General features: G+C 69.8%; 56 protein-coding genes and 1 riboswitch (2 of these 57 cut by a window edge). Of the genes, 26 read left to right on the top strand and 30 right to left on the bottom strand.

Features of this window, described 5'->3' with window-relative positions; all coding sequences use genetic code 11:
• Positions 1–49 carry the 3' end of a MarC family protein gene (locus DR046_RS03675; protein WP_115380086.1) on the top strand. It extends 560 nt beyond the left edge of the window, so only the last 49 of its 609 coding nucleotides appear in the window; the start codon falls outside the window, past its left edge; it ends in the stop codon at positions 47–49.
• Positions 50–78: 29 nt separating this feature from the next.
• Complete coding sequence (locus DR046_RS03670) at positions 79–666, top strand: retropepsin-like aspartic protease family protein (RefSeq protein WP_115380084.1); 588 nt, start codon at positions 79–81, stop codon at positions 664–666.
• A 28-nt stretch (positions 667–694) separates the two neighbouring features.
• Here DR046_RS03670 and DR046_RS03665 read toward each other — a convergent pair whose 3' ends face one another.
• The gene (locus tag DR046_RS03665) at positions 695–2,404 is read right to left on the bottom strand and encodes a serine protease (RefSeq protein ID WP_115380082.1); all 1,710 of its coding nucleotides are present in this window, start codon (positions 2,402–2,404) and stop codon (positions 695–697) included.
• A gap of 152 nt (positions 2,405–2,556) precedes the next feature.
• Between DR046_RS03665 and DR046_RS03660 the strand changes: the two genes are divergently transcribed.
• Both DR046_RS03660 and DR046_RS03655 read left to right on the top strand, forming a co-directional pair.
• On the top strand, positions 2,557–3,492 hold the full coding sequence (locus DR046_RS03660; RefSeq protein ID WP_115380080.1) for a glycine--tRNA ligase subunit alpha: 936 nt from the start codon (positions 2,557–2,559) through the stop codon (positions 3,490–3,492).
• Positions 3,489–4,205, top strand: coding sequence for an FkbM family methyltransferase (locus DR046_RS03655; RefSeq protein WP_167766866.1), 717 nt, complete (start codon positions 3,489–3,491; stop codon positions 4,203–4,205). The genes DR046_RS03660 and DR046_RS03655 overlap by 4 nt, the downstream gene beginning before the upstream one ends.
• A 64-nt stretch (positions 4,206–4,269) precedes the next feature.
• Here the strand turns inward: DR046_RS03655 and DR046_RS03650 are convergent, their stop codons facing one another.
• Positions 4,270–4,950, bottom strand: coding sequence for a nitroreductase family protein (locus DR046_RS03650; RefSeq protein WP_115380076.1), 681 nt, complete (start codon positions 4,948–4,950; stop codon positions 4,270–4,272).
• A 115-nt stretch (positions 4,951–5,065) separates the two neighbouring features.
• On the opposite strand from DR046_RS03650, the gene DR046_RS03645 reads away from it, so the two are divergent.
• The 7 genes from DR046_RS03645 to glmM all read left to right on the top strand — a co-directional run bounded on the left by DR046_RS03645 (position 5,066) and on the right by glmM (position 14,817).
• Entirely contained in the window at positions 5,066–5,590 is a 525-nt protein-coding gene (locus DR046_RS03645) for a DUF6446 family protein (RefSeq protein WP_115380074.1), read from the top strand.
• The gene (gene glyS, locus DR046_RS03640; RefSeq protein WP_115380072.1) at positions 5,591–7,846 is read left to right on the top strand and encodes a glycine--tRNA ligase subunit beta; all 2,256 of its coding nucleotides are present in this window, start codon (positions 5,591–5,593) and stop codon (positions 7,844–7,846) included.
• Between the two features lie 190 nt (positions 7,847–8,036).
• Positions 8,037–10,568, top strand: coding sequence for a putative PEP-binding protein (locus tag DR046_RS03635; RefSeq protein WP_115380070.1), 2,532 nt, complete (start codon positions 8,037–8,039; stop codon positions 10,566–10,568).
• Between the two features lie 242 nt (positions 10,569–10,810).
• Positions 10,811–11,458 (top strand): cell wall hydrolase, encoded by a 648-nt coding sequence (locus DR046_RS03630; protein ID WP_115380068.1) that lies wholly within the window; start codon positions 10,811–10,813, stop codon positions 11,456–11,458.
• Positions 11,459–11,576: 118 nt separating this feature from the next.
• Positions 11,577–12,494: a dihydroneopterin aldolase gene (locus DR046_RS03625; RefSeq protein ID WP_115380067.1), complete on the top strand. Its 918-nt coding sequence runs from the start codon at positions 11,577–11,579 to the stop codon at positions 12,492–12,494.
• Positions 12,491–13,474, top strand: a complete 984-nt coding sequence (gene folP / locus DR046_RS03620; RefSeq protein WP_115380064.1) for a dihydropteroate synthase — start codon at positions 12,491–12,493, stop codon at positions 13,472–13,474. Before DR046_RS03625 ends, folP begins: the two co-directional genes overlap by 4 nt.
• A complete protein-coding gene (gene glmM / locus DR046_RS03615) occupies positions 13,471–14,817 on the top strand; it encodes a phosphoglucosamine mutase (protein ID WP_115380062.1) in 1,347 nt (448 codons plus the stop codon). Before folP ends, glmM begins: the two co-directional genes overlap by 4 nt.
• A 78-nt stretch (positions 14,818–14,895) precedes the next feature.
• On the opposite strand, the gene chrA is transcribed toward glmM, so the two are convergent.
• From chrA to metZ, 4 genes are all read right to left on the bottom strand, one after another.
• Positions 14,896–16,164: a chromate efflux transporter gene (chrA, locus tag DR046_RS03610; protein ID WP_115380060.1), complete on the bottom strand. Its 1,269-nt coding sequence runs from the start codon at positions 16,162–16,164 to the stop codon at positions 14,896–14,898.
• A gap of 67 nt (positions 16,165–16,231) precedes the next feature.
• Positions 16,232–17,269 (bottom strand): GTP cyclohydrolase FolE2, encoded by a 1,038-nt coding sequence (gene folE2, locus DR046_RS03605; RefSeq protein WP_115380058.1) that lies wholly within the window; start codon positions 17,267–17,269, stop codon positions 16,232–16,234.
• Between the two features lie 129 nt (positions 17,270–17,398).
• Positions 17,399–17,836, bottom strand: coding sequence for a GNAT family N-acetyltransferase (locus DR046_RS03600; RefSeq protein ID WP_167766862.1), 438 nt, complete (start codon positions 17,834–17,836; stop codon positions 17,399–17,401).
• Between the two features lie 35 nt (positions 17,837–17,871).
• The gene (metZ, locus tag DR046_RS03595) at positions 17,872–19,065 is read right to left on the bottom strand and encodes an O-succinylhomoserine sulfhydrylase (protein WP_115380054.1); all 1,194 of its coding nucleotides are present in this window, start codon (positions 19,063–19,065) and stop codon (positions 17,872–17,874) included.
• A 51-nt stretch (positions 19,066–19,116) separates the two neighbouring features.
• Positions 19,117–19,193, bottom strand: a riboswitch (SAM riboswitch).
• 183 nt (positions 19,194–19,376) lie between these two features.
• Here metZ and DR046_RS03590 point away from each other — a divergent pair.
• The 8 genes from DR046_RS03590 to DR046_RS03555 all read left to right on the top strand — a co-directional run bounded on the left by DR046_RS03590 (position 19,377) and on the right by DR046_RS03555 (position 26,640).
• Positions 19,377–20,066, top strand: coding sequence for a glutathione S-transferase N-terminal domain-containing protein (locus DR046_RS03590; protein WP_115380052.1), 690 nt, complete (start codon positions 19,377–19,379; stop codon positions 20,064–20,066).
• 172 nt (positions 20,067–20,238) lie between these two features.
• On the top strand, positions 20,239–21,126 hold the full coding sequence (locus tag DR046_RS03585; protein ID WP_115380050.1) for a 5-bromo-4-chloroindolyl phosphate hydrolysis family protein: 888 nt from the start codon (positions 20,239–20,241) through the stop codon (positions 21,124–21,126).
• Between the two features lie 3 nt (positions 21,127–21,129).
• Positions 21,130–22,323: a toxic anion resistance protein gene (locus tag DR046_RS03580; protein ID WP_115380048.1), complete on the top strand. Its 1,194-nt coding sequence runs from the start codon at positions 21,130–21,132 to the stop codon at positions 22,321–22,323.
• Complete coding sequence (locus DR046_RS03575; RefSeq protein WP_115380046.1) at positions 22,323–23,288, top strand: DUF2927 domain-containing protein; 966 nt, start codon at positions 22,323–22,325, stop codon at positions 23,286–23,288. Before DR046_RS03580 ends, DR046_RS03575 begins: the two co-directional genes overlap by 1 nt.
• 66 nt (positions 23,289–23,354) lie before the next feature.
• The gene (locus DR046_RS03570; protein ID WP_115380044.1) at positions 23,355–24,464 is read left to right on the top strand and encodes an SPFH domain-containing protein; all 1,110 of its coding nucleotides are present in this window, start codon (positions 23,355–23,357) and stop codon (positions 24,462–24,464) included.
• 1 nt (position 24,465) lies between these two features.
• Positions 24,466–24,864 carry a hypothetical protein gene (locus DR046_RS03565; RefSeq protein ID WP_115380042.1) on the top strand — a complete coding sequence of 133 codons (399 nt, stop codon included), beginning with the start codon at positions 24,466–24,468 and terminating at the stop codon, positions 24,862–24,864.
• A 121-nt stretch (positions 24,865–24,985) separates the two neighbouring features.
• Complete coding sequence (locus DR046_RS03560) at positions 24,986–25,519, top strand: cytochrome b/b6 domain-containing protein (RefSeq protein WP_115380040.1); 534 nt, start codon at positions 24,986–24,988, stop codon at positions 25,517–25,519.
• The gene (locus DR046_RS03555; RefSeq protein WP_115380038.1) at positions 25,516–26,640 is read left to right on the top strand and encodes a TFIIB-type zinc finger domain-containing protein; all 1,125 of its coding nucleotides are present in this window, start codon (positions 25,516–25,518) and stop codon (positions 26,638–26,640) included. The genes DR046_RS03560 and DR046_RS03555 overlap by 4 nt, the downstream gene beginning before the upstream one ends.
• Positions 26,641–26,673: 33 nt before the next feature.
• Here the strand turns inward: DR046_RS03555 and DR046_RS03550 are convergent, their stop codons facing one another.
• Entirely contained in the window at positions 26,674–27,249 is a 576-nt protein-coding gene (locus DR046_RS03550; protein ID WP_115380036.1) for a hypothetical protein, read from the bottom strand.
• 226 nt (positions 27,250–27,475) lie between these two features.
• Here DR046_RS03550 and DR046_RS03545 point away from each other — a divergent pair, with 226 nt between their 5' ends.
• The 3 genes from DR046_RS03545 to speD are packed head-to-tail and all read left to right on the top strand — an operon-like array spanning position 27,476 to position 29,161.
• The gene (locus DR046_RS03545; protein ID WP_115380034.1) at positions 27,476–28,357 is read left to right on the top strand and encodes a carbohydrate kinase family protein; all 882 of its coding nucleotides are present in this window, start codon (positions 27,476–27,478) and stop codon (positions 28,355–28,357) included.
• Positions 28,358–28,367: 10 nt separating this feature from the next.
• Positions 28,368–28,805 carry a D-aminoacyl-tRNA deacylase gene (gene dtd, locus DR046_RS03540; protein ID WP_115380032.1) on the top strand — a complete coding sequence of 146 codons (438 nt, stop codon included), beginning with the start codon at positions 28,368–28,370 and terminating at the stop codon, positions 28,803–28,805.
• The gene (gene speD / locus DR046_RS03535; protein WP_115380030.1) at positions 28,802–29,161 is read left to right on the top strand and encodes an adenosylmethionine decarboxylase; all 360 of its coding nucleotides are present in this window, start codon (positions 28,802–28,804) and stop codon (positions 29,159–29,161) included. Before dtd ends, speD begins: the two co-directional genes overlap by 4 nt.
• Here the strand turns inward: speD and DR046_RS03530 are convergent.
• Genes DR046_RS03530 through otnK form a run of 6 tightly spaced genes read right to left on the bottom strand, consistent with a single transcriptional unit; the run spans position 29,128 to position 34,255 of the window.
• On the bottom strand, positions 29,128–30,690 hold the full coding sequence (locus DR046_RS03530) for a polyamine aminopropyltransferase (protein WP_245190797.1): 1,563 nt from the start codon (positions 30,688–30,690) through the stop codon (positions 29,128–29,130). The genes speD and DR046_RS03530 overlap by 34 nt on opposite strands.
• On the bottom strand, positions 30,687–30,911 hold the full coding sequence (locus tag DR046_RS03525; protein WP_115380028.1) for a DUF350 domain-containing protein: 225 nt from the start codon (positions 30,909–30,911) through the stop codon (positions 30,687–30,689). Before DR046_RS03525 ends, DR046_RS03530 begins: the two co-directional genes overlap by 4 nt.
• A 15-nt stretch (positions 30,912–30,926) precedes the next feature.
• Positions 30,927–31,091: a hypothetical protein gene (locus DR046_RS23480; RefSeq protein WP_167766859.1), complete on the bottom strand. Its 165-nt coding sequence runs from the start codon at positions 31,089–31,091 to the stop codon at positions 30,927–30,929.
• A complete protein-coding gene (locus DR046_RS03520; RefSeq protein ID WP_115380026.1) occupies positions 31,091–32,362 on the bottom strand; it encodes a DUF4178 domain-containing protein in 1,272 nt (423 codons plus the stop codon). The genes DR046_RS23480 and DR046_RS03520 overlap by 1 nt, the downstream gene beginning before the upstream one ends.
• Positions 32,359–32,973, bottom strand: coding sequence for a DUF4178 domain-containing protein (locus DR046_RS03515; protein WP_167766857.1), 615 nt, complete (start codon positions 32,971–32,973; stop codon positions 32,359–32,361). The genes DR046_RS03520 and DR046_RS03515 overlap by 4 nt, the downstream gene beginning before the upstream one ends.
• 16 nt (positions 32,974–32,989) lie before the next feature.
• Positions 32,990–34,255, bottom strand: a complete 1,266-nt coding sequence (gene otnK / locus DR046_RS03510) for a 3-oxo-tetronate kinase (protein WP_306418025.1) — start codon at positions 34,253–34,255, stop codon at positions 32,990–32,992.
• 319 nt (positions 34,256–34,574) lie between these two features.
• On the opposite strand from otnK, the gene DR046_RS03505 reads away from it, so the two are divergent.
• Positions 34,575–35,942, top strand: a complete 1,368-nt coding sequence (locus DR046_RS03505) for an aminotransferase (RefSeq protein ID WP_115380023.1) — start codon at positions 34,575–34,577, stop codon at positions 35,940–35,942.
• A 76-nt stretch (positions 35,943–36,018) separates the two neighbouring features.
• The gene (locus tag DR046_RS03500) at positions 36,019–37,275 is read left to right on the top strand and encodes a PPC domain-containing protein (protein ID WP_115380021.1); all 1,257 of its coding nucleotides are present in this window, start codon (positions 36,019–36,021) and stop codon (positions 37,273–37,275) included.
• A 75-nt stretch (positions 37,276–37,350) separates the two neighbouring features.
• Here the strand turns inward: DR046_RS03500 and phaR are convergent, their stop codons facing one another.
• The 3 genes from phaR to phaC all read right to left on the bottom strand — a co-directional run bounded on the left by phaR (position 37,351) and on the right by phaC (position 40,654).
• Positions 37,351–37,914 (bottom strand): polyhydroxyalkanoate synthesis repressor PhaR, encoded by a 564-nt coding sequence (gene phaR, locus DR046_RS03495; protein ID WP_115380019.1) that lies wholly within the window; start codon positions 37,912–37,914, stop codon positions 37,351–37,353.
• A 153-nt stretch (positions 37,915–38,067) separates the two neighbouring features.
• Complete coding sequence (locus DR046_RS03490; protein WP_115380017.1) at positions 38,068–38,517, bottom strand: phasin family protein; 450 nt, start codon at positions 38,515–38,517, stop codon at positions 38,068–38,070.
• A 310-nt stretch (positions 38,518–38,827) separates the two neighbouring features.
• Positions 38,828–40,654: a class I poly(R)-hydroxyalkanoic acid synthase gene (gene phaC / locus DR046_RS03485; RefSeq protein ID WP_115380015.1), complete on the bottom strand. Its 1,827-nt coding sequence runs from the start codon at positions 40,652–40,654 to the stop codon at positions 38,828–38,830.
• 132 nt (positions 40,655–40,786) lie between these two features.
• On the opposite strand from phaC, the gene phaZ reads away from it, so the two are divergent.
• Both phaZ and DR046_RS03475 read left to right on the top strand, forming a co-directional pair.
• The gene (gene phaZ / locus DR046_RS03480) at positions 40,787–42,091 is read left to right on the top strand and encodes a polyhydroxyalkanoate depolymerase (RefSeq protein ID WP_115380013.1); all 1,305 of its coding nucleotides are present in this window, start codon (positions 40,787–40,789) and stop codon (positions 42,089–42,091) included.
• A 4-nt stretch (positions 42,092–42,095) separates the two neighbouring features.
• Positions 42,096–42,671 carry a DUF6151 family protein gene (locus tag DR046_RS03475; RefSeq protein WP_115380011.1) on the top strand — a complete coding sequence of 192 codons (576 nt, stop codon included), beginning with the start codon at positions 42,096–42,098 and terminating at the stop codon, positions 42,669–42,671.
• A gap of 215 nt (positions 42,672–42,886) precedes the next feature.
• On the opposite strand, the gene DR046_RS03470 is transcribed toward DR046_RS03475, so the two are convergent.
• The 14 genes from DR046_RS03470 to rpsM all read right to left on the bottom strand — a co-directional run.
• Positions 42,887–43,636 carry an amino acid ABC transporter ATP-binding protein gene (locus tag DR046_RS03470; RefSeq protein ID WP_115380379.1) on the bottom strand — a complete coding sequence of 250 codons (750 nt, stop codon included), beginning with the start codon at positions 43,634–43,636 and terminating at the stop codon, positions 42,887–42,889.
• 49 nt (positions 43,637–43,685) lie between these two features.
• Positions 43,686–44,984, bottom strand: a complete 1,299-nt coding sequence (locus DR046_RS03465) for an amino acid ABC transporter permease (protein WP_115380009.1) — start codon at positions 44,982–44,984, stop codon at positions 43,686–43,688.
• Positions 44,985–44,987: 3 nt separating this feature from the next.
• Complete coding sequence (locus DR046_RS03460; RefSeq protein ID WP_115380007.1) at positions 44,988–46,217, bottom strand: amino acid ABC transporter permease; 1,230 nt, start codon at positions 46,215–46,217, stop codon at positions 44,988–44,990.
• A 156-nt stretch (positions 46,218–46,373) separates the two neighbouring features.
• Positions 46,374–47,393, bottom strand: coding sequence for an amino acid ABC transporter substrate-binding protein (locus DR046_RS03455; protein ID WP_115380005.1), 1,020 nt, complete (start codon positions 47,391–47,393; stop codon positions 46,374–46,376).
• Between the two features lie 227 nt (positions 47,394–47,620).
• Positions 47,621–48,334 carry an ATP12 family chaperone protein gene (locus DR046_RS03450; protein ID WP_115380003.1) on the bottom strand — a complete coding sequence of 238 codons (714 nt, stop codon included), beginning with the start codon at positions 48,332–48,334 and terminating at the stop codon, positions 47,621–47,623.
• A gap of 75 nt (positions 48,335–48,409) precedes the next feature.
• Positions 48,410–49,450 carry an RluA family pseudouridine synthase gene (locus tag DR046_RS03445; protein ID WP_115380001.1) on the bottom strand — a complete coding sequence of 347 codons (1,041 nt, stop codon included), beginning with the start codon at positions 49,448–49,450 and terminating at the stop codon, positions 48,410–48,412.
• Positions 49,447–49,809, bottom strand: coding sequence for a fluoride efflux transporter CrcB (crcB, locus tag DR046_RS03440; protein WP_245190796.1), 363 nt, complete (start codon positions 49,807–49,809; stop codon positions 49,447–49,449). The genes DR046_RS03445 and crcB overlap by 4 nt, the downstream gene beginning before the upstream one ends.
• 32 nt (positions 49,810–49,841) lie before the next feature.
• The gene (locus DR046_RS03435; protein WP_115379998.1) at positions 49,842–51,167 is read right to left on the bottom strand and encodes a replication-associated recombination protein A; all 1,326 of its coding nucleotides are present in this window, start codon (positions 51,165–51,167) and stop codon (positions 49,842–49,844) included.
• 78 nt (positions 51,168–51,245) lie between these two features.
• The gene (locus tag DR046_RS03430) at positions 51,246–51,833 is read right to left on the bottom strand and encodes an acyl-homoserine-lactone synthase (protein WP_115379996.1); all 588 of its coding nucleotides are present in this window, start codon (positions 51,831–51,833) and stop codon (positions 51,246–51,248) included.
• A 71-nt stretch (positions 51,834–51,904) separates the two neighbouring features.
• A complete protein-coding gene (locus DR046_RS03425; protein WP_245190795.1) occupies positions 51,905–52,522 on the bottom strand; it encodes an autoinducer binding domain-containing protein in 618 nt (205 codons plus the stop codon).
• A gap of 216 nt (positions 52,523–52,738) precedes the next feature.
• Entirely contained in the window at positions 52,739–53,152 is a 414-nt protein-coding gene (gene rplQ / locus DR046_RS03420) for a 50S ribosomal protein L17 (protein ID WP_115379992.1), read from the bottom strand.
• Between the two features lie 111 nt (positions 53,153–53,263).
• Positions 53,264–54,280 carry a DNA-directed RNA polymerase subunit alpha gene (locus DR046_RS03415; RefSeq protein ID WP_115379990.1) on the bottom strand — a complete coding sequence of 339 codons (1,017 nt, stop codon included), beginning with the start codon at positions 54,278–54,280 and terminating at the stop codon, positions 53,264–53,266.
• Between the two features lie 120 nt (positions 54,281–54,400).
• On the bottom strand, positions 54,401–54,796 hold the full coding sequence (gene rpsK, locus DR046_RS03410; RefSeq protein ID WP_115379988.1) for a 30S ribosomal protein S11: 396 nt from the start codon (positions 54,794–54,796) through the stop codon (positions 54,401–54,403).
• Between the two features lie 12 nt (positions 54,797–54,808).
• On the bottom strand, positions 54,809–55,063 hold the 3' portion of the coding sequence (gene rpsM / locus DR046_RS03405; RefSeq protein ID WP_115379986.1) for a 30S ribosomal protein S13. Its footprint extends 114 nt past the window's final position; 255 of the gene's 369 nt are visible here — the last part of the coding sequence; its start codon lies off the right edge, out of view; the stop codon is at positions 54,809–54,811.

Raw genomic sequence — 55,063 nt, 5'->3', positions numbered from 1 at the left:
GTCGGTGCAGTTCGTCCTCGACGGACTGTCTGACCTGCCCGGCTGGTAAACCGCGCCGGGCGGCTTATCTTCGGGCGCATGGATACCGATGCCCTCATGCGCCTTCTCTACCTGGTCCTGCTCGGATCGGTGATCGCGCTCACCTTCTTCGCCTCGACCCGCCAGCGGATGGGCAAAACGCTGCAGCAGGCGGCGATCTGGTTTCTCATCTTCGTCGGAGCCGTCCTCGCCTATGGCGTCTGGGAGGACGTGAAGGGCATCGCCGTCCCGACCCAGTCGGTGATGACCGGCGCCGAGGGCGTGATAGTCGACGTGCCGCGCGCCCGCGACGGGCACTACCACCTGACCCTCGGCATCAACGGCGTCGATGTGGAGTTCATCGTCGACACCGGCGCCACCGATCTCGTCCTGACCCGCCGCGACGCGCAGCGGGTCGGCCTGGCCGAGGACCAGCTCGCCTTCCTGGGCGAGGCGATGACGGCCAACGGCTCGGTCCGCACGGCCGCGGTCCGGCTCGACGAGGTCACGCTGGGCGACATCGTCGACCGCCACGTCCCCGCCGTCGTCAACGGCGGCGAGATGCGACAGAGCCTGCTCGGCATGTCCTACCTGTCGGAGTTCGGCCGCATCGAGATCGAGAACGACGAGCTCCGCCTCATCCGCTGACCCGGGATGACGCGTTCGACAGCCCGCATCACTCCCAGCAGCTCACCAGCACCGTCATCCCGGCCGCCAGTGCCGTCAGGTCCTCCGGCGCGACGGCGCCACCCGCGGCGTCGCGCTGCGCCGTGATGCCGGCCCCGTCCAGCACCCGCGCCACCTCGCTCGCCTTCGCCGCGAAGGACACGTCCTCGGGCAGCGCCACCGCGTCGCCCAGCGGCGGCGGCAGCAGCATGCCGGTCACCCGCCCGCTCATGTCCAGCACCGGCCCGCCGACGTCGCCGTCCCGGGCCACCATCGACAACCGCAGCACCGCGTCCGAGCCGTCGAGCCCGCGCACATCCTCCAGCGTCCCGAAGCTGAGCGTGGCGGCCCCCAGCACGCCGCCGAACGGATAGCCGCCCACCGACACGGCCGAGCGCAGCCGCCCCTCGCTCGGCGCCAGCCGCGCGACCTCGACAGGCGCCAGCGGCCCGGTGGGCGCCAGCACGGCGATAGCCCCGTCGGAATGGATCACCTCCGCCTCGTGCAGCCGGTCCAGCGTCAGCCGCCCGCAGCCCGAGACATTGGCCAGCGCCGTCGCCACGCGCCCGCGCCCGTCCACGAAGAAGCCAGAGCCGGAGCGCAGCGGCCGCCGCACCTCGAGGCCCGAGACCATGTCGATGCTCTGCTCGGCCGGGTCGAACCCCTCCTCGGGGTCGAGCGGCGGGCCGACCCGTTGCAGCGTGTCCGCCATGATCGGCAGCGCCCGCGCCGCCGCCGCATCCTGCGCATCGGGCCAGCTGAGCAGGTAGCCGAAGATATGCCCGTCCTCCAGCCGCGCCTCGACCTGCGTCGTCCGCCCCGGCGCCTCGCCGGTGATCGAGAACCCGTCCCGCCCCTTCGTCCGCGGCCCCTCGGTCGGCACCACGTCCAGCGTCTGCAGGATCTCGTAGAGCCCGGCAAGCGTCGCCGCGTCGCCCGGCTGCGAGATCAGCGACAGCCGCACGCCGCTGCCGTCCCGGGGTTCGTAATGCACGAAGGGCGCCTCGATCCAGTCGAAGGCGACCAGCCCCATCGGCCCGGTCAGCGCCACGCCCGCCTCCGCACTTTCCAGCGGACCGAGGCCCAGCGCCTCCTGCGAGGCGCGCCATTCGGCCAGCAGCCGCGTGCGCTGCCGGGTGGTCAGCACGCCCGTCGTCTCGACCCCGGCATCGCGCTGCCAGGCCAGCATCGAACTGCGGGTCCCGCGCCCGAAGGCGCCGTCGACCCCGGCGGAATAGTAGCCGAACCAGGCCAGCGCCCGCTGCAGGTCCATCCGATCCGCCTGCGTCAGCTGCTGCTCCGAGATCTGCGCCTCGCGCAGCGTCTCCTCCGGCATGTCGCCGGTGGCGACCTCGACCTCGGGCACCGGCGCCGGCGCGGGCTGCGGGCCCACGGGCCAGAACCGCTCGCGATAGGTGCGCCCGTCGCTGACATAGCTGTCGCGCGGGATCAGCCCCTCGCCCAGCAACTGCCGCAGCACCGCCCGCGCCTCCGACTCCGGGTAGGGCCCCAGCGTCAGGGCGTGCCAGCCGCCGCCGAGGCGGAAGCCGTTCAGGTCCGGCAAGAGCGAGCCATAGGCCCGCGCCCGCGCTTCGGCGGAGCCGAGGCTCGGATGCGCCTCGATCTGGACCCAGAGCTCCCGCTCCTGCGCGCGGGCCTGTGGCGCGGCCAGCACGAGGGCGAAGGCAAGGGCGGCGAGGGCAAGGGCGAACACGCGCATCCGGCAATACTCCAACGGCAGAAAACGTCCGCCTAGATTCCCGATCCCGCGTCCCGGGGAAAGCCCACCAGGCCGCGGCGCGGGGCCGCGCCCCCCGTTGACCGGGCATGTGTTGCCGCCTAGACGCGGTGCCGACCGACCCGGAGGCCCCGATGCAAGACGCCCCCCGCTCCTTCCAGGAGATCATCCTGCGGCTTCAGACCTACTGGGCCGCGAAGGGCTGCGCCGTCCTGCAGCCCTACGACATGGAGGTCGGCGCGGGCACCTTCCATCCGGCCACGACGCTGCGCGCGCTGGGCCCGAACCCCTGGGCCGCCGCCTATGTCCAGCCCTCCCGCCGCCCCACCGACGGGCGCTACGGCGAGAACCCGAACCGGCTGCAGCACTACTACCAGTTCCAGGTCCTCATCAAACCTTCGCCCCCCGACCTGCAGGAGCTCTATCTCGGCTCGCTGGAGGCCATCGGCATCGACGCAGGGCTGCACGACATCCGCTTCGTCGAGGACGACTGGGAAAGCCCGACGCTGGGCGCCTGGGGCCTCGGATGGGAGGTGTGGTGCGACGGGATGGAGGTCAGCCAGTACACCTATTTCCAGCAGGTCGGCGGCCATGACTGCCACCCGGTCTCGGGCGAGCTGACCTACGGGCTGGAACGGCTGGCGATGTACGTCCTCGGCGTCGACCATGTCATGGACATGCCGTTCAACGACCCCCAGACCCCCATCGCGCTCAGCTATGGCGACGTCTTCCGCCAGACCGAGGAGGAATATGCGCGCTGGAACTTCGACACCGCCGACACCGCCGTCCTGCTGCGCCATTTCGAAGAGGCGGAGGCCCATTGCGCCGAGATCCTCGCCGCCCCGGCAGAGGATCCCAAGACCGGCAAGCGCATCGTCATGGTCCACCCGGCCTATGACCAGTGCATCAAGGCCAGCCACATCTTCAACCTTCTCGACGCGCGCGGCGTGATCTCCGTCACCGAACGCCAGAGCTATATCGGCCGCGTCCGCGCGCTGGCAAAGATGTGCGCCGACGCCTTCCTTCTGACCCGCGCGGGCGGATGGACGGCGGAAGGGGACGCCGCATGACGCGCCCCCTGCCCTCCATGCCGCCGCAGCGGCCGGAGGGCGCGCTGGAGGGGCTCCTCGACGCGGGCCGCTCCCTGCCGGGCGCGGCGGGCCATTTCTGCGACCGCAAGCTCCGCAAGCGCTGGCGCCGCCGCCATGCGGGCGCCTTCGACGCGGTGCTGGCGACGATGGGGCCGGACGACCTGGCCATCGACCTCGGCGCGAATGTGGGCTCCGTCACGCGCCGCCTCGCGGCGACCGGCGCCACCGTCCACGCCTTCGAGCCCGATCCCGACACCTTCGCCCGCCTGTCCGCGAACCTCGCGGACCTGCCCAACGTCCGCCTTCACCAGGCGGCGGCGGGCGCCGAGGCGGCGCGGCTCACGCTCCACCGCTCCCCGCGGCTCGACCGGAACCCCGGCAAGTACAGCCAGTCCGCCAGCCTCGTCCACGATCTCGGCGGCAGCGGCGGCGTCGAGGTCGAGGTGGTCGACTTCCCCGCCTTCCTCGCCGGCCTCGACCGCGACGTGGCCCTGGTGAAGATCGACATCGAGGGCGCGGAGTGGGACCTTCTCGACGCGCTGCGCGGGTACCCCGCCCTCGCCCGCATCGACGCGCTCTTCGTCGAGACGCACGAGCGCCACGACTACCCCCGCCTCCTGCCGCGCCTGAAGGCGCTGCAATCCTGGGCCGAGGGCATCGACCGCCCCTACGTGAACCTCTTCTGGCACTGACGGCGCTCAAGCCGCCGGGGCGCAGCGACATTGGGCAAGCATTCCCACGCCCACCGCCCCCCGACTACTCCCGGACCACCAGGATCTCGTCCAGCGCCTTCTTCACCTTCGCCGCCTTCGGTACCGCGGCCCCTTCGGCGGGGTGACCGCAGGCGACGATCATCAACGCCTTCTCGCTTTCGGGCCGCCCCAGCACCTCGCGCAGGAAGCCCATCGGGTTCGGCGTATGGGTCAGCGTCGCCAGCCCCGCCTCGTGCAGCGCCGAGATCAGCATCCCGCAGGCAATCCCGACGCTCTCGGGCACGTAGTAATGCTTCACCCGCCGGCCATCGGGGGCCACCCCGTATCTCTGGGCGAACACGACGATCAGCCAGGCCGCGTCCGTCAGGTGAGGCTTGCGCCAGTCCGTCCCGAGCGGCCCCAGGGCGTCCAGCCATTCCTGCGAGGCGCCGCCCGCATAGAACCGCCTCTCCTCCTCCTCGGCCGCCTCGCGGATGCGGGCCTTCAGCGACGGCTCCGCGATCGCCTCGAAATGCCACGGCTGCTGGTTCGCGCCCGAGGGCGCCGTCCCGGCCGCGGCGACGCAGGCCTCGATCACCGCGCGCGGCACCGGCAGCGGCGCATAGTCGCGCACCGTGCGCCGGGTGCGCAGCCGGTCGCGCGCCGCCTCGGCCCGCGCGATCATCTCGGCGTCGCCGGGCATCGCCCAGGCCTCCAGCGTTTCCGTCTCGAAATCCCGTGCCATCGCCCGCCTCCCTGCTTCGCGCGGACCCTACGCCGCCGGCGCCGCCTCGGCCAGCCTCGCTTGCCCCGCTTCCGCCTCTCGTGTAGCCCGCCCCCGTTCCCCGGCCGGAGACCCCATGGGCAAGCTCGTCGTCATCCTGCTGCTGCTGTCGGCTGTCCTTGCGGGCGCCGGCATCTGGTGGACCAACACCCGCGCCTTCTATGCTCCCGTCGAAGGCCCGGTGACGCTGACCCTGTCGAAGGACGGAGACCTGACGACCCTGCCCGCGACCGGGGTGCAGGCCATCGCCTCCACCTCCTCGCCGCTGGGCTTCCGCGCCTGCTTCGCCCATGACCTGACGCTCTCCGAGATCCCGTTCGACCCGGCCCCCGACGCCGCGCCCACCGTGGCACCCGGCTGGTTCGACTGCTTCGACGCCGAGGCAATCGCCGCGCTCATCGCCTCCGGCGAGGCGCAGGCCGCCGTCGCCTACGAGAACGTGGCCTACGGCGTCGACCGCATCGTCGCCCTGACGGACAGCCAGGGTTGGGTCTGGCACCAGCTCAACGAGTGCGGCGAGCGGGCCTATGACGGCACGCCCGTCGGGCGCGCCTGCCCCGACCGCGACACCTACCAACCGCTCATCGAAGGCAGCCTCTGAATGCCCGACCTCCTGATCGAGCTCTTCTCCGAAGAGATTCCCGCCCGCATGCAGCGCCGCGCCGCCGCCGACCTTCGCCAGCGCGTGACCGACGGTCTGGTCGAGGCCGGGCTGACCTATGCGGGCGCGGTCGCCCATTGCACCCCGCGCCGCCTCGCGCTGTCGGTGCAGGGCCTCACCGCAGAGAGCCCGACCACGACCGAGACCCGCCGCGGCCCCCGCGTCGACGCGCCCGAGAAGGCGATCGAGGGCTTCCTCCGCTCCACCGGCCTCGCCCGCGCCGACCTGACCGAGCTGGAGGAAAAGAAGGGCACCTTCCTCGTCGCCGAAATCACGACCCCGGGCCGCCCGGCCGCCGAGATCGTGGCCGAGGTGCTGGACCGCGCGATCCGCGACTTCCCCTGGCCCAAGTCGATGCGCTGGGGCGCCGGGTCGCTGCGCTGGGTCCGCCCCCTGCGCCGCATCCTCTGCATCCTCTCGGACGAGGAAGGCGCGGAGGTGGTCCCCCTCGACATCGACGGCATCGAGGCGGGCGACGTGACCGAGGGCCACCGCTTCATGGCCCCCGACCCCTTCCGCGTGACCGGCTTCGACGACTACGAGGCCAAGCTGAAGCGCGCCTTCGTCGTCCTCTCCTCCGAGGAACGGGCCGAGCATATCCGCCAGGACATGACCAATCAGGCCTTCGCGGCCGGGCTGGAGATCGTCGCGGACGAGGGTCTTCTGGCCGAGGTCGCAGGGCTGGTCGAATGGCCCGTCGTCCTGATGGGCCGGATCGGAGAGGACTTCCTCGACCTGCCCCCGGAGGTCCTGCAGACCTCGATGAAGGAACACCAGAAGTTCTTCTCGGCCCGCGCCAGGGACGGCCGCATCACCCATTTCGTCACCGTCGCCAACCGCGAGACCCCGGACGACGGCGCCACCATCCTCGACGGCAATTCCCGTGTGCTGGCGGCGCGGCTGTCCGATGCCAAGTTCTTCTGGGAGAACGACCTGCGCGTCGCGAAGGCGGGCGACGGGTGGGAGGCTCCGTGGCTCGACGCCCTGTCGAACGTCACCTTCCACGCCAAGCTGGGCAGCCAGCGCGAGCGCATCGACCGCATCGCCGCCCTGGCCCGCGAGATCGCCCCCGCGGTCGGCGCCGACCCCGAAACGGCCGAGCGCGCCGCCCGCCTGGCCAAGGCCGACCTGTCTTCGGAGATGGTCTACGAGTTCCCCGAACTGCAGGGCCTGATGGGCCGCTACTATGCCGAAGCCGCGGGCGAAGATCCCGCCGTCGCGCAGGCCGCGCAGGAGCACTACTCGCCCCTCGGCCCTTCGGATGACGTGCCAACCGCGCCGGTCTCGGTCGCCGTGGCACTGGCCGACAAGCTGGACACGCTGGCCGGGTTCTGGGCCATCGACGAGAAGCCGACCGGGTCGAAGGACCCCTATGCACTGCGGCGGGCAGCACTTGGCGTGATCCGCATTCTTGAAGCCGTAACGGGTTTTGGCGGAATGGATCGACAACTACTCTTGGCGAGCGTGGCGCACGACCTTCAGAAATCGAGCAGAACCGTCGCCACATTCGACGATCATATGGAGATGCTCTTTGCTCGCTTTGGTGTCACGCCTGAAAATCCCGGCCGAGCCCTCGATGAACTCGTAAGCCCTCATCGAGGGACCCTAAATGCCGCTTTCATTGTTGAGATGATGGGTGACCGCCGTGCGGTGGATGCCGACCCGGTCCTCTCTGACCTCCTCTCCTTCCTCCACGACCGCCTCAAGGTCCATCTCCGCGACGAGGGCATCCGCCACGATGTCATCGACGCCTGCCTGACCGGCGACCGCACCGACGACCTCGCCGACCTGACCGCCCGCGCCAAGGCCCTCGACGCCTTCCTGAAGACGGATAACGGGGAAAACCTAATACAGGGTTACCGGCGCGCGAAAAACATCCTCGACCAGGCCGAGGAGAAGGACGGCGTCGAATACAGCTACGGCGCCGACCCGAAGCTGGCAGAGACCGACGAGGAGCGCGCGCTCTTCGACGCGCTCGACGCCGCGCGCCCCGGCATCGACGCGGCGCTCGCCTCCGAGGACTACCCGGCCGCGATGGAGGCGCTCGCCGCGCTCCGCGCCCCCATCGACGCCTTCTTCGAGGCGGTGCAGGTCAACGCGGAGGCCGAGATCCTCCGCCGCAACCGGCTGAACCTCCTCTCGGAGATCGTGCGCACATGCGCCAAGATCGCCGACCTGAGCCGCGTCGGTTCGTAGATCGCGTCAGACGCAGATCCGACCGGGATCACCCGCGGATCACCCCTCGATTCCGACACACCGGCCCGACCCGAAGGTCGGGCTGGACGTTTTCCGTTTGGAAGGCATCTTCGGCCATGTAACGTCGGGGCCACATCGTTGCCGCAGCGCAGCAACGTGCTTAGCTGCAGTTGCGAAGGAGTCGCTCGTCATGTTGGATACGCCCCGTTTCACCGAGATCACGCCGACCGCCGACATCCGGGCCAGCCGCCACGGAAGCCGAGCCAAGTGTCTGCAAAGACTGGTCCGCATGGACCTCCCGGTCCCCCAGACCGTGGCCCTGCCCTTCGACACGGTCCGCGCGGTGGCGCAAGGCCGCATGCCCGACCTGACCACGCTGATCTCGCTTTTCGACGGCCAGCCGCTGCTGCTCTCGGTGCGCTCCTCCTCGGAGATGTCGGACTGGGGCGGGCCCGGCGCGGTGCTCAACATCGGCATGAACGACGTCGCCCATGCCTGGCTGTCCAACACCCTAGGCCACGCCGCCGCCGACGCGCTTTATCTGAGGTTCATCAAGAGCTTCGCCATCGAAGTCATGCGCCTCGACGAGGAACCCTTCGCTGAGGCCACCACCCCTGCCGCCGCCCGCGAGACCTACGAGGAGGAGATGGACGAGCCCTTCCCGCAGGCCATCGAGGACCAGCTCGACGCGGTCCTCCGCGCCATGGCCCGCGCCTGGGACGGCACCTCCGCAAGGCTGCTCCGCCAGGCCCAGGGCGCCCCCGCCGAGGCCGGTCTGGGCCTCGTGGTGCAGCGCATGGCGCAGGGCATGGGCCCCGGCCAGTCCGGCGCGGGCGTGGTGCAATTCGTCAACCCCGCCACGGGCGAACCGCAGGTTACGGGCCGCTACATGGGCCAGGCCATGGGGCGCGACGCGCTTCGCGCGCGAAACGAGGCGCTGTATCTCACCCATGACCCGCGCGGGCCGTCGCTGCAGGACCAGCTTCCCGAGGTCTATCAGGAGCTTGTCGAAATCGGCGACGCCTGCCGCCGCCGGTTGCGCGAAGAGATGCAGGTCGAGTTCACCATCGACCAGGGCCGTCTCTACGTGCTCGACGCGGTCCGCTGTCCGCGCGATTCCCGCGCCTCCGTGGCGATTTCCGCCGCGCTCGCCCGCGACGGAATCATCTCCCGCGCCGATGCGCTGCTGCGCGTCGCCCCCGCCACGCTCAGCCGCCTGCTGCACCGCCAGATCGCGCCCGACGCGAAGCGCACGGTGATCGCGCGCGGCGTCGCCGCCAGCCCCGGCGCGGCGGCCGGCAGGATCGTCTTCGACTCCGCCGCCGCCCAGGCCGCCGACGCGCGCGACGAGGCCTGCATCCTCGTGCGGCGCGAGACCTCGCCCGACGACGTGCGCGGCATGCACGCCGCCACCGGCGTCCTGACCGAACGCGGCGGCTCCACCTCCCACGCGGCGGTCATCGCGCGCGGCCTCGGCCTGCCCTGCGTCACCGGCGCGACCGGCCTGACGATCTCGCGACGGCGCAAGACGATGCGCCTGCCCGACGGACGGATCCTGCGCGAGGGCGACATGATCACCATCGACGGCTCCTCCGGCGAGGTGATGGACGGCGAGGTCCCCACTTTGGAACCAGCGCTGGATGGCGCCTTCGGCGACTTCATGGCCTGGTCCGACGACATCCGCGACATCGGCGTGCGCGCCAACGCGGACACGGTCGCCGATGCGACGCTGGCCCGCAGCTTCGGCGTCGACGGCATCGGCCTCTGCCGCACCGAACACATGTTCTTCGACCCCGCGCGGCTGACGGTGATGCGCGAGATGATCTTCGCCGAAACCGCCTCGGACCGCGCCGCCGCGCTCGACCGGCTGCTGCCGATGCAGCGCGACGACTTCACCGATCTCTTCGCGCTGATGGACGGGCTGCCGGTCTGCATCCGCCTGCTCGACCCGCCCCTGCACGAGTTCCTGCCCTCCGAAGGCGAGGGAGAGCGGGCGCTGGCCGCCGCGCTCGACCGGCCCCTGTCGGAGGTCAAGCAGAGGGTCGCGGCGCTGCAGGAGTATAACCCCATGCTGGGCATGCGGGGGGTGCGGCTGGGCATCGCCATCCCCGAGATCTACGAGATGCAGGCCCGCGCCATCTTCGAGGCGACCGTCGCCACGATGCGCGACGGCGCCGAAATCGTGCCCGAGATCATGATCCCGCTCGTAACCGCCCGACGCGAGGTCGAGCTGGTCAAGCGCCGCATCGATGCCGTCGCCGCCGCCGTCCAGGCCGAGTCGCGGATGCGGTTCGAGTACCGGCTGGGCGTCATGGTCGAGACGCCGCGCGCCGCCCTGCGCGCCGGCGAGATCGCCGAGGTCTCGGCCTTCCTCAGCTTCGGGACGAACGACCTGACGCAGATGACCTACGGCCTGTCGCGCGACGACGCGGGCAAGTTCATGTCGGCCTATGTCAACGAGGGTGTCTTTCCCGAGGACCCGTTCCAGACCCTCGATGTCGACGGCGTCGGAGAGCTTCTGCTGCTCGGCGCCTCCCGCGGACGGCAAGCCCGACCTGACGTCACGCTCGCACTTTGCGGCGAGCATGGGGGCAATCCCGAGTCGATCAACTTCTGCCGGCTGGCCGGATTCGACTATGTCAGCTGCTCGCCCTTCCGCGTGCCGGTCGCCAAGCTGGCTGCGGCACAATGTACCATTCTGGCGGCCCAGACGGCGAAATGACGCCGAACGGAAGGGGCTTTCGGCGGGTCTCGGCGCAAATCCGGGCGTGTTCGGGGCGTGGCTGCCGCGCAACGCGCAAGCCCGGTTGAAGGTTCCGGCGGTCTGCGCAAAACGCGCCGCCGGCCGAGGGCGGAAGTAAGGTTTCCTCAAGACCTGTCCTCTAGGCCGCGGACTTGGAACGGTTGGGACGGATTCTTCAGATGCTCAAAACTGCTCTCGGTGCTGCTTGCGCTGCGCTGACCATGACGCTTTCCCTCACGTCAGCCTCGCAGGCGCAGCCCGCGCTGGCCAGCCTCGCCACCACCGGCAGCCTTGCCGTCAGCGCCCTGACACGGGCCTCTGCGCCGCTTCCGGGGCTGAACGACGAAAGCCCGGATTTCTTCGACGGCGGCCGTGCGGCGCCGTTGCTGGACGGCCCGGGCCGCCAGCGCTCCCGCTCGGACGCGCGGATCGACGCGGCCAAGCTTGGCGCCATGCCCGCCGTCGACGGAGGCGAGCAATGGGAATGCCTCGCGGAAGCGATCTACTTCGAGGCCCGGGGCGAACCGATTCCCGGTCAGGTCGCGGTGGCCGAGGTCATCCTCAATCGCGTCGACAGCGAGCGGTATCCCGACTCGATCTGCGGCGTCGTCAACCAGGGGACGGGGCGGCTGCATGCCTGCCAGTTCAGCTACACCTGCGACGGCATCCCCGAGACGGTGACGGAGCCTGCGGCCTGGGCGAAGGCCGGCAAGATCGCGCGACTGCTGATGGACGGCCACGATCGCGCGCTGACGCGGGACGCCACGCATTACCATGCCGACTACGTCGATCCCTACTGGGCCGCGGTCTACCCGCAGACCGCCCGCGTCGGTCGGCACATCTTCTATCGGCAGATCCCGGGCGCCTGAGCGACCCCACGGCGCGGCGCACCGGCGCCGCGTCGCGAACGGGCCGCCCCATGGCGGTCCGAGGCTTCCCTCCGCCGCCCGTCCGTGCTTTGCCGCCGGTGACCGGAGGAGCCGCCCGATGCCCACAGATGCCGACCGCGCCGCGCTGAGCGTGGCCTTCGCCGCCCCGCTCGACCGCGCCCGGGCCGAGCCCGCCGCCGACCCGCGCGACCGGATTGCGCTGCGCGAACATGTCCGCGATGTCGAGATCGGCGCCTTCCAGCAGGAACGGGGCGTGACCCAGCGCGTCCGCTTCGACATCGTCTGTGAGGTCATGCTGGACGCCGAAGCGGTGGCCGGCGACGACGTGGACGGCATCCTCAGCTACGACACGCTGATCGACGCCGTCTCGGCCGAGCTCGCCGCCGAGCGGGTCAACCTGCTGGAGACGCTGGCCGAACGCATCGCCGCGCGGGTTCTGGCACAGCCGCGGGCCGCCCGGGTCTTCGTGCGCATCGACAAGCTCGACAGGGGCCCGCACGTGCTGGGCGTGGAGATCGTCCGCTCGCGCGCGCGGCTCGGCCCGGTCGCCTCGGCCGAGGGGGCGGCCCCGCGGCCCCGCGTGGTGCTGCTCGGGCCCGGGATGCTCGACGCGCCGGGCCTCGAAGCGATGATCGGCCGGTTGGCCAAAGACGGCCCCGCGATCGTCGTCGTCGCACCCGATGGCACCGCCCCGCAGGCGGGACACAAGCTGGCGCAGCGCCGGATCGACCTTCTGGCACTGGAACAGGCCGCGTGGCGCCTCGCCGCCCGCGACCCGCGCTGCGTCGTGATCGCCAGCCGAACGGAGCTCGACTGGGCGCTGCGGCAAGGCAACCTCTCCGTCTGGGCGCCTTCGCGCATGGTGCTCGACGCCACCGGCGGGCCGGAGGGCGCGGACCCGCGCGCGCTGACCCGCTGGCTGGCGTCGGAGTTCGACGCGCGCGAGGTCGTGCTGATCGGCGCCGGGGAGGGCACCGATGGCGAGCGCGTGCTGGCCAGCCCCGCCGAGCTGTGACCACGCGCCTGCGTCCCCTGCCCGCCCCCGAAGCGGGGCCCGGCGCGCCGCGCCTTGCCGGCGGCTGGCTGCGCTTCGACCGGGTCGAGATCCTGGAACGCGGCCGCGTGCCCCTCACCGTGCCGTGGACGGAACTGCCGGAGGCCGATCTCCTCCGCCTGACGGCGCCGCGCCCGCCGCTCGCGGGCCTCGCGCTCGACCGGCCGCGCGTGATGGGCATCCTCAACGTCACGCCCGACAGCTTCTCGGACGGCGGAAGGCACCTGGCCCCGGAGGCGGCGCTGGCCCGCGCGGCGGCGATGAGCGCCGCCGACATCCTCGACATCGGCGGCGAAAGCACGCGCCCCGGCGCCGCGCCGGTCCCCGCCGCCGAGGAAACAGCGCGCATCCTGCCGGTGGTGGAAGCCCTGCACGACCGCCGCCTCTCCATCGACACCCGCAAGGGGGACGTGGCACGCGTGGCGCTCGCCGCGGGCGGGGACATCGTCAACGACGTCGCGGCGGGCGCCTATGATCCCGGGATGTTTCCGGCCGTGGCCGAGGCCGGCGCGCCGATGATCCTGATGCACAGCATCAAGACGCCCGAGACGATGCAGGAGGATCCGCACTATGGGGACGTGCTGCACGACGTGCTCGACGGGCTCGCCGCCCGCGTCGGCGCCGCCGAGGCGGCGGGCATCCCCCGCGCGCGGCTGGTCGTCGATCCGGGCATCGGCTTCGGCAAGACGCGCGCGCACAACCTTGCCCTGCTGCGCCGGATCGGCGTCTTCCACGACCTCGGCCTGCCCGTCCTGCTGGGTGCGTCGCGCAAACGTTTCATCGGTGACATTGGCGGCGCGCCACAGGCGGAGGATCGCGCACCGGGCTCTCTGGCCGTGACCCTCGCCGCCGTGGCACAAGGCGTGCAGATCCACCGGGTCCACGACGTGGCCGAGGTGGCGCAGGGCCTGGCGCTGTGGCGCGCCGTGACGGAGGAGTGACGATGGGACTGTTCGGGACCGACGGCGTGCGCGGCCGTGCCAACGAAGGCAACATGACGGCCGAGATGGCGCTGCGTCTCGGCGCCGCCGCCGGCCGCTTCTTCCGGCGCGAGCGGGGCGGCGTGGCGCATCGCGTAGTCATCGGCAAGGACACGCGGCAGTCGGGCTACATGCTGGAGAACGCGCTGACTGCCGGGCTGACCTCGACGGGCATGAACGTGCTGCTGCTTGGTCCCGTGCCGACCCCCGCCGTGGGCCTGTTGGCGCGGTCGATGCGCGCCGATCTGGGCGTGATGATCTCGGCCAGCCACAATCCCGCCGACGACAACGGGATCAAGTTCTTCGGACCCGACGGCTTCAAGCTCTCGGACGAAGCGGAGGCCGAGATCGAGCGGCTGGTCGAGGAAGGCGTGCGCCTGGCCGAGGCGCCGCATATCGGCCGCGCCATGCGGATCGATTCGGGGCTCGGCCGCTATGTCGAATATGCCAAGACGACGATCCCGACCGGCATGGCGCTGGAAGGGCTGCGCGTCGTCATCGACTGCGCCCATGGGGCGGCCTACCGCGCGGCGCCCGACCTCCTGTCGGAGCTTGGCGCGACCGTCATCCCGATCGGGGTCGCGCCGAACGGCCGCAACATCAACGACCGCTGCGGCTCGACCCACACGGCCGCCGCCGCCGAGGCGGTCGTCGCCCATGGCGCCGATGTGGGCATCGCGCTCGATGGCGACGCGGACCGGGTGATGATCCTCGACGCGGCCGGCAGGGTGGCCGATGGCGATCAGCTCATGGCGCTGTTCGCGGTGCGCTGGGCCGCCGAGGACCGGCTGCGCGGCCCGGCGCTGGTCGCCACGGTGATGTCCAACCTTGGGCTGGAGCGATACCTTGCGGGCAAGGGCATCGCGCTGCACCGCACGAGGGTCGGCGACCGCTACGTCGTCGAGGAGATGCGGCGCGGCGGCTTCAACTTGGGCGGCGAGCAGTCGGGCCATATCGTGATGACCGACCACGCCACCACCGGCGACGGGCTGATCGCGGGGCTCCAGTTCCTGGCCGAGATGGTCCGCACCGGGCGCCCGGCGGCAGAGCTGATGCAGAGCTTCGAGCCGGTCCCGCAGCGTCTGGAGAATGTCCGATTCGGCGCCGGGGCCACACCCCTGGAAGCCGAGGCGGTGAGGGCCGCCATCGCCGGGGCCGAGGCGGCGCTGGCCGGGCGCGGGCGGCTGCTGATCCGCAAGTCGGGGACCGAGCCGCTGATCCGCGTGATGGCGGAATGCGAGGATCCCGACCTGCTGCAACGTGTGGTGGACGAGGTGGCGGGGGCGGTCCGACACGTCGCTTGACGGCTCTTGCGTCGGGGCGGAAGGAGGCTCTGCCCCCGCACGCCCCTGACGGCTCTCGGGAACTCAGCGAGGCGCACCTCAGCCTTGACCGAAGGCGAGCGGGACGAAGATCCCGAAGCCGAGGCCGAGGGCTGCGGAAATCGCCAGCGTCTCCAGCAGGCCGCGTTTGAGGACGAGAAGCCAGAGCAGGGCAAAGACCGCGAGAACGGCGGCGACCGGGTCGAGGCTCGACGGGTCGGGGCGCGGCGGACCGAACCCAGCCTCGGAGACGTTGCGGAACAGGACGTGGATCGCGAACCAGAGTGACAGGTTGGCGATCACCCCCGCCACCGCCGCTGAGACGAGGTCCAGCGCGCCGCGCAGCCGCGGCATCGCGGTCAGCCGCTCCAGATGCGGGGCGCCGGCGAAGATCCACAGAAAGCACGGGGCGAAGGTAGCCCAGAGGGTGACGAGCGCCGTGACGAAGGCCAGCCTGACCTGCGCGCCGCCGAGCCAGCCGGTGAAGACGGTCACGAGGATCAGCGGCCCCGGCGTCGTCTCCGCCAGGCCCAGCCCGTCGATCATCTGCTCGGCCGTCAGCCAGCCCTGCACCTCGACCGCGTTCTGCGCCAGCGCCGCCAGCACCGCATAGGCGCCGCCGAAGCTGACAGTGGCGAGCCAGGAGAAGAACACCCCCGCCTGCGCGGGGACGGAGCCCGGGGCGACGGCGAGCAGCAGCAGCAGCGGTGCCCACCAGATCGCGAGCCAGATCGCGACGGTGCGCAGCGTGCCGTGGCCCGCCGGGGCCGGTGCCGGCGCCGCCGACCCGCCGGCCGGCCGCAGGAGCCCCAGCAGCAGCGCGCCCCCCAGCACCGCCCAGAACGGAAGATCGAGCAGGAAGAGTCCGACGAAGGCGAGCGTCGCGACGGCGAGCGCCAGCGGCCCCTTCAGCGCCTTCGCCCGGAGTTTCCAGAGCGCCCCCGCGACGATCGCGAGCGCCGCCGCCTTGACCCCGAGGAAGGCCGCGTCCACCAGCGGCAGCCGGCCGTAGGAAAGGTAGAGCGCGGCCAGCACCATCATCACCGCCGCACCCGGCAGCACGAAGAGAAGCCCGGCCAGCAACCCCCCTGCCGTGCCGCGCAGGCGCCAGCCGGCGAAGGTGGCGAGCTGCATCGCCTCGGGCCCCGGCAGCAGCGTGCAGAAGCCCAGCCCTCGAAGGAAGGTGTCCTGGTCGAGCCAGCCCCGCCTCTCGACCAGTTCGGAATGCATCAGCGCGATCTGCGCCGCTGGCCCGCCGAAGCTCAGCAGACCGATCTTGCCGAAGCTGCGCACCAGCTCGGACCAGCCGGGAGGGTCTTGGTCGGGCAAGCGGGGTCTCCTTGAACGCGTCCCGGCTTACGCGACCAGGATCACCATTACATGACCCTTGCCCGGATCAGCCCGGATGCACCAGCGTCCCGAAGAGCCGCGGCTCCAGCACCTCGGCCTCGAACAGCTTGCCCGCAGTCAGAACCGAAACCGCGTCGTGGCTGTGCAGGCTTTCCTGATGGGACGCGACGACGCGGTGATCCCCCGCCCCCGGCAGCCGCGACAGGCCTTCGGAAAAGAGCCGGGCGGCATCCTCGACGAAGATCGGATTGGCGGCGTTCAGTTCGGCGAAGGCCTGCTCGTCCTCCCGCTTGACCATGACCTGCGTCTCGGTCGGGACCTGCGCGCGGCAGGTCTCGATCAGGTCCTCGACCGTCAGATCGCCCGTCACCTCGACCGACAGCCGCGCGACGGAGCGCTGGGAATGGGGCGTCGCCAGCTGGCCACGGGTGCGGCGCGCATGTTCGGACAACTCCAGCGAGCAGGGGCAGGTCGAGGAATAGACGTAGTCGACATGCAGGATGCGGCGACGCCCGGTGCCGGTCTGCACGACCTCCATCGCGACGTCGTAATACTGCCAGCCCTTGAGGCCCGAACGCAGCGACCGGATTTCCAGCGGCAGCGAGAACCGCAGCAGCAGGCGCGCGTCGAAGGCGTCGAGGTCGGAGAGATAATCGTCGAGCGCGGCCTCGACGACGTCGAAGCCCATCAGGCTTTCGGCGTGATTGTAGAAGCTGCGCATGATCCGGGACATGTTTATGCCCTTCTTGCCCGCTTCGAGGGAGACCGTCCCCGTCACCGACACCTCGGCCAGATGCGGCGCCGTCCGGGTCGCGATTCGCATCGGCAGCCGGAAATTCGAGATGCCGACATGCTGGATGCGCCGGTCCACACCGCGGATCAGGCTGGCCGGACCGTTCTGAAGGTCGGGCAGCGTGGCACGATAGGCCTCGTCGGTGACGAGTTTCGGATAGGTGTCGGAAAGGACCGGGTAGAGGTCCGCCCTGCCGCGCCCGCTCTCGGCGTAGCGTCTGAGCAGGTCGAGCGCGGCCTGTGCCTCCGCTTCGCTCGGCTCGCGGTCAATGTCCGGCGTGTGGACGTTCATCTGCCGTCCCTCCCTTCGGTTCGCGCGTGGACTTCGAAGATGGGCGAGTCCCACCTTCTCCTCAACCCCTCGCAGGTTCACTTACGCGGGCCCCCAGATATCGGATCACCGCGAAAGTCCGCGCTCCGGTCACGCGGTCAGCGCGCGCGCCATCTCGGTCGCCGGGATCACGATGCCGTCGCGCATCTGCGGAGCCGGGGCCACGACGGTCCAGCCGTGGCGCGCGAGGAAGGGCCGCGCCATGTCCGAGGCCCGCACGGTGAGGCGCCGCAGCCCCTGCGCGGCGGCGTGGTTCTCCAGCATGGCCAGCAGGGCATCGGCGGTGCCGGTGCCGCGCTGCTCTGGCAGGACATGGGCGAAGTCGAGATAGCCGTCGGCGCGCAGCGTGACGAAGCCGGTGACCTGCCCCGCCTCTTCGGCGACCCACACGGTCTGGCCCGAGATGCGTTCGGCGAAGGCGTCGGGTTCCGGCCGCTGCGGCAGCCAGGCGGCGCGCTGTGCGGCATCGTAACGCGGGGCGGCGCCCTCGCGTACGCCGCGCCAGAGGATCTCGACGATAGCGGGCATGTCGGAGGGTCCGGCCCGGCGGATCTCTCGCCCGGTCATGCCGCGTCCAGCGCGGCCGTCACGTCGGCGATCAGGTCCTCCGCGTCCTCCAGGCCGACGGACAGGCGGACGAGCCCCGGCGTGATGCCGAGCGCCGCCTTCTGGTCTTCGGGCAGGCGCTGATGGGTGGTCGTGGCCGGGTGGGTCGCGATCGACTTCGCATCGCCGAGGTTGTTCGAGATCACGACGATCTCCAGCGCGTTGAGGAAGCGGAACGCCGCCTCCTTGCCGCCCGCAAGGTCGAGGGACAGCACCGTGCCCCCCTTCTCCATCTGAGCGCGGGCCAGCGTCGATTGCGGGTGCGAGGGCAGATGCGGATGGATGACGCGGGCGAGCTTCGGGTGGCCGTCCAGCCGCTCCGCCAGGCGCCAGCAGGTCTCGGCCTGGGCGCGCACGCGCAGGTCCATCGTCTCCAGCCCCTTGAGCATCACCCAGGCGTTGAACGGGCTCATCGAGCCGCCGGTATGCTTCAGGTACGGCTCGGCCACCTTGCGCACGAACTCCTTCGTGCCGCAGATCACGCCGCCGAGGCAGCGGCCCTGCCCGTCGACATGCTTGGTGGTCGAGTAGACGACGACGTCGACGCCCAGATCGACCGCGCGGCTGAAGGCTGGCGTCGCGAAGACGTTGTCGCAGATCACGGTCGCGCCGACGGCATGGGCCAGCCGGGCGACGGCGGCGATGTCGATCACCTCCAGCGCGGGGTTCGACACGCTTTCGAAGAAGACGGCCTTCGTGTCGGGGCGGATTGCGCCTTCCCACGCGGCGAGGTCGGTGCCATCGACCAGCGTGACCTGGACGCCGAAGCGCGGCAGCACCTCGTCGAGGATGTAGAGGCACGATCCGAACAGTGCGCGCCCCGCGACGACATGGTCGCCCGCGCGCAGCATCGAGACCAGCGCGCCGTTCACTGCGGCCATTCCGCTCGCGGTGGCGAAGGCGTCCTCGGTCCCCTCCAGCGCCGCAATCCGGTCCTCGAACATCGCGACGGTGGGGTTGCCGTAGCGGGCGTAGATGAACTCCTCCCGCCCGGCCTGCAGGAAGCGGGCCTCGGCCGCCTCGGCGCTGTCGTAGACGAAGCCCTGCGTGAGGAAGAGCGCCTCGCTGACTTCGCCGTATTGCGACCGGCGGGTGCCGGCATGGACGGCGAGCGTGCGGGGGGAACGGGGGCGGGACGGGACGTCCTTCATGGGCGGGCCTCCTTCGGGCCTGAACTGCGCACCTGTCGGAAAGCCAGTGGGACCACGATGCCCCAAGCCTCTTTAGCGGTTTCTTTAACGAGGGCCGCAATCCGGTACAAATCCCCTCGGCCTGTCCCGTATCCCGCCGCCCCGGCCGAGGTCAAGCGCCGGACGCCCGGGCGGGCGCGTCTCTCCGGTCGCCGGGGCTCCACCAAGCCCGGGTTACGCTGACGACCGTGAGCGATGCCACCGGGAAGCTCCCCATCGCCAAGCCGCCCCCATCCCGCTACCTTCCGGCGCGACACGAACAGGAGCCGCCAATGACCGCCCCCATCGACCTCTATTTCTGGCCGACGCCGAACGGCTGGAAGGTCTCCATCGCGCTCGAGGAGATGGGCCTGCCCTACGAGACGCACCTCATCGACATCGGCGCGGGCGACCAGCACACCCCGGAATTCCTCGCCATCTCGCCGAACAACCGGATGCCCGCGATCACCGATCCCGAGGGGCCGGACGGCGCGCCGATCTCGATCTTCGAAAGCGGGGCGATCCTGCAATACCTCGCCCGCAAGACCGGCCGGTTCACCGGCCCGACCGAACGCGACCGCGTCGCCGTCGACCAGTGGCTGATGTGGCAGATGGGCGGACTCGGCCCGATGGCGGGCCAGGCCCATCACTTCCTGAAATACGCGCCCGAGGACGTCCCCTATGCCAAGAACCGCTACCGGGCCGAGACCGGACGGCTCTACCGCGTCATGGACACGCAGCTGGGCAAGTTCGAGTATCTGGCAGGCGACTTCTATTCCATCGCGGACATGGCCTGCTGGGGCTGGGCTTCGCTCTGGGAGGGGCAGGAGCAGACGCTCGACGACAAGCCCAATCTCGCGCGCTGGCTGGACCTCGTCGGGGCGCGGCCCGGAGTGCAGGCGGGGCGCGCCCTTCATGCGGAGTTGCGGGGCATAACGCGGAACAAGGACGGCGCGGCGCAGTTGTCCGGCAAGCGCGGCTGAGGCCGGATCCGATTGCAGACTGGCCGATCGGTCCCCATCTGCCCTAGGATTGAGGACACGACCGGTGGGAGAGCCATGAAGTCGACCGGATTGCAGAAGACCGCCTTCGTGGCGCTGGCGGTGCTCGTCGCGCTGGCCGGGCTGGGCGTGCTGGACGGGACGGGGCTCTAGCGTGGCGCAGCGTTTCGGTGGACGATACAGCCCCGGCGCGGACCGGTCCGCGCCGACGCAGGCGCCGCCCCCGGCGCTCGCCCCGCCGCTGCGCGGCCGGGCACGGACCTCGATCCTGATGGCGCTGGCGGCGCTGCCCGTCATGTCGGCCTTCTTCCAGGACGGGGCGACGGCGCTTGCCGGGAACCTCCTTGCCGCGGCGGTGCTGTTCGCGGGCGCCCTCGTCACCCGCGAGGGGCTCAAGGCCGAGGCTGCCTGGGCCGCGCGCAAGATCGCCCGCCGCCCGGCCGTGCCGCGCAAGATATTCGGCGCGGTGCTGACCGGCGCCGGCGTCATGCTCGCCACGATGACCGGGCTTTCGGGCCTGATCGCAGGGATCGTCTACGGCGTCGTCGCAGGGGCGCTGCACCTGACGGCCTTCGGGCTCGATCCGATGCGCGACAAGGGGATGGAGGGGATCGACGCCCACCAGACCAACCGCGTCGCCCGCTCCATCGAGGAGGCCGAGAAGCACCTTGCCGCGATGCAGGACGCCGTCCGCCGCGCCAAGGACCGCGAGGCCGAGAGCCGCGTCGCCCGCGTCGTCCAGAAGGCCCGCGCGATGTTCCGCACCGTCGAGGAGGACCCGCGCGACCTGTCGGCGGCGCGCAAGTTCCTCGGGGTCTACCTGATGGGCGCGCGCGATGCGACGGCCAAGTTCGCCGACCTCTATGCCCAGACCCGCGACGCCACGGTGAAGCGGGAGTATTTCGCCCTTCTCGACGATCTCGAGAAGGGCATGGACGCCAAGCGCGAGACGCTGCTCGTCACCGACCGCACCGATCTCGACGTTGAAATCGAAGTCCTGCGGGACCGTCTGAAACGCGACGGCCTGCCAGTAGGGGAGTAGACGATGGATACCGCCACCCGTACCGAGGCCGCCGCCGCGACGCCGGAGATCGACCGGCTTTCCGCAAGCGCCCTGCCCGAGCCGAAGGCCGAGATCGTGGCCCTGTCGACCGCGCCGGAACCGGCCCGCGCCGAGATCCGCAGGCGGATGAACGAGATCGACGTGACCGACAGCAACTCGATCATCTCCTTCGGCTCCGGCGCCCAGTCGGAGCTTCAGCAGATCAGCCAGGCGATGCTGCAGGACGTGAAGTCGAAGGATGTGGGCCCGGCGGGCGACAGCCTGCGCTCCATCGTCTCGACCATCCGCGGCTTCTCGGTCAGCGAGCTGGACGTCCGCCGCAAGCAGTCCTTCTGGGAAAAGCTGCTGGGCCGTGCGGCACCCTTCTCGAAGTTCATCGCGAAGTTCGAGGACGTGCAGGACCAGATCGACAAGGTGACCGAGGACCTGCTGCGCCACGAGCATGTGCTGCTCAAGGACATCAAGTCGCTCGACAAGCTCTACGAGAAGACGCTCGACTTCTACGACGAGCTCGGCCTCTACATCGCCGCCGGCGAGGCCAAGATCGAGGAACTGGACAGCAAGGACATCCCGGCCAAGGAATCCGCCGTCGCCGCCCTGCCCGAGGAGGCCAAGATGCTCGCCTCGCAGGAGCTGCGCGACCTGCGCGCCGCCCGCGACGACCTGGAACGCCGCGTCCACGACCTGAAGCTGACCCGCCAGGTCACGATGCAGTCCCTGCCCTCGATCCGCCTCGTGCAGGAGAACGACAAGAGCCTCGTCACCAAGATCAACTCGACCCTCGTCAACACCGTCCCCCTGTGGGAGACGCAGCTGGCGCAGGCGGTCACGATCCAGCGCTCGCGCGAGGCGGCCGAGGCCGTGAGGGACGCCAACGACCTGACCAACGAGCTGCTGACCGCCAACGCGCGGAACCTGCGCGACGCCAACAAGACCATCCGCACCGAGATGGAGCGTGGAGTCTTCGACATCGAGGCCGTGAAGAGGGCCAACGAGGACCTCGTCGCCACCATCAACGAAAGCCTGCAGATCGCCGACGAGGGCAAGGCCCGCCGCGCCGCCGCCGAAGTGGAGCTTCAGCGGATGGAGGGCGAGCTGCGCAGCACTCTCGCGGCCGCCTCCGCGCGCCGCGACGGCGTCGGCGACAATGCGGGCACGGCCGTTCCGGCCAAGTGATGCGCGCGGGCCTCGCCCTGCCGCTCGCGGCGCTCTGCGCCTGCGCGAACACGGCGGCGGTCCCCCCGCCGGAGCCGTTCCCGGCGCCCGCGCCCGTCCGCGCGGCCGAGCCCCCGACGCAGCGCCCGGCCGTCCCGGCCGGCCCGTCGGAGGAAAGCCTCTCGGCCCGGCAATACTACCGCCGGCTGGAGGCGCGGGGCCTAACGGAGGGGCTCATGCGCCGCGACGGCGGCGGGATCGACACGCGCTTCACGGCCGAGGACCTCGCCCGCAACTTCGAGGAGATCGCCTTCCGCTCGGAGCTGTCCTTCCGCGGCGGCGCGCTGACGACAGCCTCGTCGGACCGCGACGGCGTCCTGCGCCGCTGGACCGGGTCCGTCCGGATCGAGCTGCATTTCGGCGACTCGGTCGGCCCCCAGATGCGCCGGGAGGAGCGGCTGCGGCTGGAGGCCTATGCCGCGCGGCTGCGCCGGGTGACGGGCCACCCGATCAGCGTCGTCGGCAACCGCGGCAACTTCCACGTCTTCCTCGTGGACGTCGACGAGCAGCGGGCGCTTGCTCCGCGCCTGCAGGAGCTTCTGCCCACCGGCGAGCTGAAGAACGCCACCTCCATCGCGACGCTTGGGCGGCAGGTCTACTGCTCGATCGTCGCCTGGCCCGCCCGTGACGGCAGCTTCTCCAACGGCCTCGCCGTGACCTTCGTCCGGGCCGAGCTTCCGGACCTGTCGCGCCTCGCCTGCTACCACGAAGAGATCGCGCAAGGCCTGGGCCTCGGCAACGACAGCCCCCTCGCCCGCCCGTCGATCTTCAACGACGATGACGAGTTCGCGCTGCTGACGACCCACGACGAGTACCTGCTGCGCATCCTCTACGACCCGCGCCTGCGCCCCGGAATGACCGCGCGCGAGGCCCGCCCCATCGTCCGCCAGATCGCCCGCGAACTCGTCCCTCCCGAGCCGATCTGACGGCGTATGGCGTCGAAACCGACTGCTTCCTATATTCCCTCGAACAGCATCGCATCGGAGACTTTCATGCCCATCATGGACTTTCTCAAGGGCCAGTTCATCGACGTCATCGAATGGACCGACGACACCCGCGACACCCTGGTCTACCGGTTCGAGCGCTATGGCCACGAGATCAAGTACGGCGCCAAGCTGACCGTCCGCGAGGGCCAGGCCGCCGTCTTCGTCCATGAGGGGCAGCTCGCTGACGTCTTCATGCCCGGTCTCTACATGCTCGAGACCAACAACATGCCGATCATGACCAGTCTCCAGCATTGGGATCACGGCTTCAGATCGCCCTTCAAGTCCGAGGTCTATTTCGTCTCGACCACGCGGATGGGCGACCTGAAATGGGGCACGAAGAACCCGATCACCCTGCGCGACCCGGAATTCGGCCCCGTCCGCCTGCGCGCCTTCGGGACCTACGCGATCAAGGTCGCCGACCCGGCGAAGTTCCTGACCGAGATCGTCGGCACCGACGGCGAGTTCACCCGCGACGAGATCCAGTACCAGATCCGCAACATGATCGTGCAGGCCGCCTCGCGCGCGCTGGCCGCCTCGCAGATCCCGGTGCTCGACATGGCGGCGAATACCGACGAGCTGGGCAAGATCGTGGCCGAACAGATCTCGGCCACCATCGCCGACTACGGCCTCACCGTGCCGGAGCTCTATGTCGAGAACATCTCGCTGCCGCCCGCGGTGGAGAAGGCGCTGGACAAGCGCACCTCGATGGGCGTGATCGGCGACCTCTCGAAATACCAGCAATACGCCACCGCCGAGGCGATGCAGACCGCCGCCGGGACGACCAACTCGGGCATGGGCGCGGGGCTCGGCATGGGGATGGGGATGGGCATGGCCCATTCGATGGCCCAGTCCGGTCCCTGGGGGCAGGCGCCGCAGGCCGCGCAGGCGGCGCCCCCGCCCCCTCCGGTCGAGCATGTCTGGCACGTCGCCGAGAACGGCCAGACCAAGGGCCCCTTCTCCAAGGCGCGGCTGGGCCGCATGGTGAGTGAAGGGCAGGTGACGCGCGAGACCTATGTCTGGACGCAGGGCCAGGACGGCTGGAAGAAGGCCGAGGACGTGGCCGAGCTCGCGCAGCTCTTCACCGTGATGCCGCCGCCCCCGCCGCCGGGCATCTGACATGGCGCGCGGCCCCGCCGCCCTGCGCCCGGGGGTGATGGCCCTGCACTGGGCCACGCTGCCGCTGGTGGTGGCATGGCTCGCGGCGGGCCTGCCGGGCTGGGTCCTCGCGGCGCATGCCGCCGCCTGGGCAGGCGTCAGCCTCGCCTGGGGCCTGCGCGGCGGCCCCTCGCCTGCGCTGTCGGGCGCGGCGCGCCGCCTCGCCTGGCTGACCCATCCGGCGCTCCTCGCCCTCTACGGCGCGGGCGCCGTCCTCGCTCTCGTCGACCCGGGCCTCGCCCGCCCGCTCCTGCTCGCCACGCTGGGCCTCGGCGCGCTGCACGGCACCTTCAACCTCTGGCGCAGCAGCGTGCTGGGCGACGGCAGCCTGCGCCGCATGCTGCCGAAGGTCCTCCACTGATGTCCCTCGTTCCTGTGGCCTCAAATACTCCGGGGGGTTCTCCAAGGGGGCCCGCGGCCCCCTTGGACCGGGGGGTGCGGGGGGCAGGCGCCCCCCGCCTGCCCCTCTCGGAACGCCCGTCATGCGCCTGACCCGCCGCACCTGGCTGAAGCTCGTCCACTGGACGACGATCCCGTTCTTCCTGTGGTTCCTGCTCGTCACCCCGACCCATGTCGCGCGCTGGGGCTGGCACTGGGTCGAGCTTCATTCCGTCTTCGGGCTGGTCTTCGTCGCCCTCGCCCTGACCTGGACGCTGGACCTCGCGCTCCGCGGCCTCGCCTCGCGGCCCGGGCCGAAGCTCCGCGGGACGGCCCGCGTCCTTCACCGGCCGCTGCACCTGACGCTGGTCTGGGGCCTGTTCGGCGTGGCCGTCTCGGGCTTCCTGCTGGGCCTGACGGCCTCCCGCACGCTCTTCGCCGGGACCGTCCTGCCCATCGCCCCGCCTCAGGGCCTGCCCCGGGCGAACGGTTGGGCCGGCACGCTGCACGTCTACGAGTTCTACGCCCTGGCCGCGGTCGCGCTGTTCCATGCTGGCTTCCACATCTGGCGCCATGTCCGCCTGCGCGACAACGCCTTGCGCATCATGGTCCCGAAACCGCTCCACAGGTTCCTATGAAGATCCCCTCCATCGCCCGCAAACGCCCGCCGAACGTCCCGAAGACCGAGGAGCACCGCTTTCCCTGCGACGCCTGCGGCGGCGACATGCGCTTCGATCCGGGTGGCGACCGGATGGTTTGCGACCATTGCGGGAACGTCGAGCCCCTCGCCCCGAAGGCTCCCGCCGCCATCCAGGAGATCGACATCCGCCGCGGCCTCGACGCCGCCGCCCGCGATGCCGAGACCGAGGAGACGCGCGTCCTCTCCTGCCCGAACTGCGCCGCGCAGGTGGAGTTCGATCCGGCCATCCACGCCGCCGAATGCCCGTTCTGCGCCACGCCCGTCGTCACCGACACCGGCACCAACCGCCACATCAAGCCCGCCGCCGTCGGCCCCTTCGTCCTGCAGGAGCGCGAGGCCCACGACGCGATGGAGCGCTGGCTGGGCAGCCTCTGGTTCGCGCCGAACGGGCTGACGAAATACGTCCGCAAGGGCCAGAAGATGAACGGGGTCTACGTCCCGTTCTGGACGATCGACGCGCAGACCGACACCGCCTACTCGGGCCAGCGCGGCGACGTCTACTACGTCACCCAGACGGTGATCCGCGACGGCAAGCCCACCCGGGTGCAGGTCCCGAAGGTGCGGTGGAGCTCCCGGCGCGGCCGCGTCCGCCGGTTCTTCGACGACGTGCTGATCCTCGCCTCGACCTCGCTCCCGAAGCGCCACACCGACGCGCTGGAGCCCTGGGACCTCGCCGGGCTCGCGCCCTACGCGCCGCAATATCTGGCCGGCTTCCGGGCCGAGGCCTATTCGGTCGACCTCGCCTCTGGCCTCGAGGAGGCCAAGGCCCGCATGGACGCCGTCATCGCCCGCGACGTGCGGATGGATATCGGCGGCGACCAGCAGCGCATCGACCGGATGGAGACGCAGCTCTCGGCGGTGACCTTCAAGCACGTCCTGCTTCCGGTCTGGGTCGCGGCCTACAAGTATCGCGGCGAGTCCTACCGCTTCGTCGTCAACGGCCAGTCCGGCCGGGTCCAGGGCGAACGGCCGTATTCGGCGATCAAGATCGCCATCGCCGTCGTGCTGGCGCTGATCGTGGCGGCGGTCGCGGCGGCGATCTACGCGGGTGGTGGGTGACGGGCGGCCCGCAAAGGGCCCGTCCGTCTGGGCCTATTGGCCGGCGCCCAGGTCACCGCGCCTTACCGCCGCAAGCACCGCGAAGGCGACCAAAGCAACATTGCTGACCAGAACCGTAAGCCCCAGCGTCGCCCAGATGCCCAGCCCGGACAGGAGCGCGACGCAGAAGGTCAGCGCGCCCGCCACGGTGGCGAGCAGCAGCGGCCCGAGGATTCCCCCATGCCCTTCGGCCGGGTCCAACCGCATGGCGTCGCTTTCCTCGAAATCTCCCACATCGAGGGGCTCCAAAGGTCGGATTAACGCGTGCGGGTCGCCCGGCTCGTCAGGGATGCCTTCCCCCAGCAACTGCGCCCTGCGCGCCAGGTCCGGCGCGACGTGCCGGTCGGCCTCTGCCACCTCTGCGATGAAGGGGTCGGGCGAGCGACCGGAAAGCGGTCCGATCTCGGCCGGGGTTCCGCGCCGGTCGGAGGCCGGCTCCTCGGAAGCGGGCGAGGCGAACCGGACGCGGCAGGGCGAGGATCGGGGCACGGGCCGCTCCTTGCCGACGGCGCTGGCCTTCGGACCCGCGCCCTGTTCGATCGTATTGGCCTGGATGGGACCGTGTTTCATCGACTTTTCCTCTGAAGCAGGAAACCGAGTCGATCGTTACATTCGGGAGAGTAACTGCCAGCCGGTGGCGGCGTTCCGACGATATCATTACAATTCGATCAATCCACCGTGACCCGGCGGCAAGGCCCCGTGATCCTGCGGCAAGCCCAGACGCCCGGATCGCGCGGCGCGCTCTGGCCCCGGCGCCTGTCGCGCGCTAGTCAGTCCCAAGGACGGAGGAGCCCCGATGATACTCTGCGCAGGCGAGGCCCTGATCGACATGCTCCCGCGGGAGACCGCGGACGGGCCCGGCTTCTACCCGGCCACCGGCGGTGCCGTGTTCAACACGGCCATCGCCCTCGGCCGCCTCGGCGCGCCCGCAGGGTTCTTCACCGGCCTCTCCTCGGACCTCTTCGGCCAGAGGCTCTCGGCCGGTCTCGCCGCCTCCAGGGTCGAGAACCGCGCCGCGGTCTCGGACCGGCCCACCACGCTGGCCTTCGTCACCCTGACAGACGGCCATGCCGAATACGCCTTCTACGACGAGAACACGGCCGGGCGCCTCGTGGCCCCCGCCGACCTGCCGGACATGGATGGCGTGACGGCGCTGTTCCTCGGCGGCATCTCGCTGGCCGTCGAGCCCTGCGCCGCGACCTACGAGGCGCTGGCCACGCGAAACGCGCATCTGCCGATCATGGTCGACCCGAACATCCGGCCCGGCTTCATCGCCGACCGCGCGGCCTTCCTCGCCCGGCTGGACCGGCTTCTGGCGGTTGCCGATTTCGTCAAGCTGTCGGACGAGGATCTCGACTGGGTCGGCCTCTCCGCAGAGGAGGTGCTGGCGCGCGGGCCGGAGGTGCTCTGCCTGACCGAAGGCGCGAAGGGCGTGACGGCGATCACCGCCGCGGGCCGCGTCTCGGTCCCTGCGCGGCAGGTGACGGTCATCGACACGGTCGGCGCGGGCGACACCTTCAACGCGGGCTTTCTCGCCGGGCTGCACCGCGCGGGGGCGCTGACCAAGGCGGTCCCCCCCGAGGCAGTGCTGCGCGATGCGCTTGGCCTCGGCACCCGCGCCGCCGCGGTGACGGTCAGCCGCGCGGGCGCCAATCCCCCGTGGGAGAGCGAGCTTTGAAGGCCCTCGGATGAAAGCCGTCGTCCAGCGCGTCACCGAAGCCCGCGTCGATGTCGCGGGCGAGACGGTGCGCCGCACCGGGCCGGGCCTGCTGGTCCTCGTCTGCGCGATGCAGGACGACGCGGAGGCGAATGCCGAGGCGCTCGCCACCCGCATCGCGAAGCTGCGCATCTTTCGCGACGGTGAGGGGCGGATGAACCGCTCGGTGCTGGACACCGGCGGCAGCGCCCTCGTCGTCAGCCAGTTCACGCTGGCCGCCGACACCTCGCGCGGCACGCGGCCCGGCTTCTCGACGGCAGCCCCACCCGAGACGGGCGAACGGCTCTATGAACATTTCGCCGCCCATCTCGCCGCGCAGGGCGTGCCGGTCGAGACGGGACGCTTCGGCGCCGATATGCAGGTGCACCTGGTCAACGACGGCCCGGTCACCATCCCGATCGAGCGATGATCGGCCGCCATCTCCTGCTCGAACACTGGGGCGGCACGACCGACCCGGCTCGGATCGAAGCCGCGCTCCACGGCGCGGCCAGGGCTGCGGGCGCCACCGTCCTCAGCGCCCATCTCCATCCCTTCGCGGGTGGCGGCCTGACCGGCGTGCTGCTGCTCGCCGAGAGCCATATCTCGATCCACACCTGGCCCGAGCACAACTACGCCGCGCTCGACATCTTCATGTGCGGCGACGCGCGGGTCGAGGCCGCCGCCGACCACCTGGACCGCGCGCTTGCGCCGCAGCGAACGGAGCGGCGGCTGCTCACCCGCGGCGCGATCCCTCAGCGGAACCACATATCCCAGCCCGCCTCGTAGGCGCGCGGCAGGGGGTGGGTGGCCAGCCGGTTCACCGGCCCCTCGCGCGGCCCCGTCTCGGCGTCGAAGACCTGCGCAGCCTGCCAGACCTTGGGCGAGAGGAACCGCAGCCCCTGGGGATAGGCCGCCTGCCGCAGCCGCATCCCCTCCGGCCGCGCGAGCACGAAGCCCCACATCCCGAAGCTCGGCACATAGGCGGCATAGGGCGTGACCTCCCAGCCCTCGTCCATCGTCCGCGCCACGATCCAGAAGGCGTCCGGCGCGAACATCGGGGACCCCGCCTGCGTCACCGCCACCCCCTGCGCCGACAGCCGCCCGCGCAGCAGCCGGTAGAACTCGGCCGTATAGAGGCGCGACAGCGACAGGTCCTTCGGGTCCGGCAGGTCCAGGATGGAGACGTCGAAGACCGCGCCCCCCTCCCGCGCCCAGGCGAAGGCGTCGGCATTGACCACCTCCACGCGTGGGTCGCGCAGGGCGAAATCGTTCAGCGCCGCCAGGTCGTCCCGGTCGCGGAACAGCGCCGTCACCGCAGGATCGAGATCGACCAGCACGACCCGCTCCACCCCCGGCCAGCGCAGCACCTCGCGCGCCGCCATCCCGTCGCCGCCCCCGAGGATCAGCACCGAGGCCCGGCGCGGGGCCGCGGCCATGACCGGATGAACCAGCGCCTCGTGGTAGCGATGCTCGTCCACGGTATCGAACTGAACCGAGCCGTCGAGGAACAGCCGCGTCCGGCCCCGATGTCGCGTCACGACGATCTGCTGGTACTCCGTCCGCTCCGTCAGCACGATCTCGTCGCCATAGAGCCGCGCGTCCAGCGCCCCCGCCACCGGCCCGGACCAGACCAGCGCCGCGGCCACCGCCAGCGTCGACCCGCCCCAGGCCAGCCAGACCGCCCGCCCCAGCCGGTCGCGGAACAGCCAGAGCGTCCCCCCCGCCACGGCCAGGTTCAGCAGGCCGAAGACCAGCCCGGCAGCGATCAGCGACAGGTTCGGCACGATCAGCAGCGGGAAGGCCAGCGACGCCACCAGCGCGCCCAGATAGTCGACCGACAGCACGTTCTCGAACCGGAACCGCCCCGCGCCGATCTCGCCCAGGATGCGCGCCAGCAGCGGGATCTCCATCCCCGACAGCAGGCCCACGGCGATCAGCGCGCCATAGAGCGGCAGCGCCACCGCCTCGACCGTCGCATAGGCGAAGAAGGTGACGAGCGCCGCGAAGCCCCCGATCAGCCCCAGCCCGATCTGCGCGCGCACGAAACCCTGCACCGCGTCGCCCACGAAGCGCGAGGCCCAGGCGCCCACGCCCATCGCCGACAGGAACACACCGATGACGAAGCTGAACTGCCGGACCGAATCGCCCAGCAGGTAGCTCGACACCGTGGCCGCGATCAGCTCGTAGATCAGCCCCGCGACGGCGACGACCAGCGTCGTGCCCAGCAGCCACAGCTCGGCCCCTGTCTTCCTGTGGCCGGAAATACTCCGGGGGGGAGCCGCAGGCGGGGGGGCAGAGCCCCCCTCCCCGCTCACGTCCGGATCACCGCCGCGATGATGATGGCGAGCGCGAGGAACATGGCCCCCATGACGATGGCGATCGCCATGTTCTGGTCCTCCTCCAGCTCGCGGCGCAGCGAGAACGGGGTGACCGCCTCGATCAGCCACCAGCAGGCCAGCATCAGGAACAGGCCGAAGAAGGTGTAGAAGATCGTGCCCACGACCTCCGCGAAGATGATGTTCTCGAACGCAGCCATGCGCCTCTCCCTGTCTTATTTCACCCGGACGGAGCCGAAGCCGACCCCGCCCACCGATCCCGTCCGGACCGAATTCGGTCCCGTGTCGCGGTCCACCGCGCCGATGCCGTACCAGGAGGCATAGCCCGCCCCGGCCAGCACGCCGAGCGACACGGTCATGACCAGAAGCCGCGTGAGCATCAGTCGTCCTCCTCGGTCCAGTCGCTGCCTTTCCAGCGCGCCATCCGGTGGCGCCAGCCCGCCGACAGCGTCCAGAGGAACGCGACCGCGAACAGCCCCGCCGCGATCCAGGACCAGAGCGCGGCACCCCGCCCCTCCTGCACGGTCAGGCGCAGCGGCGCGCGGCTCGCCCCCGGGTCCACCTGGTCGGGCGCCATCTCCAGCAGGTAGCGGCCCGGCACGGTCGGCTCGAAGGTGAGCGAGGCGAAGCGGCTGCCCTCGGACCAGGCATCCTCGCCCGAGCCGCCGTAGTAGTAGCTGATCCCGCGCCCGGTCTGCGCCAGCACCGTGCCCGCCGGGTCGGTCAGCGTCATCTCGTATTCCGCCCAGCTCTGGGCCAGGTCCTGGAACAGCTGCAGCCGCACCGGCCGGGTGGTCGAGGCGACCTCGAAGCTCATCTCCGCAGGCAGGTCGGCGGGCGGCCCGTGAAACAGCGTCACCCGCGCCCCCGAGGTCGCCGTCACAGCCATCGCGATCGCCAGCGCCGCGACCGTCATCGCCGCGAACCACAGCCCGTAGAACCGCTTGCCCCGTTTCGCCTCGTAGGGCTGCAGCGGATGGACGCCCTGCGGCCGCAGGGCCTCGGCGCCGAAGGTGGCGGCGGCCTCGGGGAAGTAGCGCGTGACCTCGATCTCGCGCTCGCCGCCGTCGGCATAGGTCAGCATGTCCGAGGCGCGCCCGGTCGGCATCAGGCTGACCGCCGATCCGCGCTGGCCCCTCTCGGGCCGCCAGGTGAACTCGCCTTCAACGAAGTCGATCTCCCAGCTGGAGCTGGCGTAGTAGCGATAGCTCCGCCCGCGCCAGGTCCGGACCGGGCGGGTATCGACCAGCTCGACGGTCTGCGCGGTCAGGAAGGACGCATCCGGCCAGTCGCGCACCTTGCGCGTCAGCAGGGTATGCCCGTCCTCCACCGTCAGCCAGGCATAGCCGTGGGTGGCCGAATAGAGCATGTGGTCGACCCAGCGCCATTCCTGCCCGCCCCAGCGCTCGACATAGCCCAGCGTGCCGATGATCGTGTGGCGGACCCCGTCGATCTCGCCGGTCATGCCCAGCCGGAAGGGCGTGTCCGGGCGCACCATCCCGGCATGGACCGACAGCACCCGATAGGCGTCGTTGGCGTCGAGCCGGGCGCCGCAATAGCCGCAGACCTGCGTGACGACGCGGCCGCCGCCCAGCACCTCCAGCCCGGCGCCGCAATTGGTGCAGTTGATCGCCGAGACCGTCCCGGTCACGCCAGCCGCTCCACCTCGTAGGGGTCGATCCAGACGCCGGTGAACCAGGCCGCCTCTCCGTCTCCCCAGAACTCGGCCGAGAGGATCGCGCCGCGCGGACCGGAGAAGTTCGCGTACATGTGGATCTCGCCCAGCACGATCTCTTCGGGCAGCTGGCCCCGGAAGGCGACGGCGGTGGCGTTGTCCACCTCCGAGCAGGTGTAGTCGATCCCGTTCGAGCTGACCTGCCGCCCGATCCGCGGCGGCCCCTGCATGCGCGGCCAGTTCGACTTCGGGACGGGCCGCTGCAGGGCGACATCGCCCTCGTCCACCGACACCCAGAGCAGCGTCCCGTCCTCGAGGCTGCCGTGATATTCGTCCCAGTATCCGCGCCCGTAATCGTAGCGCACATGCCCCGTGGCGTTGAAGCTGCCCGCCTCGCCCAGGCGCACCGGCACGCCGACCTCGATCAGCTCGGGCGCGTCGGCCATGACCCCCGCCTGGCCCGCCAGCCGCGTCGCCGCGTCCTCCAGCACCACGGAGGAGCCGCAGAACTCGCAATTGACCATGCGCGCATGGGCCAGGAGCTCCGGCAGCGCGGCACCGCAATTGGGACAGGTCCGGTCGGTCATGGCCGCCACACTACCCCTACTGCGCTGCGACGGAACCCCCCGCGTCGAGCATCTCGAAGGCATGGGTGAAGAAGTCCGGCCCGCCGAAATTGCCGGATTTCAGCGCCACCGCCACCCCGTCCCCGGTGAAGCACCAGGGCACGCCCGGCGCGATCTCCGGCCCGATGCGCAGCCGGTCGGTGCCCAGCGCGCGGATGACCGCGCCCGACGTCTCGCCGCCCGCGACCACGATCCGCCCGATCCCGGCCCTGACGGCGTCGGCCGCCAGCTTCGCCAGCGCGTCCTCGACCAGCGCTCCGGCGCGGGCCGGGCCCAGCGCCTCCTGCGCGGCGGCGACGGCGTTGGGCGGGGCGGTGGCGAACAGGATCTTGTCGGCATCCGGGTCCTGCTGGGCCAGCCAGGCCCGCGCCTCAGCCAGCCCGCCGCGGGCCAGCTCCTCCGGCTCCAGCCGATAGCCCGAGGCGCCCGCGTCGAGATAGGCGCCGACTTGCGCCCGCGTCATCGCCGAGCAGCTGCCCGACAGCACCAGACGCCCGGGCCGCGGCACCGGCAGCGGCTCCGCCGAGGCGGCGTCCATCACCCCCGCCGCCCGCCAGAGCGCCGGCAGCGGCGCCGCAATGGCCGAGCCGCCGCAGATCAGCCGCATGTCGCGGCAGGCTTCGGCGATCACGCGCAGGTCGCCATCCTCGACCGCGTCGACGACGACATGGCCCGACAGCTTCGCGAGCGCGTCGCGCACCGCCTTCGGCCCGGCCCGGACCACCGGAAACGGCACCAGCCCCGTCGGCCGCCCGACCTGCGGCGAAAGCAGCCGGCGCAGGTCGGCGTCGCGCATCGGCGTCAGCGGATGGTGCTTCATCGGACTCTCGTCCAGCGGCTCTTCCCCGACGAAGAGCTTGCCCATGAAGACCCGCCGCCCATTCTCGGGAAAGGCGGGGCAATGGATCGTGGCGTCGACCTGCAGGTCGGACATCAGCGCGTCGGCGACGGTGCCGATATTGCCACGCGGGGTCGAATCGAAGGTCGAGCAGTATTTCCAGAACACCCGCTGCGCCCCCTTGGCGCGCAGCCAGCGCAGCGCAGCGCGCGCCTCGGCGACGGCGTCCTCGGGCGGGACGGTCCGGATCTTCAGCGCGATCACCTCGAACGGCGTGCCCGGGGCGTTCGCCTCCGGCAGGCCGACGCGCAGGGTGACGGGCACCCCCGCCCGTGCCAGCATCGCGGCCAGATCGCTTGCCCCGGTGAAATCGTCGGCGATGGCGCCGAAGAACGTGCCCAGCATGGCGTGTATCCCCCCGCTCCCACGGTGCATGGGCCGGCTTTCGGGGGAAAGTGCCCGTGTTAGTCTCTATTGGCGTTTCGGCCCGGGGTGATGCAGAATAGTCGCGCCCGATCTCGCCCGCCGTCTCCGAAACCCTCGCTCGTTGAAAGGGTTGACACGGGTGCGACCCGCCTGCCGCAGGTCCCAAAAACTCGGATTCCCCGCAGATACGGTAAGCCAAGCCTTACGCTGAGCTTGACGCCCCCACCGGCGCGCCCCGCATTTACGCCGCCGGAAACCCGGCGTAGGTTCCGGCGAGACCGCTTCCCGAGAGGCCCCCATGCCCGACACGACCCTGCCCGACACCTGGGACGCGCGCGCCAAGTCCGCGTCCTTCTTCGGCTTCACCGACCTGCCCTCGATCGAGGCCCGCGGGACGGTGGTGCTGACCCACGGCGAAGGCCCCTATGTGATCGACACCGAGGGGCGGCGCTATCTCGACGCCAATTCCGGCCTCTGGAACATGATCGCGGGCTTCGACCACCCCGGCTTGACCAAGGCCGCGCAGGACCAGTATGCGCGCTTCCCCGGCTATCACGCCTTCTTCGGGCGGATGTCCGACCAGACCGTGATGCTGTCGGAGAAGCTGGCGCAGGTCTCGCCCTTCGACGGGGCCAAGGTGTTCTACACCAATTCCGGGTCCGAGGCGAACGACACCATGGTCAAGATGCTGTGGTTCCTCGCCGGCGCCGAGGGCCAGCCGCAGCGCCGCAAGATCCTGACGCGCGGCAACGCCTATCACGGGGTCACGGTCGTCTCGGCCTCGATGACCGGCAAGCCCTACAACTCGGTCTTCGGCCTGCCCCTGCCCGGCTTCCTCCACCTCACCTGCCCGCATTACTGGCGCGAGGGCCGCCCGGGCGAGACCGAGGCCCAGTTCACCCAGCGCCTCGCCGCCGAGCTGGAGGAGGTCATCGCCCGCGAAGGCGCCGACACCATCGCCGGCTTCTTCGCGGAGCCGGTGCAGGGCGCGGGCGGAGTCATCCCCCCGTCCGAGGGCTATTTCGACGCCATCCTGCCGATCCTGCGCCGCCACGGCATCCCGGTCATCGCCGACGAGGTCATCACCGGCTTCGGCCGCACCGGCTCGATGTGGGGGTCCGAAAGCTACGGCTTCGTGCCCGGCGCGATCATCGCGTCGAAGGCGCTGACCGCGGGCTACTTCCCGATGGGCGCCGTCATCCTCGGACCCGAGCTTGCCGACCGGCTGCAGCGCGCCACCGACGCGATCGAGGAGTTCCCGCATGGCTTCACGGCCTCGGGCCACCCGGTCGGCTGCGCCATCGCGCTGGCCGCCATCGACCTCGTCGAGACCGACCTGCTGGCCCGCGTGCAGGCCCTGACCCCCGCCTTCGAGGCCGGGCTCGCCCGGCTGGCCGAGCATCCGCATATCGGCGAGGCGCGGTCCCGCGGGCTGATGGGCGCGCTGGAGGCGGTGAAGGACAAGGCGACGAAGACCCCCTGGGAGGGGCATCTCTCGGTGTCCGAGCGCATCGCCAACACCTGCACCGATCACGGGCTGATCTGCCGCCCGCTCGGCCAGTCCGTAGTGCTCTGCCCGCCCTTCATCCTGACCGAAGGACAGATGGACGAGATGTTCACCAAGCTCGGCACCGCCCTCGACGCCGTGTTCGAGGGGCTGGCCTGACCCGCCGGGCCGCGGCGGGCTTTGCGATAGAACGGCCGCCGCGCTAGGCTGGCGGCGTCGACCAGGGAGACATGAGATGCATCGCCTTCTGACCGCCACCGCCCTCACCCTTCTCGCGCTGCCCGCCGCAGCGCAGGACGCGCCGATCTGCGGCGGGATCAGCCTGGTCGGCGAATGGCTCGGCGGCACGCCCGAGGGCTCGGACATCGCGACCGCGGCCGCGCCCTTCGACGCCGAAGGCAGCGTCCCGATCGCGGGCCATCTGGTGCGGATGTTCAGCCTCTCCCAGCCCGCCGACATCCGGGTCGAGACCCGCGCCCTGCCCGCCGGCGACCCCTACCTCGCCGTCTACGACGCCTCGGGGCAGGAGGTCGCGGCGGACGACGATTCTGGCGGCGACTTCGCCGCGCGGGCCGAGGCCAGCCTCCAGCCCGGCTCCTACTGCGTCGCCGCCCGCAGCTACGAGAGCGGCGTGACCGACGTCGCCATCCGCGTCGGGCTGCAGAGCCATGCCGCGCTCACCGACGCCGCCGCCCCGGTGGCCCCGACTACCCCCGCGGCGCCCGCCGAGACGCCCGAGGCGCCCTCCGGCGCCGGCGCCTCCTGCGGCAGTCCCGATGTCGCCCGGCTGGGCGACGGGCTGACCGCGGCGACGCTGGCCGGCGGCGTGACCGTGGTCGGCAGCGCGACCGACGCGCCGGGCCGGGCCTTCTCGCTGGCCGAGCCGACGCCGATCTCGATCACCGCGACCAGCACGGGCGGCGACCCGCTGATCCGCCTGCGGGACGGCAGCGGCACCCAGCTGGCCGAGAACGACGATGCCGAGGGGCTGGATTCCCGCATCGACATGACCCAGCCGCTCCCCGCGGGCGCGTATTGCATCGAGGTCGAGGACCTGAACGGCCTGACCGAGGACATCGTCGTCACCCTCACGGCCTTCGACCCCGCCGCCGACCGCCTCGCCCGGCTCGGCCGGGCGGAGCTTGCGCCCGGCCCCGACGACAGCGTCGAGGTCATCGACCTGGGCACCGTGCAGACAAGCCTGATCCACGACATGACCGCCAGCGGCACCGCCAGCTGGCTGCGCCTTACCCTGCCCGAGGGCGGGCTGCTCGTGACCGAGGCGATCGGCACCGATGTCGACCCGATCATCACCCTGTTCGACCGCGTCGGCCGGCAGGTGGGCGAGAACGACGACGGGCCGAACGGGCTCGACAGCTTCCTCGCGATGCGCATCCTGCCGGGCGACTACCTGCTGGCGGTCCGCCTCGTCGACCAGAGCGCCAGAGGCCCCGTCCGCGTCCTGCTGGAGCGCTACGTCCCCGCGGAGTGACCGGCAGGCCGGGGGGCTGGCGCCGGACGCGCCGGCCCCGCGCCTTCGCAGGGCACACGGCCCTCCGGCGCTGCTCTACTTGTTCATCCGCGCCAGCATCGCCTGCATGTCGGCAAGCTGCTTGCGGATCGCGTCGAGCTCCTCCTTGGAGCCGTCGCCCTCGGGCGGCGCTGGATCGTCGCGGGCGGGTCCCGAGCTTCCGGCCCAGCCGCCGGTCATCGCCTTGAAGAAGGCCTGCTGGCTTTCCTGCATGGCCTTGACCCCGGGCATCTGGGCCATCGGGTTCATCGCCGTCATGTTCTCCATCATCTTCGACTGGCCGGAGCGCAGCATCTCGAAGCTGGAGGCGAGGAAGTCCGGCACCACCGATTGCGCCGACCCGGTATAGGACCGGACGAGATCGGTCAGCACCCCGAGCGGCAGCACGGCGTCGCCCTTCGATTCGTGCTCGGCGATGATCTGGAGCAGGTAGGACCGCGTCAGGTCCTGTCCGGACTTGAGGTCGACGATCTGCACCTCGCGCCCGGCGCGGATGAAGCTCGCGATATCCTCCAGCGTGACGTAGTCGCTGGTCTCGGTGTTGTAGAGGCGGCGGCTCGCATAGCGCTTGATCAGCAGCGGCCTGGAATCTTCGGTCATGGCGCCCCCCTGTTGCGGTGCAGAGAAGCCTATCGCAGGTGCAGCGTCGCGCCCAGAGCCTTCGGGCACGAAAAAGGGCGGAACGGTCGAAACCGTCCCGCCCTTCGGGCATGCCGCGTCCGGGGAGAGGAGGACGCGGCGATCAGGCCCGGATCACTTCGAGGTGGCGGCGGCCTTCTTCGTGGCCGTCGTGGCGTCGGAGGTGGCCTTCTTGACGGCGGCGGTCGCGTCCTGCTGGGCTTCCTTGCCGGCGGCCATCATGATCTCGACGGTGTCCATCTGGACCTTCTTCGCGATCTCGGCGAAGGCGGCCATGTTCTCGGCGGACACTTCGGCGTAGGACGAGGCGAAGTCGGTCATCGACTTGGCGTAGTCGGCCGGCTCGTCCTTGACGGTGGCCATCGGGCCCATCTTCGACAGGGTCTCGCGGGTCCACTTGTGCGAGATCTCGGCGGACTGCTCGGCGGCGTCCAGCGCGACCTTCGACAGCTTCTCGGCGAAGGCGGCCTGGGTCTTGAAGGCCTCCTGCATGGCGGTGGTGTCCATCGGGAACGACCCCATCATGTCGGTCATGTACTTGGTGAAATCGGGCTGCTTGGTCATGGGACTATCCTCTCTCAGGTTTGGCGCAGGGCCCACCGGGGGACCCGGCGCTTTCCTCTGCGGCTGACGTTCAGTTACTTGCTGCGGTGCGGCATTACAAGGGGGTTTCTGCATTGCAGCATAAAAATCCTCGGACGGGTCCCTGGGGTCAATTTCCCGTTAGCGCAACCACCTCCCCATTGATAACACGGATCAAATCCATTCCGCCCACGACCCGGCCCCTCGTCGGATGCGGCATTGCGGCGAGCCGCCGCGCCCGCAAGAAGGGCCGCCCCTTCCCCAAGGGCGGCCCCCGTGCGCTTCCGCGCCCCTACTCCGCCGCGAGCGGCTTCTTCGGCAACACGTAGGTCCCCGGCGCGGGTGCGAGGACCGGGTGGTCCGGCCCGCCCGGCTCCCGCGCGTTGACCAGCCGGCCGGAGCGCGACTCGATCCACTCGCCCCAGCGCGGCCACCACGATCCCTTGTTGAAGGTCGCGGCTTTCAGCCAGTCCTCGGGCGTCTCGAACTCCTCGCCGGTCTCGTTGGTGTAATGGCCGTACTTGCCCTTGGTCGGCGGGTTCACGATCCCGGCGATATGGCCGCTTTCCGACAGGATGAAGGTCTTGTCCTTCGCGCCCATCTTCCTCACCGTCTCCCACGCCCCGCGCCAATGCGCGATATGGTCCGTCTCGCAGGCCACCGCACAAAGCGGCACCGACACGTCCGACAGCGTCAGCCCCTTCTCGCCCAGGATGTCGAAGCCGCCCTCGACCAGCGCGTTCCCGATGCAGAGCTTGCGCAGATACTCGGTCACCATCGGCCCGGGCAGGTTCGTGCCGTCCCCGTTCCAATAGAGCAGGTCGAAGGCCGGCGGCGCCTCGCCCAGCATGTAGGACTTGATCGCAGGGCCATAGACCAGGTCGCGCGAGCGCAGGTAGCTGAAGGTCCGCCCCATGAAGAACCTGTCGAGATAGCCCTTGGCCGCGCTCTCGCGTTCGATCCCTTCGACGAAGTCGTCGTCGAGGAACACCCCCATCTCGCCCGGGTCCTCGAAATCGGCCAGCGTGGTGAAGAAGGTCGCCGACTTGACCGAGTTGTCCTTGCGCCGCGCCAGCAGCGCCAGCGTCAGCGACAGCGTGGTCCCGGCGATGCAGTAGCCGATGGCGTTGACCTGCTTGACCTTGCAGATCGCCTTGGCCTGCTCGATCGCCTCAAGGAACCCATGCTCGACATAGTCCGACAGGGTCACGTCGCGATAGCTCTCGTCCGGGTTCACCCAGGACACCACGAACAGGGTGAAGCCCTGGTCGACGACCCACTTGATGAGGCTGTTCTGCGGCTTCAGGTCGAGGATGTAGAACTTGTTGATCCAGGGCGGGAACAGCACGATCGGGGTCGACTTCACCTTCTCGGTGGTCGGCGCGTACTGGATCAGCTCGAACATGCGGTTCTGGTAGACCACCGAACCCGCCGTCGTGCCGATATTGCCCCCGACCTCGAAGGCGTCCGGGTCCGACAGCGTGACCAGCCAGTCGCCGTGGTTCGCCTCGATGTCGCGCACCAGATTCTCCAGTCCGCGGACGAGGCTCTCGCCTTCCGTCTCGACGGCGCGGGTCATCGCCTCTGGATTGGTGGCGAGGAAGTTGGTCGGCGCGAACAGGTCGAGGATCTGCTGGCTGAAGAACGCCACCCGCCGCTTGTCGTTGCGGTCGAGCCCCCCAAGCTCCGCCACCGTGTCCGAGATGGCGTTGGCGCTGATCTGGTACTGCTGCTTGAGGAAGTTGTAATACGGGTGCTCGGTCCAGAGAGGGTCCGAAAAACGCTTGTCCTTGGGCTGGTTGTCCTCGGGCGCGACGGGCTTTCCGGTCGAGGTCAGGGCGTGCTGCGCCTCGATCGCGTGCTTGAGCGCCTGGCCCCAATAGCCGACCTGCTTCTCGATCAGCTTGCCCGGATTGTTCGCCAGCTCCGTCCAGTAGGCCGCCATCGCCTTGGCATAAAGCTCCGGTCCCGGCCCCTGCAGCCCGTGATCGGCGCTCCGCCTCTGGGACAGCGCATGGACCAGCCGCTTCGTCAGCTCGTCCATCTTGACGAGGTTGTGATTCAGCTTGCTCAGCGCCTCCTGCGCGGCGCCCTCGCCCGGCTGCTGCTCTGCGGTCATTCCTTGAATTTCCCCCCGTATGCTGCAACTGCTAACACATCGCGCAGCGTCATCATCACAGGTGTCGCGCCGAAAGACAAACGCCGGGTCGGAGTCATCGGCTCCCATCCGCCAGCGGTACGAGGTGATCCGATGCGCTACATGGCAGCCTACGACATGATGGAGGCGACGCGGAACACCTATGCGTGGATGGGCGCGACCGCGCGCACGATGGGCTCCTATCCTGCTCTGGCGATGTCTCCGCTGCCGGTCTTCAAGATGATGGCCGCCTGGGGCGAAGTGACCGAGCGCAGCTTCAACCGCATGATCGTCAAGCCCGACTGGAACATCCGCCCGATCGCCGGGAAGGACGGGCGCGACCATCCCGTCACCGTCGAGCCCGTGGTCGAAAAGCCCTTCGGCGACCTCATCCGCTTTGCGGTGCAGGGCCGCGAACCGATGGCCCGGCGCATCCTGCTGGTCGCGCCGATGTCGGGCCATTACGCGACGCTTTTGCGCAGCACGGTCGTCTCGCTGCTGCCCGACGCGGATGTCTACGTCACCGACTGGCACAACGCCCGCGACATCCCCGTCTCGGCGGGCAAGTTCGACATCGAGGACTACACGCTCTACCTCGCCGACTTCATGAAGGCGCTCGGCCCCGACCTGAACGTCATCGCCGTCTGCCAGCCCGCGCCGCTGACCCTCGCCGCCACCGCCCTGCTGGCCGAGCGCGATCCCGACGCCCAGCCCCGGACCCTGACGCTGATCGGCGGCCCGATCGACCCGGACGCCGCCGCGACCGACGTCACCGATTTCGGCCGCCGCGTGACGATGGGCCAACTGGAGCAGTCGATGCTCCAGCGCGTCGGCTTCCAGCACGCGGGCGTCGGCCGGATGGTCTATCCCGGCCTGCTGCAGCTCGCCTCCTTCATCTCGATGAACGCCGAGACCCATACCAACGCGATGTGGAACCAGGTTCTGGCGGTCGCGGGCGGCACCGCCACGGACCACGACAAGCACAACAAGTTCTACGACGAGTATCTCGCCGTCATGGACATGACCGCCGAGTTCTACCTCTCGACCGTGGAGCGCATCTTCAAGGGGCTGGAGATCGCCGAGAACCGCTTCGTCGTCGACGGGCACATGGTCGATATCGGCAAGATCACCCGGGTCGCGGTCAAGACCGTCGAGGGCGGCAAGGACGACATCTCGGCCCCCGGCCAGTGCGTCGCCGCGCTGAAGCTGCTGACCGGCCTGCCCGACGAGAAGAAGGCCAGCTATCTCGAACCCAACGCGGGCCATTACGGCATCTTCGCCGGCGGCTCCTGGCGGCGGAACATCCGGCCGCTGGTGCTGAACTTCATCGACGCCAATGCCGACGCGCCTTCGAAGCGCCCGACCCCGCTGAAGCTGGTCGAGGGCGAGGACCCGCCGGCCTCCAACGTCGCGGTCTGACGCGATGGCCGAGACGCTGGGATTCGCCTGCGCCTGCGGCAAGCTGCGGGGCGAGGTGACCGACGTCTCGCCCGCGGCCTATACCAACATCGTCTGCCACTGCGCCGACTGCCGCTCGGCCTATACCCATCTGGGCCTCGCCGACCCCGAGAAGGTCGGCATCCTCCAGACCACGCAGGACCGCATCCGCATCGCCGAAGGGGGCGAGAACCTGCGGCTCTTCCGCCTCTCGTCGAAGGGCGCGCTGCGCTGGTTCGCGACCTGCTGCAACACGCCGCTGTTCTACACGCCGACCAAGGCGCGAGCGGTGCATGTCGGCGTGAACGCCGACCGGCTGGACCGGCCGGAGGCGGTCGGCCCGGTCACTGCCGAGGCCTTCATCCCCGCCGGAGCGGGCAAGACCCGCAACAGGGGGATGGGCCGCATGGTCGGCAGGTGGCTGACGCGCATGGCCGCCAAGAATCTGAACGGAGAATGGCGCGGCTCGCCCTTCTTCGACGCCGAGGGCGCGCCCAGGGTGCCGCCGCAGGTGCTCAGCCGCGAAGAGCGGGCGGCCGCGCTGATGCGGGTGTCCCGCTAGGTCGCCGGCGCGTCCGCCCCCCGGGAACGGGGACCGCCCCGTCGGGCCAGCCGATGACGTCGGCGCTGCGGGTGGCGTGACCCGCCTGCGGCCCGCTCGGGCCGGACCGCCCTGCTGAACGAACCACGCTGCATCCCCGAACCAAAACGCGCGACACCCGGAGGCATCGCGCGTTTTTCAGGTATGACCCGGATCACCCGTGGATCACCCGTGGGTCAGTGCCCGAGGATCTGGCTCAGGAACAGCTTGGTGCGCTCGTTCTGCGGATTGAGGAAGAAGCCCTCGGGCTCGTTCTGCTCGACGATCTGACCGGCATCCATGAAGATCACCCGGTTCGCAACCTGCCGCGCGAAGCCCATCTCGTGGGTCACGCAGAGCATCGTCATCCCCTCCTCGGCAAGCTGGATCATCGTGTCCAGCACCTCCTTGATCATCTCCGGATCGAGCGCCGAAGTCGGCTCGTCGAAGAGCATGATCCGGGGCCGCATGCAGAGCGAGCGCGCGATGGCGACCCGCTGCTGCTGCCCGCCCGAAAGCTGGCCGGGATACTTGTGGGCCTGGTCCGGGATCTTCACCTTCTCGAGGAAATACATAGCCGTTTCCTCGGCTTCCCGCTTGGGCGTCTTGCGCACCCAGATCGGGGCCAGCGTGCAGTTCTCGAGGATCGTCAGATGCGGGAAGAGGTTGAAGTGCTGAAAGCACATCCCGACCTCGGACCGGATCTTGTCGATGTTCTTCAGGTCCGACGAGAGCGGCGTCCCGTCCACGACGATCGTCCCCTGCTGGTGTTCTTCCAGGGCGTTGATGCAGCGGATCAGCGTCGACTTGCCCGAGCCCGAAGGCCCGCAGATCACGATCCGCTCGCCGCGGAACACGGTCAGGTCGATGTCCCGCAGCACGTGGAACTGACCGAACCACTTGTTCATCCCCTTGATCTCGATGGCGACTTCGTCGCTCACCGTCATCGCGGTCGGTTCGTTCGGATTGGTGTCCAGAGCAGCCATGTTGACCTCCTTAGCGATGATCGGTCCGCAACTGGCGTTCCAGCCATTGCGAATATTGCGAGATGCCGTAGCAGACGGTGAAGAACAGGATGCAGGCCGCAGCCCAGAGCTCCCAGTAGACGCCGACCCAGTCGGTCGAGCTGAGGATCGGTCCGCGGATCATGCCGACCAGGTCGAACATCGAGATGACCGAGACCAGCGTCGTGTCCTTGAACAGGCCCACCGCGACGTTGACGATGCCCGGGATGGAGATCTTCAGCGCCTGCGGCAGGATGATCAGCCGCATCGCCTGCGGATAGTCGAGCCCCAGGCTGTCGGCCGCCTCGTACTGGCCCTTCGGCAGGGCCGCCAGACCGCCCCGGATGACCTCGGCGATATAGGCGGCCGAGAACATCGTGATCATGATGATCACCCGGATGATCAGGTCGAAATTCACGTCCGGCGGCAGGAAGTAGGCCAGCACCACGTTCGCCACGAACAGCAGCGTGATCAGCGGGACGCCGCGGACGAACTCGATGAACACGACGCAGAAGCCCTTGACGATCGGCAGCTTCGACTGGCGGCCCAGCGCCAGCATGATGCCCAGCGGGATCGACAGCGAGACGCAGACCGTGCCGAGGATCAGGTTGAGCATGAAGCCCCCCATGGCCCGGCTCTCGACCGGCTCCAGCCTCAGCACCCCGGAGCCTGCGTCGCTGACGAAGCCGCCGATCCAGAGGATCACGACCGCCGTGACGATGCCCGCGGCCAGCCCCTGGACGAAGCCGCGCTTCTCGACCTGCTTGAAGACGAGATAGCCGCCGATCAGCGCCAGCGCGGTCATCAGCGGCGCGAGGAGGGTGCCGCCCCAGATCAGCCAGTAGGCGACGAAGGGGTAGATCGCCGTTGCGATCAGCGTCCAGCGCGGCAGGAACATCACGAACAGCGCCGGGGGCACGGCGACGAACAGCAGCAGGAAGGCCAGGGTCGGGCGCCAGCGCAGGTAGTCGGGATACTGGAACCCGAACAGCAGCTGTGGCCAGCGGTCCGCGATGACCGCGAAGCAGCCTCCGCCCGAGCCCTGAAGGATCTCCCGACAGTCGCGGATGTCGTCGCCTTCCCAGGTGCCGTTGGCGATCCAGGGGATGAGGCCCGACAGAAGGTACCAGACCACCAGGATGCCGAGGATGGTCATGATCGTGTTGAACGGGCCGGAGAACAGGTTCTCCCTGACCCATTTGAAGGCGCCGGTCTCGGCCGTGGGCGGCGGAGCCGGGGGGATCTCGCTCCGCCGGACGAAGGCGACGGAGTGCGCGTGCGCGTCAGACATGGCTCACCGCTCCTTCAGTTTGACGGAGTTGTTGTAGACGTTCATCACCGCCGAGATCGCGAGGCTGAAGGTCAGGTAGAACAGCATCAGCAGCAGGATGCATTCCAGCGCCCGCCCCGTCTGGTTCAGCGTGATGCCGCCCAGCGTGCCGGTCAGGTCCATGTAGCCCACGGCGATGGCCAGCGACGTGTTCTTGGTGATGTTGAGGTATTGCGAGATCAGCGGCGGGATGATGACCCGCAGCGCCTGCGGCAGGACCACAAGCGACATGATCCGTCCCGGGCGCAGGCCCAGCGCGGCCGCCGCCTCCGTCTGGCCGCGCGAGATCGCCAGGATGCCCGCGCGCACGTTCTCGGCGATGAAGGCCCCGGTGTAGATCGACAGCGCGAACCACAAAGCGATCAGCGACGGGCGCAGCAGGAAGCCGCCCTCGAAGCGGAACCGCCCCATCGCGGGGTTCTCGACCGTGATCGGCATCCCGAGCACGAAGTAGACCACGATCGTCGGCACGAGCAGGATGGCGAGCGCCGGCCACAACACCGGGACGATCTTGCCCTCGGAGTAGAGCTTGTTGCGCGCATGGGCCCGCCAGGCGAAGACGCCCGCGATGGAGGCGAGGAAGGTCAGCGCGACAACCCAGCCCAGGTCCTCGAAGACGAGGCGCGGGACGAAGACGCCCTGGTTGGTGGCCGCGAACATGCCGAAGAGCAGCGCGCGGTCCGGGTCGGAGCCGTCGTTAGGGAGCCGGAACTCCGAGATCGGCGGGAAGGTGTTCGCCGCGACCGTGAAGATGATTATGATCCAGATCAGCACGGGGATGTTGCGGAACATCTCCACGTAGATCGCCATCAGCTTCGAGATGATCCAGTTGTTCGACAGGCGCAGCACGCCCGCGATGACGCCGAAGATCGTGGCGGTGACGCAGGCCAGCACGGCGACGATGATCGTGTTGATCGCGCCGATGACCGTCGCGCGCAGATGGGTGTCCTGCGACGTATAGGGGATGGGCTGCTGGTTGATGTCGTAGCCCGCGGGCGCGAACAGGAAGTCGTAGCTGAAGCCGTTGGCCTGCAACTGCTCGTTCTGGGACGCGTTGTAGGCGAGCCAGCTGAACCCGAAGATCAGCGCGACCAGCGCGATGAACTGGAACGTGTAGGAGCGGTATCGGGTGTCGTTGATGAGCTGCCCGATACGAAATCCCTCCGCCCTCGGCGGATCGGCTGCTGTCGTCATGTGCTTTCCCCGTGTCCCCTGGGTCCCCAGGCGCCGCGGCTTTGCCGTCTGTCGCCCCCGGGGAGGATACCCCGGCTCCCACCCATGGGATTATGATTCGTATCGTTGGTGGAAGAAGGGCGCGAGCCTTGCGGCCCGCGCCCTCCTCCTTGTGTCTTACCGGAACGGCGGCGAGTAGATCAGGCCACCGTCGGTGTATTGGGCGTTGAGCCCGCGGGCGAGGCCGATCGCGGTCGACTCGCCGATGTTCTGGTCGAACACCTCGCCGTAGTTGCCGACGGCGGCGATGGCGTTCTTGAACGCGCCCGCCTCGAGGCCGACCATCGCGCCCAGCTCACCCTCGGTGCCGAGCATCCGGTTGATCTCCGGGTTGTCGCCGGGGGCGGAGCCGAGTTCCTCGACATTCGCCTGGGTCACGCCGTACTCCTCGGCCGCGATCAGCGCGTTCAGCGTCCAGCGGACGATATCCGCCCATTCGCTGTCGCCATGACGCACGAGCGGGCCAAGCGGCTCCTTCGAGACGACTTCCGGCAGGATCACGTGGTCGGAGGGGGTCTCGAAGCCCGCACGCTGCGCGGCGAGCGCGGAGCGGTCGGTGGTGTAGACGTCGCAGGCGCCGGCGAGATACTGCTGCACCGCCTCGGCGCCGGTCTCGATCGGCACCGGCTCGTAGGACATGTTGTTGACGCGGAAGTAGTCCGCGAGGTTCAGCTCGGTCGTGGTGCCGGTCTGGATGCAGACGGTCGCGCCGTCGAGCTCGGTCGCCGAGGACACGCCCAGCGCGGCGGGGACCATGAAGCCCTGGCCGTCGTAGTAGTTCACGCCGGTGAAGTCGAACTTCAGGTCGGTGTCGCGCGAGAAGGTCCAGGTCGTGTTCCGGGCCAGCATGTCGATCTCGCCCGAGGCGAGCGCGGTGAAGCGGGTCTTGCCGGTGGTCGGCACGAAGGTCACGGCCTCCGGGTCGCCCAGGACGGCGGCCGCGACGGCCCGGCACACGGCCACGTCGAAGCCCTGCCAGACGCCGTTCGCATCCGGCTCGGCGAAGCCGGGCACGCCGGTGGTGACGCCGCAGTTCAGCGTGCCGCGGGCCTTGACGTCGTCCAGCGTCGCGGCGGAAGCGCCGGCGGCGGCCAGACCGGCAAAGGCCAGCGTGCCGAGAAGTACGGATTTGTTCATTGAGTTAACCTCTTCCTGATGTTCCGCGCGAAGCGGAGCCCGCGCGACGCCGCCCCGCATTCGCGATCACGGTCGGTTCTTCGTGAGGATGTTCACCCCCCTCACTGCCTTTGAAAGTGGGCAGACCCGCCGGAGAAGGTCAAGGGGAGATGCCGGAAAACTGGGCAGACGCAACCGGCGCGGGCAGGCTTCCGGGCGGCCTGCCCGTTCCGGCGGCGGGGCGGCGGTCAACCGGCCCGCAGAAGGTCCAGATAGGTCCGGGCCTGCAGGAAGGCGGCGCGCTTGACGGCGATGCGCTCGGCCTCGTCCTCGTCCTCGCCCCACTGCTCTATCTGCCAGGCCTCGTCGATGCGCGAGACGTCCCAGGCCGCCTCGGGGGCAATGCGGTCCTCCATCACGGCGAGGCCCAGCACCAGGCTGCCGGACAGGGTCACGAACTCGCTCAGCGCGGTCAGCTCCCATGCGGTCATCGCCCCGACGCGGGCCTGCAGCGCGGCGACCGCGTTGGCGGGCTGCGGCACGGGAATCACGCCCTGGGTCGTCGCCAGCCGGGCGCCGTGCTCGGCGTCGAGCCAGTCGAGCAGCGGGTCCCAGGCCGCCTGCTCCCGCTCGACCAGGACATCCGGCCCGGCGGCGCGGTAGCAGAGCAGGTCGCTCTCGCCGTATTCCGACAGATGGGCGGCGACCTCCTCGCGTTGCGGCATGACCTTGTCGAGCGCGGCATTCACCGCCCGGGTCAGCGGCATCGACAGCGGGTCGATGACCTGGCCCTGCGCGTCCCATTCCTTCGCCACGCCCTGCGCCAGCGCGCGGCTGGGCGCGGCGACCAGCGTCTTGAGCGGCGAGCGGACGGGCCGCCCGTCGAGCTCGACCGCGAACCCTTCGGGGACCTCGACCACCTCCGCCGCCGTCCAGAACCGGCGGGCCTTCCATTCCGTCATGCAAATCTCTCCAGCAGTCCATCGGCCCCGGGGAGCCCGGCTTCCGCATCTGCCCGGCCAAGGGCGCAGCGCGCGTCAGACATCCTCGTCCTCGAAGGGATCGACCGGCACGTCTCCGGCGCGCCAGCCCATCATGTCCCAGGTCGCCTGCATGTGGTCCGGCAGCGGCGCCGTCAGGTGCAGCCGCGCGCCGGTGATCGGATGCGTCAGCGTCAGCGACCGCGCGTGAAGGTGCAGCTTGCGGCTGACCTCTCCGCCCAGCTGCGCGCCCCAGCCGTCGCCCATGTTCTCCTGCCCCGAGCCGCCATACTTGCCGTCGCCGACGATCGGATGCCCGATCTCGGCCATATGGGCGCGCAGCTGGTGGGTGCGCCCGGTGACGGGGACCAGCGCGGCCCAGGCCGCCCGGGTGCCGAGGCTGTCGAGCACCGCATAGTCCGAGGTCGCGTTCTTCGCGCCGCTGACCTGAGGCACCTCATCGGGATGGATGGCGCGCATCTTCTCGCCCCCATCGCCGCCGCCACCGGCCTTGACCAGACCGAAGCGGATCGTCCCGCGCCTCAGCTTGGGCACGCCGGCGATGGCGGCCCAGTAGATCTTGCGCGTGTCCCGGTCCTGGAACGCTTCTGAAAGCTTCGCCGCGGTCAGCCGGTTGCGCGCCATCAGCATCACGCCCGAGGTGTCGCGGTCCAGCCGGTGGACAAGGCGCGGCTGCTCGTCGGCGTCGAAGCGCAGCGCGTCGCCCATGCCGTCGACATGCCGTGTCTGGCCGCTGCCCCCCTGCGACGCCAGCCCCGGCGGCTTGTTGAGCGCGAGAATATGGTCGTCGCGGTAGATCACGCAGGCGCGGATCATCTCCGCATCCGCCCGGGGCGTCTTCTCCCGCTTCGGCGCGGCGGGGCCGCGTTCTTCGGGGATCGGGGGGATGCGGACCTGCTGGCCTTCGTCCACGCGGGTGTTCGCCTTCACCCGGCCGCCGTCGAGCCGAATCTCGCCCTTGCGGGCCATCTTCTCGATCTGGCCCTGGCTGAGCTGGGGGAACTTGCGCTTGAGCCAGCGGTCCAGCCGCTGCTCGCCCTCGCCCGCGCCCACGGTCACGATCTGCACGCCGCTCATGCGAAGCTCCTCCCGAGCCAGAGGCCGACGGCCAGCGCCATCACCGACAGCCCGACCGAGGCCGCGACGTAGAGCCCCGCCTGCGCCAACGCGCCGCGTTCGACCAGGGTCAGCGTCTCCAGCGAGAAGGCCGAGAAAGTCGTGAACCCGCCCAGCACGCCGGTCAGAAGGAAGGGCTGCCACTGCGGCAGGCCGTGCCGGACGAGCGCGACGGCCAGCAGGCCCATCGCGAAGGAGCCCAGCACGTTGCAGGCGAGGATCGCGACCGGAAAGCCGTCGCGGGCCAGCGCCGAAGCGATCAGGTGGCGGAGCGAGGCTCCGAGGGCGCCGCCAAGGGCGACCGAGATCATGGGTGTCATGGCGCGCCGTCTCCCCCCGCCGGAAGGCGGTGTCAAGTTTTGGCCCGCTTGGCCCGCTGCTCCACGAACCAGTCGAGCCGGCGGCCGAGCTCCCGCTCGAAGCCGCGCTCGACGGGGACGTAGTAGACCGGGCGCTTCATTCCGTCAGGGAAGTAGTTCTGCCCCGAGAAGCCGTCGGCCTGGTCGTGGTCGTAGGCATAGCCGCTGCCATAGCCCTGGTCCTTCATCATCTGCGTCGGCGCGTTCAGGATGTGCTTCGGCGGCGGCTCCGATCCGGTCTGCTCGGCGCCCTTCATGGCGGCCTTGTAGGCGGCGTAGCCTGCGTTCGACTTCGGCGCGAGCGCGAGATAGACGACCGCATTCGCCAGCGCCAGTTCGCCCTCGGGCGAGCCGAGACGCTCGTAGGTTTCCCACGCCTGGAGGCAGAGCCCCTGCGCCTGCGGGTCGGCCAGACCGATATCCTCGACCGCCATCCGGGTGATGCGGCGGGCGAGGAAGCGCGGGTCCTCGCCCCCCTTCAGCATCCGGGCGAGCCAATAGAGCGCGGCGTCCGGGTCGCTGCCGCGCACCGACTTGTGCAGCGCGGAGATCAGGTTGTAATGCCCGTCCCCGCTCTTGTCGTATTGCGCGGCGCGCCTCTGCAGGCGCTTCGACAGCGTCTCGACGTCGATCGGGCCGGTGGCGCCCCAGCCCGCGACCTGCTCGATCAGGTTGAGCAGCGCGCGCCCGTCGCCGTCGGCCATCTCCTGCAGGGCTTCGCGGGCGGGGCCGTTCAGGGGCAGCTTTGCGCGAAGCTCCTTCTCGGCGCGCTGGGTCAGCAGCTCCATGTCGCGCAGGGTGAGGCGGTGCAGGACGAGGACCTGCGACCGCGACATGAGAGCAGCGTTCAGTTCGAAGGAGGGGTTCTCGGTCGTGGCGCCAACCAGCGTGATCGTGCCGTCCTCCATATGCGGCAGGAAGCCATCCTGCTGCGCCTTGTTGAAGCGGTGGATCTCGTCGACGAAAAGCAGCGTCCCGCGCCCGTTCGCGCGGCGGTTGCGCGCCGTCTCGAACACCTTCCGAAGGTCCGCAACCCCGGTGAAGATCGCGCTGATCTGGACGAAATGCAGGCCGACATGATCGGCGAGAAGCCGCGCGATCGTCGTCTTGCCGACGCCGGGCGGGCCCCAGAGGATCAGCGATGGCAGGGCACCCGCGAGCATCGCCGTCAGCGACCCGTCTGGCCCCAGCAGATGCCCCTGCCCCACGACCTCGCCCAGCGTCGCGGGACGGAGCCGGTCGGCGAGCGGACCGGCGGGCGCCGTCCCGGAGGACGGCGCGGTCGGCTCGGAGGCGCTGGTGGAGAAGAGATCGGTCATACACCAGATATAGTGGCGCCCCGGCCGTCAGGAAAGGCACGGGCGCGCGGCCCTCCGGAGCCGCGCGCCCTCTGGTCGTCAGTGCATCTTCGTCGCCATGGAGATGTTGACGCAGACGCTTTCCGACCCGCCGATATCGAGCACGGGACCCGCGGCGACGCAGTCGAGCCCGACGCGCCGGGCGAGGCGCGGCGAGGTTGCGGGGATCAGCCCCAGCACCGAGACCGCGCCGAGCTGGCGCGCTGCGCGGACCATCTCGCCGATGAGCTGCATCTGCACGCGCATCCGGATGTTCGCCGGCACGTCGTTGCAGACGAAGACGCGGCTCGATTCCCAGACATGCTCCGCCACCGGCGCCTCGCCGTAGAGGAGGTCCGACGGGATCGTGTCCAGCAGGCCCAGCTGCGCGTCCCGGATCATGTAGGAATAGATGCCGCAGCGATGGGTCGTGGGCGTCAGGCGGACCCCGGCGAGGATGCGGCCGTAATCGTGGACCGCGACCCAGCGCGAGGCGGGGGTGTCGTACTGGTCGAACTCCATGCCGTCCGCATGGGGCAGGTCCCACTTCGCCTGCTCGATGAAGGTGCGATGGCGCGCGCGGAGAAGGTCGGTGAACAGCGGGCCATGATCGTGAAGGTTCGCGAAGGAAAGGGTCGTGACTTGCATTGGGCAAACTCTCTCTCTGCCGGGTTGTCGGGGACACCAGGGGACCGAGACTCTCGCAATGTGGGGATTGGCTAGAACAGCCTGTATTCTCTCGCCATTCTGAGCGCCTCGGCCGTGGTCCTTGCGCCCAGGTGATCCCGGGCGGACGAAAGGCGCGCGCGCAGCGCTCCCTTCGAAATTCCGAGGCGCGTCGCGACGATCGCCGCATCCTCGCCATCGCGCGAGGCGCGCAGCGCCTCGATCAGCTCCGGTGCCAGATCCCGTGGCGGCGGATCCGAGACCTCGTGCAGGCCCCCGGCGATCCCGGCGATGACGTCGATCTCGGCATCCGTGAACTCCCGATCCGAACGGGCGACACCGAGTATCGAGCGCGAGGTGATGTTGCCGGAGGCTATGACCGCGCCGAAGGTCAGCCCGTGCCGGGCGGCCTTCTGCATGACGCCGAACGGATCCGGCAGGGTGATCTCGCTCCAGCGGATCCGGCCGGTCTTGCTGATGCCCCAGAAGACGAGCGGATCGCGCAGCGAATAGGAGTTGGCGGCGTAGATGTCCTGCCAGTCCTGCGGATAGGTGCTGCGGAAGAAAAGCGGCGAGGCGAAGCGGATATGCAGGCCGACGGTGTACCCTGCCGGGGCGAGATCGTCCAAGCTGTCCAGATATCTCACCATGAGGCGGCGTCTCTCGGTCATGCGGTGATTAAGGTGCCTGCCCGACGGGCGGTCAACACTCTCTCTTGTGGTTAATATGGCCCCGCAAGTGGTTAACAGATCGTGAACGATTGTTGCGCACTGGTGGGCGAGGCGAAACAATCCCCATCTTTCACAGAGACGCCTGCCAGGACGGCGGCAACGAAAAAGGCCCCGCCGATGCCGGCGGGGCCATGTGGCGTCGGGAAGGACGGCGGCTCAGTCGGCCAGCTCGGCCTCCTCGCGGGCCCGGTCGGCGGCGCCCTTGGCGTCGACGTCGCGGTCGACGAACTCGATGAAGGCCATCGGCGCCATGTCGCCATAGCGGAAGCCCGCCTTCAGGACGCGGACATAACCGCCCTGGCGGTCGGCATAGCGCGGGGCCAGCACGTCGATCAGCTTCTGCACGGCGGCGTCGTCATGCAGGCGCGAGGCCAGCAGGCGGCGGGCATGCAGGTCGCCGCGCTTGGCGAGCGTGACCATCTTCTCGACGATCGGGCGCAGTTCCTTGGCCTTGGGCAGCGTCGTCTTGATCTGCTCGTGCTCGATCAGCGAGGCGGCCATGTTCTTCCAGAGCGACTTGCGATGCTCATGGGTGCGGTTGAGGCGGCGGTATCCGCGGGCGTGGCGCATGGGGATGTCTCCAGATTTATGCTTTGTCCGGGGCCGGTGCGTGCCGGTCCCTCCTTGTTGGGGCGGGATTGCCCGGGGGCGGGCACGGCGGGGTCACCCCCGCCGCGACCATCAGAAGTTATCTTCAAACTTCTTGGCCAGGTCCTCGATGTTCTCGGGCGGCCAGTCGACGATGTCCATGCCGAGATGCAGGCCCATGCCCGAAAGCACTTCCTTGATCTCGTTGAGCGACTTCCGGCCGAAGTTCGGAGTGCGCAGCATCTCCGCCTCGGTCTTCTGGATCAGGTCGCCGATATAGACGATGTTGTCGTTCTTCAGGCAGTTGGCCGAGCGGACCGACAGCTCGAGCTCGTCGACCTTCTTCAGAAGCAGCGGGTTGAACTCCAGGTCGTCCTCGGAGCCCGGCTCGCGCGCGGCCTCGGGCTCGTCGAAGTTCACGAAGATCTGGAGCTGGTCCTGAAGGATGCGGGCCGCGTAGGCGACCGCGTCGTCAGGGGCCAGCGAGCCGTCCGTCTCCAGCTTCAGCGTCAGCTTGTCGTAGTCGAGCACCTGCCCCTCGCGGGTCGGCTGCACCTCGTAGGAGACGCGCTTGACCGGCGAATAGATCGCGTCGATCGGGATCAGGCCGATGGGCGCGTCCTCGGGCTTGTTCTTGTCGGCCGAGACATAGCCCTTCCCGGTATTGACGGTCAGCTCCATGTAGAGGTCGGCGCCGTCGTCGAGGTGGCAGATGACGTGGTCGCGGTTCAGCACCTCGATGCCGTTCGATTCGCTGATGTCACCGGCGGTGACGACCATCGGGCCCTTGGCCGAGATCGAGACGCGCTTGGGCCCCTCGACTTCCATCTTGAGCGAGACGCCCTTGAGGTTCAGAACGATATCGGTGACATCCTCGCGGACGCCCGACACGGAGCTGAACTCGTGCAGGACGTTGTCGATCTGGACGCTAGTGATGGCGGCGCCCTGAAGGGACGACATCAGCACGCGGCGCAGCGCGTTGCCGAGGGTGAGGCCGAAGCCCCGCTCGAGCGGTTCGGCGACGACGGTGGCCTGGCGGGCCGGGTTGTTGCCGGGGCGCACGTCGAGTTGCTGCGGCTTGATAAGCTCTTGCCAATTCTTGTGGATCATAGGTCCCATCCCTCCATTCTCGTCCGGCGCCTGGGGCGGGTGGCGCGGACTCCCGAGGATTTCAAACGGCGCGGAGGGGCCGCGCGGAGCGGCCCCTTCGGGTAGTGCGAACGGTGCGGGTCAGACCCGGCGGCGCTTCGGCGGGCGGACGCCGTTATGCGCGATCGGGGTCACGTCGCGGATCGCGGTGATCTGCAGGCCGACCGCGGCGAGGGCGCGCAGCGCGCTCTCGCGACCGCCACCGGGGCCCTGCACTTCGACCTCGAGGGTCTTCATGCCGTGCTCCTGCGCCTTCTTTCCGGCGTCTTCGGCGGCCATCTGCGCAGCGTATGGCGTCGACTTGCGCGAGCCCTTGAAGCCCATCGTGCCGGCGGACGACCAGGAAATGGCGTTGCCCTGCACGTCGGAAATCAGGATCTTGGTGTTGTTAAACGAGGAGTTCACATGAGCGACGCCAGCGGCGATGTTCTTGCGTTCCTTGCGCTTGGGCGCGGTGCGGCGGGTATCACGAGCCATCGGTCAGTCCCCTCACTTCTTCTTGCCGGCAATGGCCTTCGCGGGGCCCTTGCGCGTGCGTGCGTTGGTGTGGGTGCGCTGGCCGCGGACCGGCAGGTTCCGGCGGTGACGCAGGCCGCGGTAGCAGCCGAGATCCATGAGGCGCTTGATGTTCATCTGCGTCTCACGGCGCAGGTCGCCCTCGACGGTGACGTTCGCGTCGATGAACTCGCGGATCGAGAGAACTTCGGAATCCGACAGTTCGTTCACGCGGCGCGTGCCGTCGAT

Source organism: Jannaschia formosa (assembly GCF_003340555.1).
GTDB lineage: Bacteria > Pseudomonadota > Alphaproteobacteria > Rhodobacterales > Rhodobacteraceae > Jannaschia > Jannaschia formosa.
This window is presented reverse-complemented; position numbering and strand designations above follow the sequence as displayed.

What these genes read in the sequence shown, in the direction of transcription:
- DR046_RS03670 (WP_115380084.1), top strand. Translation starts at nt 79, where the DNA reads ATGGATACCGATGCCCTCATGCGCCTTCTCTACCTGGTCCTGCTCGGA.
- DR046_RS03665 (WP_115380082.1), bottom strand. Translation starts at nt 2,404, where the DNA reads ATGCGCGTGTTCGCCCTTGCCCTCGCCGCCCTTGCCTTCGCCCTCGTG.
- DR046_RS03660 (WP_115380080.1), top strand. Translation starts at nt 2,557, where the DNA reads ATGCAAGACGCCCCCCGCTCCTTCCAGGAGATCATCCTGCGGCTTCAG.
- DR046_RS03655 (WP_167766866.1), top strand. Translation starts at nt 3,489, where the DNA reads ATGACGCGCCCCCTGCCCTCCATGCCGCCGCAGCGGCCGGAGGGCGCG.
- DR046_RS03650 (WP_115380076.1), bottom strand. Translation starts at nt 4,950, where the DNA reads ATGGCACGGGATTTCGAGACGGAAACGCTGGAGGCCTGGGCGATGCCC.
- DR046_RS03645 (WP_115380074.1), top strand. Translation starts at nt 5,066, where the DNA reads ATGGGCAAGCTCGTCGTCATCCTGCTGCTGCTGTCGGCTGTCCTTGCG.
- glyS (WP_115380072.1), top strand. Translation starts at nt 5,591, where the DNA reads ATGCCCGACCTCCTGATCGAGCTCTTCTCCGAAGAGATTCCCGCCCGC.
- DR046_RS03635 (WP_115380070.1), top strand. Translation starts at nt 8,037, where the DNA reads ATGTTGGATACGCCCCGTTTCACCGAGATCACGCCGACCGCCGACATC.
- DR046_RS03630 (WP_115380068.1), top strand. Translation starts at nt 10,811, where the DNA reads ATGACGCTTTCCCTCACGTCAGCCTCGCAGGCGCAGCCCGCGCTGGCC.
- DR046_RS03625 (WP_115380067.1), top strand. Translation starts at nt 11,577, where the DNA reads ATGCCCACAGATGCCGACCGCGCCGCGCTGAGCGTGGCCTTCGCCGCC.
- folE2 (WP_115380058.1), bottom strand. Translation starts at nt 17,269, where the DNA reads ATGAACGTCCACACGCCGGACATTGACCGCGAGCCGAGCGAAGCGGAG.
- DR046_RS03600 (WP_167766862.1), bottom strand. Translation starts at nt 17,836, where the DNA reads ATGCCCGCTATCGTCGAGATCCTCTGGCGCGGCGTACGCGAGGGCGCC.
- metZ (WP_115380054.1), bottom strand. Translation starts at nt 19,065, where the DNA reads ATGAAGGACGTCCCGTCCCGCCCCCGTTCCCCCCGCACGCTCGCCGTC.
- DR046_RS03590 (WP_115380052.1), top strand. Translation starts at nt 19,377, where the DNA reads ATGACCGCCCCCATCGACCTCTATTTCTGGCCGACGCCGAACGGCTGG.
- DR046_RS03580 (WP_115380048.1), top strand. Translation starts at nt 21,130, where the DNA reads ATGGATACCGCCACCCGTACCGAGGCCGCCGCCGCGACGCCGGAGATC.
- DR046_RS03575 (WP_115380046.1), top strand. Translation starts at nt 22,323, where the DNA reads ATGCGCGCGGGCCTCGCCCTGCCGCTCGCGGCGCTCTGCGCCTGCGCG.
- DR046_RS03570 (WP_115380044.1), top strand. Translation starts at nt 23,355, where the DNA reads ATGCCCATCATGGACTTTCTCAAGGGCCAGTTCATCGACGTCATCGAA.
- DR046_RS03565 (WP_115380042.1), top strand. Translation starts at nt 24,466, where the DNA reads ATGGCGCGCGGCCCCGCCGCCCTGCGCCCGGGGGTGATGGCCCTGCAC.
- DR046_RS03560 (WP_115380040.1), top strand. Translation starts at nt 24,986, where the DNA reads ATGCGCCTGACCCGCCGCACCTGGCTGAAGCTCGTCCACTGGACGACG.
- DR046_RS03555 (WP_115380038.1), top strand. Translation starts at nt 25,516, where the DNA reads ATGAAGATCCCCTCCATCGCCCGCAAACGCCCGCCGAACGTCCCGAAG.
- DR046_RS03550 (WP_115380036.1), bottom strand. Translation starts at nt 27,249, where the DNA reads ATGAAACACGGTCCCATCCAGGCCAATACGATCGAACAGGGCGCGGGT.
- DR046_RS03545 (WP_115380034.1), top strand. Translation starts at nt 27,476, where the DNA reads ATGATACTCTGCGCAGGCGAGGCCCTGATCGACATGCTCCCGCGGGAG.
- dtd (WP_115380032.1), top strand. Translation starts at nt 28,368, where the DNA reads ATGAAAGCCGTCGTCCAGCGCGTCACCGAAGCCCGCGTCGATGTCGCG.
- speD (WP_115380030.1), top strand. Translation starts at nt 28,802, where the DNA reads ATGATCGGCCGCCATCTCCTGCTCGAACACTGGGGCGGCACGACCGAC.
- DR046_RS03525 (WP_115380028.1), bottom strand. Translation starts at nt 30,911, where the DNA reads ATGGCTGCGTTCGAGAACATCATCTTCGCGGAGGTCGTGGGCACGATC.
- DR046_RS23480 (WP_167766859.1), bottom strand. Translation starts at nt 31,091, where the DNA reads ATGCTCACGCGGCTTCTGGTCATGACCGTGTCGCTCGGCGTGCTGGCC.
- DR046_RS03515 (WP_167766857.1), bottom strand. Translation starts at nt 32,973, where the DNA reads ATGACCGACCGGACCTGTCCCAATTGCGGTGCCGCGCTGCCGGAGCTC.
- otnK (WP_306418025.1), bottom strand. Translation starts at nt 34,255, where the DNA reads ATGCTGGGCACGTTCTTCGGCGCCATCGCCGACGATTTCACCGGGGCA.
- DR046_RS03505 (WP_115380023.1), top strand. Translation starts at nt 34,575, where the DNA reads ATGCCCGACACGACCCTGCCCGACACCTGGGACGCGCGCGCCAAGTCC.
- DR046_RS03500 (WP_115380021.1), top strand. Translation starts at nt 36,019, where the DNA reads ATGCATCGCCTTCTGACCGCCACCGCCCTCACCCTTCTCGCGCTGCCC.
- phaR (WP_115380019.1), bottom strand. Translation starts at nt 37,914, where the DNA reads ATGACCGAAGATTCCAGGCCGCTGCTGATCAAGCGCTATGCGAGCCGC.
- DR046_RS03490 (WP_115380017.1), bottom strand. Translation starts at nt 38,517, where the DNA reads ATGACCAAGCAGCCCGATTTCACCAAGTACATGACCGACATGATGGGG.
- phaC (WP_115380015.1), bottom strand. Translation starts at nt 40,654, where the DNA reads ATGACCGCAGAGCAGCAGCCGGGCGAGGGCGCCGCGCAGGAGGCGCTG.
- phaZ (WP_115380013.1), top strand. Translation starts at nt 40,787, where the DNA reads ATGCGCTACATGGCAGCCTACGACATGATGGAGGCGACGCGGAACACC.
- DR046_RS03475 (WP_115380011.1), top strand. Translation starts at nt 42,096, where the DNA reads ATGGCCGAGACGCTGGGATTCGCCTGCGCCTGCGGCAAGCTGCGGGGC.
- DR046_RS03470 (WP_115380379.1), bottom strand. Translation starts at nt 43,636, where the DNA reads ATGACGGTGAGCGACGAAGTCGCCATCGAGATCAAGGGGATGAACAAG.
- DR046_RS03465 (WP_115380009.1), bottom strand. Translation starts at nt 44,984, where the DNA reads ATGTCTGACGCGCACGCGCACTCCGTCGCCTTCGTCCGGCGGAGCGAG.
- DR046_RS03460 (WP_115380007.1), bottom strand. Translation starts at nt 46,217, where the DNA reads ATGACGACAGCAGCCGATCCGCCGAGGGCGGAGGGATTTCGTATCGGG.
- DR046_RS03455 (WP_115380005.1), bottom strand. Translation starts at nt 47,393, where the DNA reads ATGAACAAATCCGTACTTCTCGGCACGCTGGCCTTTGCCGGTCTGGCC.
- DR046_RS03450 (WP_115380003.1), bottom strand. Translation starts at nt 48,334, where the DNA reads ATGACGGAATGGAAGGCCCGCCGGTTCTGGACGGCGGCGGAGGTGGTC.
- DR046_RS03445 (WP_115380001.1), bottom strand. Translation starts at nt 49,450, where the DNA reads ATGAGCGGCGTGCAGATCGTGACCGTGGGCGCGGGCGAGGGCGAGCAG.
- crcB (WP_245190796.1), bottom strand. Translation starts at nt 49,809, where the DNA reads ATGACACCCATGATCTCGGTCGCCCTTGGCGGCGCCCTCGGAGCCTCG.
- DR046_RS03435 (WP_115379998.1), bottom strand. Translation starts at nt 51,167, where the DNA reads ATGACCGATCTCTTCTCCACCAGCGCCTCCGAGCCGACCGCGCCGTCC.
- DR046_RS03430 (WP_115379996.1), bottom strand. Translation starts at nt 51,833, where the DNA reads ATGCAAGTCACGACCCTTTCCTTCGCGAACCTTCACGATCATGGCCCG.
- DR046_RS03425 (WP_245190795.1), bottom strand. Translation starts at nt 52,522, where the DNA reads ATGACCGAGAGACGCCGCCTCATGGTGAGATATCTGGACAGCTTGGAC.
- rplQ (WP_115379992.1), bottom strand. Translation starts at nt 53,152, where the DNA reads ATGCGCCACGCCCGCGGATACCGCCGCCTCAACCGCACCCATGAGCAT.
- DR046_RS03415 (WP_115379990.1), bottom strand. Translation starts at nt 54,280, where the DNA reads ATGATCCACAAGAATTGGCAAGAGCTTATCAAGCCGCAGCAACTCGAC.
- rpsK (WP_115379988.1), bottom strand. Translation starts at nt 54,796, where the DNA reads ATGGCTCGTGATACCCGCCGCACCGCGCCCAAGCGCAAGGAACGCAAG.